Source organism: Actinotignum sanguinis (assembly GCF_003957255.1).
GTDB lineage: Bacteria > Actinomycetota > Actinomycetes > Actinomycetales > Actinomycetaceae > Actinotignum > Actinotignum sanguinis.
Map to the genome: position 1 here is coordinate 1 of NZ_QDIE01000017.1, position 48,823 is coordinate 48,823.

Annotated in this window: 39 protein-coding genes; 21 read left to right on the forward strand and 18 right to left on the reverse strand. The window is 60.4% G+C overall.

Annotated elements, in window-relative coordinates; all coding sequences use genetic code 11:
• Positions 1–402: 402 nt before the first annotated feature.
• Both DDD64_RS05400 and DDD64_RS05405 read right to left on the reverse strand, forming a co-directional pair.
• Positions 403–600, reverse strand: a complete 198-nt coding sequence (locus tag DDD64_RS05400) for a YbdD/YjiX family protein (protein ID WP_126135385.1) — start codon at positions 598–600, stop codon at positions 403–405.
• Positions 601–612: 12 nt separating this feature from the next.
• Positions 613–3,111, reverse strand: coding sequence for a carbon starvation CstA family protein (locus tag DDD64_RS05405; RefSeq protein WP_126135386.1), 2,499 nt, complete (start codon positions 3,109–3,111; stop codon positions 613–615).
• Between the two features lie 541 nt (positions 3,112–3,652).
• On the opposite strand from DDD64_RS05405, the gene nrdD reads away from it, so the two are divergent.
• The 5 genes from nrdD to tal all read left to right on the forward strand — a co-directional run bounded on the left by nrdD (position 3,653) and on the right by tal (position 9,398).
• Positions 3,653–5,812, forward strand: coding sequence for an anaerobic ribonucleoside-triphosphate reductase (gene nrdD / locus DDD64_RS05410; RefSeq protein WP_126135387.1), 2,160 nt, complete (start codon positions 3,653–3,655; stop codon positions 5,810–5,812).
• Positions 5,813–5,911: 99 nt separating this feature from the next.
• Positions 5,912–6,541 carry an anaerobic ribonucleoside-triphosphate reductase activating protein gene (gene nrdG, locus DDD64_RS05415; RefSeq protein WP_016441683.1) on the forward strand — a complete coding sequence of 210 codons (630 nt, stop codon included), beginning with the start codon at positions 5,912–5,914 and terminating at the stop codon, positions 6,539–6,541.
• Positions 6,525–7,814, forward strand: a complete 1,290-nt coding sequence (locus DDD64_RS05420; protein ID WP_126135388.1) for an OFA family MFS transporter — start codon at positions 6,525–6,527, stop codon at positions 7,812–7,814. The genes nrdG and DDD64_RS05420 overlap by 17 nt, the downstream gene beginning before the upstream one ends.
• Before the next feature lie 36 nt (positions 7,815–7,850).
• The gene (locus tag DDD64_RS05425; RefSeq protein WP_126135389.1) at positions 7,851–8,261 is read left to right on the forward strand and encodes an OsmC family protein; all 411 of its coding nucleotides are present in this window, start codon (positions 7,851–7,853) and stop codon (positions 8,259–8,261) included.
• A 36-nt stretch (positions 8,262–8,297) separates the two neighbouring features.
• Positions 8,298–9,398, forward strand: a complete 1,101-nt coding sequence (gene tal / locus DDD64_RS05430) for a transaldolase (protein WP_016441680.1) — start codon at positions 8,298–8,300, stop codon at positions 9,396–9,398.
• On the opposite strand, the gene DDD64_RS05435 is transcribed toward tal, so the two are convergent.
• The 4 genes from DDD64_RS05435 to DDD64_RS05450 all read right to left on the reverse strand — a co-directional run bounded on the left by DDD64_RS05435 (position 9,370) and on the right by DDD64_RS05450 (position 14,326).
• Positions 9,370–11,052 carry a glycoside hydrolase family 32 protein gene (locus DDD64_RS05435; RefSeq protein WP_126135390.1) on the reverse strand — a complete coding sequence of 561 codons (1,683 nt, stop codon included), beginning with the start codon at positions 11,050–11,052 and terminating at the stop codon, positions 9,370–9,372. The genes tal and DDD64_RS05435 overlap by 29 nt on opposite strands.
• 2 nt (positions 11,053–11,054) lie before the next feature.
• Complete coding sequence (locus DDD64_RS05440; RefSeq protein WP_241227445.1) at positions 11,055–11,639, reverse strand: carbohydrate ABC transporter permease; 585 nt, start codon at positions 11,637–11,639, stop codon at positions 11,055–11,057.
• Between the two features lie 289 nt (positions 11,640–11,928).
• Positions 11,929–12,909 (reverse strand): carbohydrate ABC transporter permease, encoded by a 981-nt coding sequence (locus DDD64_RS05445; protein WP_126135391.1) that lies wholly within the window; start codon positions 12,907–12,909, stop codon positions 11,929–11,931.
• Between the two features lie 118 nt (positions 12,910–13,027).
• Positions 13,028–14,326, reverse strand: coding sequence for an ABC transporter substrate-binding protein (locus DDD64_RS05450; protein ID WP_126135392.1), 1,299 nt, complete (start codon positions 14,324–14,326; stop codon positions 13,028–13,030).
• Positions 14,327–14,566: 240 nt separating this feature from the next.
• On the opposite strand from DDD64_RS05450, the gene DDD64_RS05455 reads away from it, so the two are divergent.
• Positions 14,567–15,583 (forward strand): LacI family DNA-binding transcriptional regulator, encoded by a 1,017-nt coding sequence (locus DDD64_RS05455; protein WP_164545926.1) that lies wholly within the window; start codon positions 14,567–14,569, stop codon positions 15,581–15,583.
• Here the strand turns inward: DDD64_RS05455 and DDD64_RS05460 are convergent.
• Entirely contained in the window at positions 15,580–16,653 is a 1,074-nt protein-coding gene (locus DDD64_RS05460) for a hypothetical protein (RefSeq protein ID WP_126135394.1), read from the reverse strand. The genes DDD64_RS05455 and DDD64_RS05460 overlap by 4 nt on opposite strands.
• A gap of 216 nt (positions 16,654–16,869) precedes the next feature.
• On the opposite strand from DDD64_RS05460, the gene DDD64_RS05465 reads away from it, so the two are divergent.
• Together DDD64_RS05465 and DDD64_RS05470 are read left to right on the forward strand one after the other, a co-directional pair.
• Positions 16,870–17,811 (forward strand): nucleoside hydrolase, encoded by a 942-nt coding sequence (locus DDD64_RS05465; protein ID WP_126135418.1) that lies wholly within the window; start codon positions 16,870–16,872, stop codon positions 17,809–17,811.
• Positions 17,812–17,813: 2 nt separating this feature from the next.
• The gene (locus tag DDD64_RS05470) at positions 17,814–19,223 is read left to right on the forward strand and encodes an MFS transporter (RefSeq protein ID WP_126135395.1); all 1,410 of its coding nucleotides are present in this window, start codon (positions 17,814–17,816) and stop codon (positions 19,221–19,223) included.
• A 50-nt stretch (positions 19,224–19,273) separates the two neighbouring features.
• Here the strand turns inward: DDD64_RS05470 and DDD64_RS05475 are convergent, their stop codons facing one another.
• Positions 19,274–20,062, reverse strand: a complete 789-nt coding sequence (locus DDD64_RS05475; protein WP_126135396.1) for a coiled-coil domain-containing protein — start codon at positions 20,060–20,062, stop codon at positions 19,274–19,276.
• Positions 20,063–20,301: 239 nt separating this feature from the next.
• Here DDD64_RS05475 and DDD64_RS05480 point away from each other — a divergent pair, with 239 nt between their 5' ends.
• Complete coding sequence (locus DDD64_RS05480) at positions 20,302–21,732, forward strand: class II fumarate hydratase (protein ID WP_164545930.1); 1,431 nt, start codon at positions 20,302–20,304, stop codon at positions 21,730–21,732.
• A 22-nt stretch (positions 21,733–21,754) separates the two neighbouring features.
• Here DDD64_RS05480 and DDD64_RS05485 read toward each other — a convergent pair whose 3' ends face one another.
• The 4 genes from DDD64_RS05485 to DDD64_RS05500 form a co-directional block, all read right to left on the reverse strand.
• Positions 21,755–22,696, reverse strand: coding sequence for an SGNH/GDSL hydrolase family protein (locus DDD64_RS05485; protein ID WP_126135398.1), 942 nt, complete (start codon positions 22,694–22,696; stop codon positions 21,755–21,757).
• A complete protein-coding gene (locus DDD64_RS05490) occupies positions 22,697–23,254 on the reverse strand; it encodes a dihydrofolate reductase (RefSeq protein ID WP_126135399.1) in 558 nt (185 codons plus the stop codon). It lies immediately after the preceding gene.
• Between the two features lie 8 nt (positions 23,255–23,262).
• Positions 23,263–24,063 (reverse strand): thymidylate synthase, encoded by an 801-nt coding sequence (locus tag DDD64_RS05495; protein WP_126135400.1) that lies wholly within the window; start codon positions 24,061–24,063, stop codon positions 23,263–23,265.
• 96 nt (positions 24,064–24,159) lie between these two features.
• Positions 24,160–24,618: a DUF2505 domain-containing protein gene (locus DDD64_RS05500; protein WP_164545928.1), complete on the reverse strand. Its 459-nt coding sequence runs from the start codon at positions 24,616–24,618 to the stop codon at positions 24,160–24,162.
• Between the two features lie 208 nt (positions 24,619–24,826).
• Here DDD64_RS05500 and galK point away from each other — a divergent pair, with 208 nt between their 5' ends.
• Entirely contained in the window at positions 24,827–25,999 is a 1,173-nt protein-coding gene (galK, locus tag DDD64_RS05505) for a galactokinase (protein ID WP_126135402.1), read from the forward strand.
• A gap of 115 nt (positions 26,000–26,114) precedes the next feature.
• Here the strand turns inward: galK and galE are convergent, their stop codons facing one another.
• The 3 genes from galE to DDD64_RS05520 form a co-directional block, all read right to left on the reverse strand.
• Positions 26,115–27,131 (reverse strand): UDP-glucose 4-epimerase GalE, encoded by a 1,017-nt coding sequence (galE, locus tag DDD64_RS05510; protein WP_126135403.1) that lies wholly within the window; start codon positions 27,129–27,131, stop codon positions 26,115–26,117.
• Between the two features lie 28 nt (positions 27,132–27,159).
• Complete coding sequence (locus tag DDD64_RS05515; RefSeq protein WP_126135404.1) at positions 27,160–28,695, reverse strand: galactose-1-phosphate uridylyltransferase; 1,536 nt, start codon at positions 28,693–28,695, stop codon at positions 27,160–27,162.
• 66 nt (positions 28,696–28,761) lie between these two features.
• On the reverse strand, positions 28,762–29,946 hold the full coding sequence (locus tag DDD64_RS05520) for an ROK family transcriptional regulator (RefSeq protein WP_126135405.1): 1,185 nt from the start codon (positions 29,944–29,946) through the stop codon (positions 28,762–28,764).
• Between the two features lie 98 nt (positions 29,947–30,044).
• On the opposite strand from DDD64_RS05520, the gene DDD64_RS05525 reads away from it, so the two are divergent.
• The 5 genes from DDD64_RS05525 to DDD64_RS05545 all read left to right on the forward strand — a co-directional run bounded on the left by DDD64_RS05525 (position 30,045) and on the right by DDD64_RS05545 (position 36,352).
• On the forward strand, positions 30,045–31,007 hold the full coding sequence (locus DDD64_RS05525) for a carbohydrate ABC transporter permease (RefSeq protein WP_206435390.1): 963 nt from the start codon (positions 30,045–30,047) through the stop codon (positions 31,005–31,007).
• Positions 31,008–31,024: 17 nt separating this feature from the next.
• The gene (locus DDD64_RS05530; RefSeq protein WP_126135406.1) at positions 31,025–31,936 is read left to right on the forward strand and encodes a carbohydrate ABC transporter permease; all 912 of its coding nucleotides are present in this window, start codon (positions 31,025–31,027) and stop codon (positions 31,934–31,936) included.
• 74 nt (positions 31,937–32,010) lie between these two features.
• On the forward strand, positions 32,011–33,369 hold the full coding sequence (locus DDD64_RS05535) for an ABC transporter substrate-binding protein (RefSeq protein WP_126135407.1): 1,359 nt from the start codon (positions 32,011–32,013) through the stop codon (positions 33,367–33,369).
• 79 nt (positions 33,370–33,448) lie between these two features.
• Positions 33,449–34,975 (forward strand): glycoside hydrolase family 36 protein, encoded by a 1,527-nt coding sequence (locus DDD64_RS05540; RefSeq protein WP_126135408.1) that lies wholly within the window; start codon positions 33,449–33,451, stop codon positions 34,973–34,975.
• Between the two features lie 81 nt (positions 34,976–35,056).
• Positions 35,057–36,352, forward strand: a complete 1,296-nt coding sequence (locus DDD64_RS05545) for a family 16 glycosylhydrolase (protein WP_164545929.1) — start codon at positions 35,057–35,059, stop codon at positions 36,350–36,352.
• Here the strand turns inward: DDD64_RS05545 and DDD64_RS05550 are convergent.
• Positions 36,333–37,793, reverse strand: a complete 1,461-nt coding sequence (locus tag DDD64_RS05550; RefSeq protein WP_126135410.1) for an amino acid permease — start codon at positions 37,791–37,793, stop codon at positions 36,333–36,335. The two genes, DDD64_RS05545 and DDD64_RS05550, sit on opposite strands and share 20 nt — an antisense overlap.
• Before the next feature lie 150 nt (positions 37,794–37,943).
• Between DDD64_RS05550 and DDD64_RS05555 the strand changes: the two genes are divergently transcribed.
• The gene (locus DDD64_RS05555; protein ID WP_126135411.1) at positions 37,944–39,401 is read left to right on the forward strand and encodes a sensor histidine kinase; all 1,458 of its coding nucleotides are present in this window, start codon (positions 37,944–37,946) and stop codon (positions 39,399–39,401) included.
• Between the two features lie 172 nt (positions 39,402–39,573).
• On the opposite strand, the gene DDD64_RS05560 is transcribed toward DDD64_RS05555, so the two are convergent.
• The gene (locus tag DDD64_RS05560) at positions 39,574–39,834 is read right to left on the reverse strand and encodes a WhiB family transcriptional regulator (RefSeq protein ID WP_126135412.1); all 261 of its coding nucleotides are present in this window, start codon (positions 39,832–39,834) and stop codon (positions 39,574–39,576) included.
• Positions 39,835–40,068: 234 nt separating this feature from the next.
• Between DDD64_RS05560 and ligA the strand changes: the two genes are divergently transcribed.
• Positions 40,069–42,597 (forward strand): NAD-dependent DNA ligase LigA, encoded by a 2,529-nt coding sequence (gene ligA / locus DDD64_RS05565; RefSeq protein WP_126135413.1) that lies wholly within the window; start codon positions 40,069–40,071, stop codon positions 42,595–42,597.
• A gap of 15 nt (positions 42,598–42,612) precedes the next feature.
• Here ligA and DDD64_RS05570 read toward each other — a convergent pair whose 3' ends face one another.
• Positions 42,613–43,854: a phospholipase D-like domain-containing protein gene (locus tag DDD64_RS05570; protein WP_126135414.1), complete on the reverse strand. Its 1,242-nt coding sequence runs from the start codon at positions 43,852–43,854 to the stop codon at positions 42,613–42,615.
• 55 nt (positions 43,855–43,909) lie between these two features.
• Between DDD64_RS05570 and gatC the strand changes: the two genes are divergently transcribed.
• The 4 genes from gatC to DDD64_RS05590 are packed head-to-tail and all read left to right on the forward strand — an operon-like array spanning position 43,910 to position 48,540.
• Entirely contained in the window at positions 43,910–44,206 is a 297-nt protein-coding gene (gatC, locus tag DDD64_RS05575; RefSeq protein ID WP_126135415.1) for an Asp-tRNA(Asn)/Glu-tRNA(Gln) amidotransferase subunit GatC, read from the forward strand.
• On the forward strand, positions 44,207–45,736 hold the full coding sequence (gatA, locus tag DDD64_RS05580) for an Asp-tRNA(Asn)/Glu-tRNA(Gln) amidotransferase subunit GatA (protein WP_126135416.1): 1,530 nt from the start codon (positions 44,207–44,209) through the stop codon (positions 45,734–45,736). It abuts the gene before it with no gap.
• Between the two features lie 3 nt (positions 45,737–45,739).
• Positions 45,740–47,239, forward strand: coding sequence for an Asp-tRNA(Asn)/Glu-tRNA(Gln) amidotransferase subunit GatB (gene gatB / locus DDD64_RS05585; protein ID WP_126135417.1), 1,500 nt, complete (start codon positions 45,740–45,742; stop codon positions 47,237–47,239).
• A gap of 53 nt (positions 47,240–47,292) precedes the next feature.
• Positions 47,293–48,540, forward strand: coding sequence for an NAD(P)-dependent malic enzyme (locus tag DDD64_RS05590; protein ID WP_241227447.1), 1,248 nt, complete (start codon positions 47,293–47,295; stop codon positions 48,538–48,540).
• Positions 48,541–48,823: the final 283 nt, after the last annotated feature.

Here is a 48,823-nt window from a genome sequence, read left to right on the forward strand (position 1 = left end):
GGATAACCCAGTTCTAGGACTGTTTGCCTTAGAGAGCCAAGCTTTTCCAGGATGGCGAGAGCTCTTTGCTTGTCTTTGGCGGAGTACCTGATCCCGTTTGCAACTCCCGGTTTCTTATTCATTGAACGATCTCCTTAAAAATCTCTAGGAAACCGTCCGCACCCCCAACAGAAAATCGGGGAAAACGGTGCGTGGATTTGCACTTTGCTGGTGGGTTAACAAGGGGACACAAAGGAAGGGGACAAAGCACCGCTCCCCGAACGGCGGACCGAAGTCCGAGGTTCGGGGAGCGGTGTTATTGGCCAGTTTCCTGCCCGGCGCCTCATGCCAGCTCAGCGTCCGGCGCCTCATGCCAGCCCAGCGCCCGGTGGCGACCGCTAGCCAGCGCCCAACGCCCAGCGCTTAGCAGCAGCCGGTGGAGACATTCTCCTCGTCGAAGGCTGCACGCTGGCGCCAGAACTCGCGCTTGGCGAGCGGCGGATGATCGGGGTGTTCACGGGCATGCCGGGCTACGTATTTGTCGTAGGCCGATTCGCCGGTGAAGTCCCGCCACAGGCTGCGAGCATGTGCCGCGAAGGCGCGAAGCTGGGTGATAAACATGGACCTGATCTCCTAGTGCTGGGCGGACTCGGAAGAATCCGCGTCGCTGGCAGAGCCCGCCTTGGCTGCGGGCGCCGTCGTACCAGAACCAGCGCCAGAACCATCGCCAGAACCAGCACCCGCACCGTGCGGTGCCGCGCCCTTACGGTGATCGAAACCGGGAATCAACGCCGGGTCGCCCACGGCGGCGTATTCCGCCACCACCTTCTTCTCCAACTTGGTCGGGAAGAGCTGGGTAGGCGCGTAGAAGTTGGATTCCTGGTAAGGATCTTCGGAATTCACGTACTTCTTCGCGGTGATAACCCGGATGATCTTGATAATCGCGCAGACCAGCACGAAGGCCACCGTGGCCAGGAAGATGACGGAGAGCCAGCCCTGGATGAAGGTGTTGCGCACAATCGCGGACTGGATACCGATGGCCTCGGTATCGCCGGCGGCCTGCGCCTTTGCGAGCGCTACCTTAGCGTTGGTGTTCTGGGTGAAGTACCCGATGGCGGCATCGGAGGAGAAAATCTTTTGCCAGGACGCCGCGAAGGTGACCACCAGGTCGAAGGCCGCGGCAATGCCCGGGATCCAGGCCCACTTCGCCCAGCCCTTATTGACCACTACCACGGTGCACAAAATAAGCGCCATCGCGGCAATGAGCTGGTTAGCCACCCCGAAGAGCGGATAGAGGGTTTGGATACCGCCGCGCGGGTCGGTCACGCCCATGAGCAGCAGCGAGCCCCAGGCCGCCACCACGATGGCCGTGGTAATCCACGCGCCCACCCGCCAGGAGGGATCCTTGAACTTGGGCAGCACATTGCCCAGCGCGTCGCCCAGCTGGAAGCGGGCCACGCGGGTCACGGCGTCCACGGCGGAGAGGATGAAGAGCGCCTCGAACATAATCGCGAAGTGATACCAGAAGCCCATCATGGCCTGGCCGCCACCCACCTGATGCAGAATATGCGCGATGGCCACCGCGAGGGTGGGCGCACCACCGGTACGTGAGGTGACGGAGGTTTCCCCAACGTCTTCGGCGACCTTATCGAAGGCCTCCGCTCCCACGTAGGTTTTCTCGTTGCCGTTCTCATCCCAGGATTCCCACCGGGCTTCCACCGAATTGCCGTGCGTATCGGTGACCGCGAGGTTTTGCACCGCGGCGGCCGAAAGCTCGGCGCGGTTATCGGTCATCTGCACGATGGCCGTGCCCGCCAGCTTATCGGTGGTGTGCTCGGAGGTATTCATACCGAAGTAGATACCCATGTTGAGGGACGACGCCGCAGCCAGCGCCATAATTGCCACGAAGGATTCCATGAGCATCCCGCCGTAGCCGATCATGCGAACCTGGGATTCCTTCTGGATCATCTTCGGGGAGGTACCGGAGGATACCGTTGCGTGCATCCCGGACAGCGCCCCGCAGGCGATGGTAATAAAGAGGAAGGGGAAGAGTTCCCCGGCGAAAACCGGTCCGTCTGTATTCGAGGCGAATTCGGTGACGGCCGGCATTTCCACCAGCGGGCGCACAATAAGAATGCCCAGGGCCAGTACCACGATGGTGCCGACCTTCATGAAGGTGGACAGGTAGTCACGCGGGGTGAGGAGCAGCCACACGGGCAGCACGGCCGCGAAGAAACCGTACACAATCATGCACCACACGAGGGTGGTGGGGGACAGGTGCAGGAACGCCTGGCCGAAATCGGATTCCGCCACGTAGCGGCCTCCGATAATCGCACCGAGCAGCGCAATGAATCCAACGATGGAGACCATTGTGATGTGGCCGGGCTGGACGAAGCGCAGCCACAGGCCCATACATACCGCGATGGGGATGGTCATACCGACGGCGAAAACGCCCCAGGGCGAATCAGCCAGCGCGTTCACGCAGATCATGGCGAGCACGGCCAGCACGATCATGAGCATCACGAGGATCATGACGGCGGCCACGGCCCCGCCGATCTTCCCGATTTCATCCACGGCCATCTGGCCGAGGCTGCGTCCGCCGCGACGCATGGAGAAGAAGAGGACGAGCATGTCCTGGACGGCGCCGGCCACGCACACCCCGAAGATAATCCACAGGGTGCCGGGCAGGTAGCCCATCTGGGCGGCCAGCACCGGGCCCACCAGCGGGCCGGCGCCGGCGATAGCGGCGAAGTGATGCCCGTAGAGCACCACGCGGTTCGTCGGGTCGAAATCGCGTCCGTTATTGATGCGTTCGGCCGGCGTCGCGTTGGAATCGTCGGGCTTCATAATGGTTTTTTGAATAAAGAGCGCGTAGAAGCGGTAGGCGATCATGTAGGTACAGACCGATGTCACCACGAACCACGCCGTATTGACTTGTTCACCGCGATAGAAGGCGAGCATGTACCAGCCCGCAACGCCGAGGGCTGTTACGAGGACCCACACCGCGATGCGCGGCAGCGTCCACTTCGTATGCGGTTTCGTTCCGACCGGAACACCGTGGCGGTTCCGGATAATATATTTTTTCTCTTCCTCAGAATACTGAGGAAGAGCAGTGTCAGCTGGTGCACTCATAGCTGAAACTCCATTTATAGGGCCGGCGCGGTCCGCGTGGACGGCAGCGCTGGCATCTTGTGCGGATCCTCGGTTGAGTACCCGGGTGGCGTACGCCACCACATCCGATAATAAACGCGTGCAACAGTATTGCGTTAACCTACGTTGGCGTTACCGGCCCGTTTGTGAGCTAGACCACCTAAATTGTGGCTTGCCGCGATGAAGTGCGACGACGCCGCCAGCTGTCCGCGGGTTGGTTTGCGGCGCAAATGGCTCCCTCGAGCCGTTTTCTCCCCTATCGCAAGATGTAGGGGTGGCGGGCGACCAATGCCCCTAGGGGTAGTGGTTGGAGCGTATGTATGCCACGAAACGCGGCCCTGTGAAAATGTGTCACACATCATAAAATGGGCGGGATGGAGCTGAGAGTGGCGCGACGTCGCCCTTTACGGGGGTGGTGGGGATGCCTGCGGCGCAAAAAACGCGCCCGTGTGGCCTACAAAGCACACCGGTGTCATTCTGGACGACTACTATATGTAGTGTTCGAAATTTACGGAGGCACAAGATGTTGATTGATACCTCAACGACCACGGGGGTAGCTGTCACCAAGCGTGACGGTCGGTCGGTTAGCTTTGACGCCGGTAAGATCTACCGCGCAATCGCGCTGGCAATGAACAGCCAGGGCATTGACGATTACACATTCGTTGAAGAAGCTACCCGTACGGTGATCGATCATCTTGATGCTGAGAAGCTTGACGTTCCCACCATCCAGACGGAAGTGGAGAACGTGCTCATGGCCTCCCGCTACCCGCAGGTGGCGCGCGCCTATATCGAATACCGCCACGATCGCGATACCGCGCGCGAACAGGCCATGGATATTTCGCGTTCCCTGGATAAGCTCATGCAGCGCGATAAGACCGTGGTCAATGAGAACGCGAACAAGGACTCCACTGTTTTTAACACCCAGCGTGATTTGACCGCGGGTGCGGTGGCCAAGGCATACGCTCTCAAGTACCTGCTGCCCCCGGCGGTGGCCAATGCTCATATTAAGGGCGATATCCACTTCCATGACCTGGATTACAACCCCTTCCAGCCCATGACCAATTGCTGCCTCATCGATATTGAAGGCATGCTGCGCGATGGTTTCCAGATCGGCAACGCCCGGGTGGAATCCCCGCGTTCCATTAACACCGCAACCGCGCAGATCGCCCAAATCATCGCGAATGTGGCCTCCAGCCAGTACGGTGGCTGCTCGGTGGATCGCTGCGATGAGGTGCTTGCCCCCTACGCGGAACTCAATTACGCCAAGCACCTCAAGGATGCGCAGCGCTGGGTCGCGGAAGATAAGCGCGATGAGTACTGCTGGGAAAAGACGAAGAAAGACATCTACGATGCCATGCAGTCCCTGGAGTATGAGATCAATACTCTCTACTCCTCGAACGGGCAGACTCCTTTCGTCACCCTCGGTTTCGGCTTGGGTACCAACCGTTTCGAACGCGAAATCCAGAAGGCAATCCTGACCATTCGCATTAAGGGCATCGGGGCCGATGGCCACACCGCGATCTTCCCGAAGCTGGTTTTCGGGCTGCGCCGCGGTGTTAACCTCAATCCCGAGGATCCTAATTACGACGTCAAGCAGCTCGCGCTGGAATGCTCGACGAAGCGCATGTATCCGGATGTCCTCTCCTATGATCGCCTCACCGAACTGGAAGGTGATTACAAGGCTCCGATGGGCTGCCGTTCCTTCCTGCCCAAGTGGGTGGATCCGGAAACCGGTGAGGCCGTGAACGCCGGGCGTAATAACCTGGGCGTGGTCACTCTCAACGTGCCGCGTATTGCACTGCAGGCGCGCGGGGATAAGCAGCGTTTCTGGAAGATCTTTGATGAGCGCATGCAGGTAGTTAAGGAAGCTCTGGTCTACCGCGCCCAGCGCTGTGAGGATGCCACTCCGGAAAACGCCCCCATTCTCTACCGCTACGGTGCCCTGGGTATCCGCGCGGAAGAGGGCGATGAGGATGTGACCAAGTTCTTCCACAACCAGCGTTCCACGCTGTCCATTGGCTACATCGGCCTGTACGAAGCGGCTACCGCGTTCTACGGCCCCGAGTGGGAGCACAATGCCGAAGCAAAGGAATTCACGCTGGATATCGTGCGCCGCCTGAGCGCGTACGCTGACCAGTGGAAGAAGGAGTACCCCTACTGGTTCTCCGTTTACTCCACTCCGGCTGAGTCCCTGACCAACCGTTTCTGCTCCATGGATCGGGAGCGTTTCGGTGCGGTTCCGGATATCACCGCGAAGGATTACTACACGAATTCCTTCCATTACGATGTGCGCAAGAAGATCACTCCCTTCGAGAAGATCGACTTCGAAGCGCCCTACGCGGAGTACACCAAGGGTGGCTTCATCCACTATTGCGAGTACCCCAAGCTGACCCACAACACCGCGGCTCTGGAAGCGGTATGGGATTACGCTTACGATAAGGTGGCCTACCTGGGCACCAATACCCCGATTGATAAGTGCTACGAATGTGGCTTCAGCGGGGAATTCGATCCCACGGCGGAAGGCTTCAAGTGCCCGAACTGCGGCAATGATGATCCCGACCGTTGCGACGTCGTCAAGCGGACCTGCGGGTACCTCGGCAACCCGGTCAAGCGCCCCATGGTGCACGGCCGGCACGAGGAAATCATTTCCCGTGTCAAGCACATGGACGGTCCCTGCGCCTAAGCTCCTCGCGGGCGCACCATCGCAAGGCTCCCCGCACTCGGCGAATGTGCCGGGCGCGGGGAGTATTGCGACTCAGGGACTGTGAAAAGGTAAGGAAGAATGCGAGAATTGCGCCTGCTCACCACCCCGCCGGATGCTCCGGGGGTGCACCAACCCAAGCGCCCGGGCGCCTGGGATGGGCGGCGCCTATCCCGCAGCTACGTTGCCGATTACAAGCCCTTTGTCATGGTGGACGGGGAAGGGGTACGCTGCGCAATTTACGTATCCGGGTGCCCCTTCAAATGCCCGGGCTGCTATAACGTGGCGGCCCAGAGTTTCCGCTACGGCACCCCCTATACAGAAGAACTCGAAGAACGCATCCTCGCGGACTGCGCGAAAAGTTACGTGGCCGGGGTGTCCTTCGTGGGCGGGGAGCCTTTCCTCAATACCCCGGTTCTCCTGCCTTTGGCGCGGCGTTTCCGCGAGCGCTTCGGGAATACCAAAACAATTTGGAGCTGGAGTGGATACACCTTCGAGCAGCTCCTGGAAGAAACTGAAGATAAACGCGAACTTCTTTCTCACGTGGACGTGCTGGTGGACGGGCCCTTTATTCAATCCCAGTTCATTCGCGATCTGACCTTCCGCGGCTCGAAGAATCAGCGCATTATCGACGTACCCGAAACATTTGCCGCTATGCAAGCCGGGTGCGAAGCCCCGGTGCGGCTCTGGAAAAATGGAGATTACGACTAACGTGACCAGTACTCACCCTGCCGCTCAGGAACCTGCCGCCCGGCCGCCGGCAACGATGCCGCGCCGCAGCCGCGTTCTTATCGGAACACTTCTCGCCATTATGACCACCGGGGCGCTCACCGCCTTCTCTATTTTTGTGCGCCCGCTCGCCGCCAGCCGCGGCTGGGCACCCCCGGATATTATGTTGGCCTTCGGGCTCGCCTCCCTGGTGGTGCCCTTCATTATGATCGCTTCGGGTACGCTGCTGCGGCGCGGCTACGCGGCCCAGATGATGGCGGTGGGCGGTATCTGCTTCGGGCTGGGGCATATCCTGGCCGGCCTGGCACCTTCCCTCTCGCTTTTCGTGCTCAGCTACGGGCTGGTCACCGGCGGCGGCCAGGGCCTCTTCTACTCGGCCGCGCTCACGAATACCATGCGTTTCTTCCCCGACCGGCGCGGTATGGTGGCCGGGCTGATCACCGCGGGGATGGGAATCGGCCCCATGATCATCGCCCCGGCCGGCCAGCACCTCATCGCCGGATACGGCGTGCGCAGCGCCCTCGTGATTCTCGGAATCGCTTTCACGGTCATTAACGCCGCTGCGGTTATCTTCCTGGTGCGTCCCTTCCGGGAAGAATACGGGGCCTATTTGCCCCGCCCGGCGGGCACCGGCGCAGCCGCCGGGCCGCGCGCGAGCCTCAGCCCGCGCCAGATGCTCGCCACTCCCACGTTCTGGCTCATCCTCGCTATTTTCGTTACGGCCGCGTTCGGTGGCATCATGGTGAACGCCAATATGGCGCCGCTTGCCACCAGTATTGGGTTCGACGCCGCAACCGCGGCTCTCACCGTCTCGCTTTTCGCGGTCGCGAACGCGGCCGGGCGGCTGGCCTGGGGCTGGCTTTCCGACCGTATCGGCATCCCGCTGTGCCTGGTGGCGGTGCTCGGTTGCGCGGCCGGTGGGCTCGCGCTTCTTGCGCTATCCGGGCGCGGGGCGACGGCGCTCTTCCTCACCGGAGCCATCCTCGTGGCCCTGGCTTTCGGGGGCACCATGAGTCTCTTCGCGCCGCTGACCATGCAAAGCTTCGGGCCGCGCCATAACGGAACCAACTACGGCCTCATGTTCCTCGGTTTCTCACTGGCCGCCGTCGTCGCCCCACGCTGGGCCGCGGCAAGTGCCGGTGCGCACGGGGGCTCCTTCACGCCCGCGCTCTGGGGAGCTTGCGTACTGGCAGCGGTCGGTCTTTTCTTGGCCGGACTTTTCCGCTGGTGGAAAGCGCGCTCACCACAGCGCTGAGCTTTCCCGTAAAGTGAAAGAAACAAGGAGGTAGCTATGGCTCAGCTCTCTGCCCGGCGTATCGGGCATCTTCATTTCACCGCCGTTAATGATCGCGGTGCCAGCGTGGAAATCGGGAAAGGCCCCGAACAATTTACCCCCGGGGAACTCATGCAGCTGGCGGTGGCCGGGTGCCAGGCCCTCAGCGCGGATTCCCGTTTTGAGCAGGCGCTCGGGGAGGATTATCACGCCACGTTCACGGTGAGTGCGGATGCGAACCGCGAGGAAAACCGCTTCACCGCTTTCCATACCGCCCTCGAGGTGGAATTTGCCGATATGCCAGAAGAGGCACGCGCCGCGCTACTGGGGCGGGTGGACCGCGCCATTGAGCGGGCGTGCACGGTGGGCCGCACTCTCGACCACCCCGCCCCGCACAACCTGGAAATCCGCAACGCTGCGGGTAACTAGGATGCCTTCGGGTACCACTGAGAAAGGACAGCAAGCATGAGTACCGCTAGCTTGAGCGCCGCCGGAGTGAGTATCTGGCTGGATGATCTATCCCGCGAGCGTATTGCCTCCGGGAATCTCGCTTCCCTCATCGATACACATACAGTGCGGGGCGTGACCACGAATCCCACAATTTTCGCCGCGGCCCTGCGCAACGGGGAAAGCTATACCGAGCAGGTGGCCGCCACCGCGGCGGCCGGCAAGGATGGCGACGAGGCCATTTTCGACATCATTATCAAGGACGTGCAGGACGCCTGCGATATTTTCCGCCCTATCTTTGAGGAAACAGGCGGGGAAGACGGGCGTGTTTCCATCGAAGTTTCCCCGGAATTAGCACACGATACCTCGGCTACCGTGGCCCAGGCCCGCCAGCTGTGGGACCGGGTGAACCGCCCGAATGCCATGATCAAAATCCCGGCCACGAAGGAAGGCCTGCCCGCTATTACCGAAGTGATCGGGCACGGGATCTCCGTGAACGTCACCCTGATTTTCTCCCTGGCGCGCTACGGCGAGGTCGTGGATGCCTACCTCGCCGGCCTGGAAAAGGCCCAGCGTTCCGGGCATGCCCTCAGCGATATTCACTCGGTGGCTTCGCTTTTCGTTTCCCGCGTGGATACTGAAGTGGATGCCCGCCTGGAGAAGATCGGTACCGAGGAAGCCCTGGCACTACGCGGCAAGGCCGGGGTAGCCAATGCCCGCCTGGTCTACGAAATCTTCGAGAAGAAATTCGCGTCCGAACGTTTCACCGTGCTGGCCGCGGACCACGCGCATGCCCAGCGCCCGCTGTGGGCATCCACCGGGGTGAAGAACCCGAATTACCCGGATACCCTCTACGTTACCGAGCTGGTGGCTCCCGCAACCGTCAATACCATGCCGGAGAAAACCCTGGAGGCCACCGCGGATCACGCGGACATCACCGGGGATACCGTGCGTGAAAACTACGGGCAGGCACACCGGGTCTTCGAGGAACTCGCCGCGGTGGGCGTGGATATGGGCGACGTTGCCGCCCAGCTCGAGCGCGAAGGCGTGGAGAAGTTCATCGTCTCCTGGAAAGAACTGAGCGAAACGGTCAGCGCAGCGCTCGCGGCTGCCCGCTAAGTCTGCCTGCGCCTAGTTGTTCAGAATCCTTGGTATTCATCGCCTCTGGCTCCGGCTCGGCCTGGGGGAAAGCATCCGTCATCTCCCACACCGAGGCCGCGACCGTGATATCACCCTCCTCAGCCAGGAGGGTGATATCACGTATCCCTTCCACAAAGGCAAGGGAAGAAAGTACCCGCTCGCCGTTCCCGGCAATAACCTCTACCGAGCTGGCATCTACGAGCACTCGGAAAGTTAACGGTGCCAGCGCAGAGTCGCCCACTTTCTTAGGGACTGTCTCACCGGCAATGACACCGGTGCGCTCGCCCCAGAGGCAATAGGCCGGGGCCCAGGGCGCAGCCCGGTAGCCCAGATTCTCCACTGCCGCGCTCCGGTCCACCCCGATAGTTCCACTATTGCGGTCCACGATAATGCTCACGGAACTCGTGTCCGAACCGATACGCAGCCGCAGCCGTTCACATTCACCCGTGAGCATGCTTACGGAAATATCCGCAGCGGTGACATTACGAGCGAGGGTGAGGGGTGCGCTGGCGGCGAGTGCGGCGTCGTCGTTCCATAAACACTGGCCCCGCAGGCGCGCGAGGGCCGTGGCGGGCCGTAAGCACAGGTCGCCGGACTCGAGGTGAACACTCATTGGTACTGTGAGCTGGCCGGACCAACCATCTGCTGTGGATGCCGGGGCGCGCCCGAAGCTACCCATCCAGCCGAAAAGCGTGCGCTGCCCATCAATGACGCAGGTCTGTGGCGCGTAAAAACTATGACCCCAATTGAGGGTGCGATAGGGCACGCGGGGTTCAAAGCGCCCGCCGGGAGTCCAGCTGCCCAGCAGATAGCCGGCGCTATTGACATTGCAATGCGCGAAACCCTCTGGGCGTATTCCCATGGGGGAGAAAATCAGCACCCAGGTGTCGCCGAGCGGGAAGAAATCGGGGCACTCAAGCATGAAGACCCGCGGATCCGGGTGGCGGTAAAGCACGCACTCGAAACTCCAGCGCGCTAAGTCCGGGGAAGTGTACATCCACACTTCGCCACGGCAGTCCGCGCTTTGCACACCCACGACCATGCGGTACATATCTCCGTGGCGCCAGACCTTCGGGTCGCGGAAATCGCGTACGCCCTCCGGGGTAGGAACGACGACGCCCTTCTTCTCAAAGGTAACTCCGTCACGTGAGATCGCCCGGCACTGGGTCTGCCCGCAGCGGGCGATAGCTTCGTTGGTACTGTCCGTTTCGTTGGAGCAGTCCTCCCCGGTGGCTGTTTCCGAGTTGAGGTACCGATTCCCGGTGTAGAACACCTCAAGGTGTCCGCACGGGGCCTGAAGAGCAGAACCGGAAAAGACGCCATCGCGGTCGGCTTCCAGGGAGGGAGCCAGGGCGAGGGGACGGCGCTCCCAAGTGGCGCCGTCACGAGAAACTACGTGCCCCCAGTGCATAGGTCCCCATTCGGTGGAATAAGGGTGGTGCTGGAAGAAAACGTGGAGTTCTTCCCCGGTCTGAATCAGGCCATTCGGATCGTTGATCCAGCCGGCCGGCGCCGCGATATGAAAACGCGGGTACCAGCGTGGATTCACGGCGGTGGCGAGCTGGGCATTCGCAGCGCTGGCCCGGGCCAGCGCTGTATCGTGGTCGGCGGTGAACTCGAAGGAAAGCGACATAGTTATCCCTTAATGCCGGAAGCGGCAATAGAGTTGACAAATTGCTTCTGGAAAGCCAGGAACAGCATGATGACAGGAACGGTGATCAGCGTGGAAAACGCCATGATCTGGCCCCAGGATACGTTGAGCTGCTGGAAATAGTCGATTCCAATCATTGCCGGGCGTAGTTCTTCTGATCGCACTGTCATAAGTGGCCACAGGTAGGAATTCCAAGCCGGCAGGAAAGTCAGAATTGCGACGGTCGCAGTAGCTGGGCCGGAGAGTGGCATAACGATAGAGCGGTAAATCTTGAACCAGCTCGCCCCGTCTACACGCGCTGCTTCGTCCAACTCTCGCGGAATCGAATCGAAGTACTGGTAGAAGAGATAAATGGAGAGAGCGTTGGCAATGAACGGGACAATCTGGACTTGGTAGGTATCCAACCAGCTCTGTGAAAAGCCGTTTGCATCCAGCCACGGGAGCTTATTGACCCACCACAGCAACGGCAGAGCGAGAGTTTCAAAGGGCACGATAAGGGTCGCGATCACGACCGTCAGTGAGATCTTGCGCCCCCGGAACTGCAAGCGTGATAGTGCGAAAGCTGCCATGGAGTTCACGATGAGGCCGAAAACCACGATGCATACCGAGATAATGACGGAATTGAGGAGGAAGCGCCAGAACGGGATCCGATTGAATACCCCGGAATAGTTATCGAGGCTGAGGTCACCGACCGGGAGAAAGCTTGGAGGCCGCCCATATCCCCGAAAATCTGGGTGTCGGGTTTGAAACTGGAGACCACCATGAAAAGCAGCGGTAGGCCGAAGATTGCGGCCAGACCAATACGCAGTGCCCAGATTCCGATAACACGAGGGATACTGCGAGAAGATGTCGCGGTGCTCATGCGCGGGCCTCCTTATCGCGAGTGAGATAGCGTTGCACAAGATTGACGGCAAGGACCAAGACGAAGAAGACTAGGGAAATTGCCGCGGCGTAGCCGGTTTGCTGCTGGTCATATCCGGTGCGCACTGCCTGGTAGACCACTGTGGAAGTGGAATCGAGGGGGCCGCCCTTCGTCATGATATTGATCTGGGTGAAGAGTGAAAATGCCGCGATGGTGATCGTAATGAGGATAAAGGTGCGGGTTTGGCGTAGTCCCGGCCAGGTGACGTGTTTGAACTGCTGCCAGGTGGATGCCCCGTCCAGGGCTGCCGCTTCGTAGAGTTCACCCGGGATTGTTTGCAGGCCAGATAGCCAAATAATCATATGCATTCCGGCTGCCTGCCACGCGGACATAACGATAATGGCGAAGAGTGCCCAACTGGGATCTCCTAACCAATCCGGTCCGGAAACGCCGATCTTGGCCAGTAGCGCGTTGAGCAGGCCATCGGGCTGGTACATGAAGAGCCACAGCATGGAGACCACCACCATGGAGGTCACCATGGGGAGGAAGAATACGGTGCGGAAGAAATTTAAGCCCGGGAACTTCTTATTTACGAGCAGTGCCATGATGAGGGCCAGGCCCGACTGGCCGGGCACGATAACGAGGGCGAAGATGAGGGTATTGCGCAGGGAAGCCCAAAAGACCTCGGTTCCGAAAAGGCGCTCAAAATTCTCTAGGCCGATGAATTGCATCGGGCGCGGTGAGATGAGGCGCGCGTCGGTAAAGGCGAGCACAAAAGTGAGAACGATGGGAACGACAAGGAAAAGGAGCATGAGGATCCCTGCGGGGGCCAGCATTCCCCACCCGGCCCGTGCCTGAGCGGAGGTTTCGCGCCGGTATTTTCGCGACGGCGCAGCTTGCTTAGCACGCTGAGAAGTCGTGGATGCCGGCCGGAGCGCGTGCTTACTCTCCGCGGTGGCCTGGGGTGCAGCAGTCATATCATTGGCCTTTCGGCAGGGTGCCTGAGCTACCGGCTCCGATGAGAGTCCGTTGCAGAACGGGTGAAAAATTCTGACCCGGAGCCGGTGGTAGCTCAGGCGCCTCGCGCATCAGGTGTTATTTGAAGAAGCCGTTGGCTTTTTGGTTGGCGTCAATATTCGCCACGGTTTGGTCGAGGATCTTCTTGGGATCCCCGCCGTTGAGAATGTCCTGGGTCGCCTTGGTAAATTCCGTGGCGATGAAGGGATAGCCGGCTGTTTCGGGGCGCAGTACCGCGTACTTCTTGGAGAATTCCCGGAAGATGGAGTACTTCCCGCCCTCGGCGAAGGCCGGAACTTCAGCGGTGGCGGCGTCCGTTGCCGGGATGTTACGGGTCGCAACCGATACGGAAGCTACGTACTTATCCTGGGCAGCGAATTTCATATAGTCCAGCGCTCCTTCGGGTGCTGGGCACGACGGCGACATACCCCACTGCCAGGATCCGCCGCCAATCTTCGGACCCTTGCCAAAATCGGGCGGCGGGAGGAAGACGACGTCGTCGCCAAAAGCTTCTTCTGTGGGCTGTGCCGCCCACGAACCCATCCACAAGAAGGCCGACTTGCCATTAATGAAGTCCTGGGTGGGATCCGAACCTGCGTTTGCTGGAGTGTATCCCTCGGTCACGAGAGAACGCATCCACTTTGCCCATTCGAGGGCTTCCGGACCGTTGAGAGCGCCTTCCGCGCTTTCGAACTTCGAGCGGTTGATAAGGTCGCCGCCGAAGCTCTGCAGATAGGGAGAGTAGGCGTAGGGATACCATTCGCCCTGGTCAGCGGTATTGATATCGAAAGGTACCGCGTATTTTCCGGAGGCCTTCACCTTAGCGAGGGCATCGGTGAATTCATCGCGGGTCCACGGCTTATCAACGGTGGGGGTGCGGATGCCGAATTCATCGAGAATCGACTTGCGGGTAATGATAGAGAGGGCTACGTCGTAGTAGCCGTAGGAATAAATCTTGTCCTCGTAACGCCCCACGGTGGTGGGGAGGAATTTATTGAGGGTGTCATCCATACCTTCGAGTGGGGCGAGGTAACCTGCCCAGGCCCAATTAGGAACATTCGGGCCATCGATATCCATAATGCACGGGAGGCTATTGGAGGAAGCGGCCGCCACCACGGATTGGTTGTAAGAAGCCTGCGGGAAGGCTTGCATAGTGACCTGGTATTTATCGGATTGTGCGTTGTAATCGGCAACGATTTGCTCGATAGCTGCGAGCTCTTCTTCATTGCCGGCGTTATGAGTCCACATGGTGACTTCTTGTTTCCCGTCCGCAACATTTCCTTGGGACGAAGTCCCGCCCTTGCTGCACGCGCTCAGCGTGAAAGCGAGTGCAGCGGCGGATGTTAGTGCGGTGAGTTGCCGGAATCTCTTACTCATCACCCCTCCTTGGGTTTGTTTGGTGCCCCGCCCGGGAAGCGGGAACAACATGCTAAAAGGGAACCATCACGCGGCACCTTTGCACCGTGATAAATGCATTTAGCACTTGCTAGAAAGTGTAGAACCGCCCGTGAGTATGCACAATGTAAAGGTGCGTGTGAGCTTGATCACCTTGATGATCGGATACTCTTAGCTCAGGCTGTAGCCCAAAGGTGGGATAGATCAGTGCGAGGAGGTTGGATGAAGCGAGCGACGATTGCTCAGGTGGCGCAACGGGCGGGTGTTTCACCCACCGCGGTAAGTTTGGTTCTCAATGACCGCCCCGCGCGTCTCTCTCAAGAAGTACGGGATCGGGTGATTGAAGCGGCGGCTGCCCTCAATTATCGCCCTAACCCGGCGGCACGTTCGTTGCGGACCAATACCACCGGGATTTACGGGGTCATTAGTCGGGATGTTACTGTTACGCGCTACGCTTCGGCAATGCTGCGTGGGATTCTCGACGCTGCAGACCAGGCTGAAAAAATCGTTTTTCTTGCGGAAGTTGGGGATAGTGTGAGCCGGGCGGAGAATTCGGTGCGCGAAATGCTCAATCGTAATGTTGATGGCCTTATCTTCGCGGAAATGGGAGCGAAGATGATCACCGTGCCGGAGATCGTGCAGGGGCTGCCCGTGGTGGTGTGTAATGCGGTACCGGATCGGGAGGGAATTTTTCCGGCGGTGCTCCCAGCCGAATACGAAGCGGGGCGACGCATGGCCAATGTGCTAATCGAGGCCGGGCATAGCAAGATTGCGATTATCGGCATGGATGATAAGTTGCGCGAGCCGCGCATATCAGCCACTATCGGCCATCGTTTTGACGGAATTCTAGATTCTTTTCGGGCCGCGGGCCTTACGCCGGTAAAGATTTTTCCCGGCACTCGCTGGGACCCAGATCTCGGTTACGAGGCGACGGGCGAGTTGTTGGATAACGGCCCGGAGTGCACCGCGATTCTTGCCCTTAATGATCGTATTTCTTTGGGAGCAATCCAGCAGTGTTTGGGGCGCGGTATGCACCTGCCCGATGATTTATCGATTGCGTCTTTTGACGACGACGAAATTGCTCTTTATGTCCATCCGGCTCTCACCACCATCGCTATTCCCTATTGGGAGATTGGGCAAACCGCCACCCGCCTACTAGGCGAGGAAGGTGCGGGGGACCGTGACATTCACCTGGTGAATATGCCGCTGCGTATGCGCGAATCGGTACGCCGGCTCTAAGCGTCGAAATTATCTTGACGCAGCACTTCCACTACCCGCCGCGCCAGCTCCGGCATCTGCGCGGGTGTGTAGCGCTGGTCGATGGGTAGGGCGAGGATATGCGGCCAGTCGATCATATGGGTCAGGCGCGGCCAGAAAGCGGGGGTGAAAACTCCGCGGGCGGCGAGGCGCTCGGCCCAATGGTGCGGGGCGGGCCAGTGCGGCGGTAGGGCGTCCAGGTGGAGCGCGAGCGCGTAGGGCGCATGGCTCGCGGGCGCGTTGCTCGCGGTCACGGTGCTAGTAGCCGCGCAGCTTTCTTCCCCGCCGCGGAATAGCGCCGCCTCCGGCACCCCCTCGTTCAGCAATGCCGCGCGCAGGGCCCGGGCATTTGCACGCCGCCGTTCCAGCGCCGCCGCGATATCCAGGTGGCTGAGAATATCCCGGGCGGGCCCGCTCATTGAGCTCGGGTTGAGAGCAGCATCGATGGCGGCCTCAGCTGCGCCGTCGTTCTCCACCCCGCGCAATTGCAGCAGGCCGCGCCGGGTAGCTTCGCGCGCCGCCGCATTACCCGCAGCCGCGGCGGGAAGCGAGGGGCCGAGCGCCCAGGCGCCGTCGGGAATCGGAAACCACTTCCGCAACGATGCCGCGGCATAACGTGCGGGGATGTCCTGGGGAGCGGCACCGAAGTGTGCGTGCGTGAGATCGGCGACGACGACGCCACCGCGGCCCTCCCACTCCGCAAGCACGGCGCGCAACTCGGGCGCGGGCCAGGCTCCGAAGGTGGTGGAGATGAGGACCGCGCAGCGCAGCGGGTCGGTGAGGAGCGGCGCGAGCCGGGCCGGGGAGGGCAGGAGATCCGCGCCGACCTGCACCCAGTGGACCCGGATGCCTTCGAGCTGGAACGGTGTGAGCGCGGTCGCGCACAGAAAACCCGGCGCGATGATGCGGCGGATACCGCGGGCGGCGAGAGCCTGGGCGATAAGGCCGAGGGCCTGGCGCCCCGATTGCACCAGCATCGCACCGGGCGGAACCGGAAGAGCACGCGGGGCGCAGCGGTGCGGGAGAGAAGTGAATTCGCCGCCGAAGATCACGGTGTATTACCTTGGAAAAAAGCTGCTGGAACGGTGCTGAACGGTGCCCTCGGGGTGGGGATAAACGCGTCATAAAGAACCATCATTATCCCTTTCATTAAAGACCCCACGAGTGACATTTGTTTCGTATACTCATGCTATCCGGCAAGGGTGCCGGGTGGTGATTACGGTCAGCACGAAGGTCTTGACCGAATCTGAGGAGGAACCACAATGAAGATGATTCTGGACCTGGATACAGGTGTCGATGATTGCCTGGCAATCACCTACGCACTCGGATCACCGGAAGTCGAATTAATTGGCATTACCGGAACCTACGGGAATGTTCTACTGGACACAGGTGTAAAAAACGATCTTGACCTTCTCGACCTTTTTGGGCATCCAGAGGTGCCGGTCTATCCGGGAATCCCACACGCTCGGGAAAAGGATGGTTTTGAGGTTCTCGAGATTTCGGAGTTCATTCATGGCAAGAACGGTATCGGGGAAATTGAGATTCCGCCTTCGCGCCGAGTTCCGGAAACCACGCCGGCACCCGAATTTATGGTGGAAGCGGTGCGGAAGTACGGCAGCGACGTCGTTATTGTTGCGACCGGCCCTATGACGAACCTGGCCCGCGCCATTGAACTGGATCCCACATTCACAGACAACGCCCGCATCGTCATTATGGGCGGGGCGCTCACGGTTCCCGGGAATTGCAACGATGTGATGGAAGCGAATATCTCCCAAGATCCGGAAGCCGCGGATCTGCTTTTCCGCTCGGGCGCTCACGTCACGATGATCGGCCTGGATGTCACGCTTCAGACGTTGCTCACCTATGAGCATACGCAACAGTGGCGCGATCTTGGCACCCCGGCTGCCACGGCCCTGGCAGATATTACGGATTTCTATATCAAGGCTTATGAGACCACCGCCCCGCATCTGGGCGGTTGCGGCCTACACGATCCCTTGGCGGTTGCCGTGGCTATTGATCCCTCGTTGGTCACGCTCTTCCCGTGCAATCTTAAGGTTGATCTGCACGAGCCCGTGCGCGGGCGCACTATCTGCGATGAGGAACGGCTCAACGATCCGGTCAAGACCGCTGATGTGGCTATCGCGGTGGACGTGGAACGTTTCCTCACCGAGTTCATGTCCCGCATCACCTCGCTGTTGGAAGGTATCTAACCGTGGACGCGCGTGATCGATCCCAGGTTGATACCGCGGCTGCCGTGCGCACGCTGCCGCAGCTCATCATCATTTTCATTACCTCAATTCTCACGATCCAGGGCTTCAACCTGGTTTTTCAAGATATCGGCGCACAGCTCAACGCGGTTGATTACGCCCCGCTCATCACCTCAATCCCCGGCATCGTGCTGGGTATTGTGTGCGTGATTTACGGTTCGCTCGGTGATTTCGTTTCACTGCGCAAAATGATGATGGTGGGTATCGGGCTCATCGTTATCGGCTCGGTGCTGGGGCTGGTGGCATCGCGTTCCTCCATCTGGGTGGTGATTATCGCTCGTGCGATTCAGACAGCGGGCACCCAGGTATCCGGCTCCGTCTACCTCGTCGTGACCACCAAGTATGTTCCCGGGGTGAAAAAGGTGCTGTACTTCGGTGTCTTTACCGCGGCGTACCAATTCTCCACGGCCATTGGGGTGCTCGCGGCCGGATGGCTTATCACCATGTCCTGGGTGTGGCTCTTCGCGATTCCGCTCATCTCGGTGGTGTTCATCCCGACGCTGTGGAAGGGGCTGCCAGATATTTCTGGAAAGACTCAGCGGATCGATGTTCCGGGCTTCTTGCTGGCCGGCATTACGGTCACGGCTCTGGTTATGTACTTCAACTCGATGGACTGGCTGTACCTGGGGGCCTTCGCGGTGCTCCTAGCTATTTTCATCATCTACATCTCCAAGGCCAAGAACCCCTTTGTCACCCCGGAGTTCTTCCAGAACCGCCGCTACCTCATGGCGGTGTCCCTCGTGCTGCTCTTCTACTTCGGTAATTACGCCATGACCCCGCTCTTCAACCTAGCCGGTGGAATTTTCCACGGTAAGACAGCCCTGGAAATGGGCTTCGTGCTGCTGGCGGGCTACGTTGTTGCGACCGTCATGGGGGTCATGAGTGGCGCAATTGTGGCGAAAATCGGTTGTGGAATGGGCATTGTACTGGCGGGTGGATCCGCCGCTATCGGTGCTTTCCTTGCCGCTTTCACGGTGGACGAGGGTCTGTGGGGCATTATTGTTTCGGCGGTGTTCCTCTTCGGTGGCTTGGGCTTGGCCTATGCGCCGGTGGTGGATACCGTCATGGGAACCGTTGATGTGGCTGAATCGGGGCGTGCGGTAGGCATGAACGACCTGGCCATGAATATCTCGCCTTCGATTGGTATTGCAATCCTCGGGTCCATGATGCCGGCGGCGGTCCGCCCGGAAGGGGTGGCCGAGGCGCAATATCTCGCTGATTCCGCGCACAGCCTCACGGTGCTCTTCATTATCGTGGGTGCCACGTGCCTGGCGGGTTTGCTGGCCTTCTTCGCTTTCCGCCGCCAGCTTTTCCCAGCTGACGGGTGGGGGAAAGTAGCCGGTGGCGAGGCCTAGCTGAACAGCACACCTAGCCTGTTCGCAGTGCACCGATAGGTGCGTGAGTTTCATACAAGAATAATGAGCAGAGCAATACCCAGCGCTGCCGCGAGTCCTCCCAGCCCGAGGCTCAGGTAGCGCTGGGTTTGCGCCTGGGAGCGGGCCTCGCCTAGCTCCGTACGGGCTTCGGCCAGCTCATCTTCGCCGGTGTCCAGCTGGACGCGGGCGGCCGCCAGCTGGGCTTGAGCCTCGCGCAGCTGCACTTCAAGAGTGCTGATCTGGCTGGTGTAACGTTCCTCATGCGCGGCGGAGGTGCGCGCCGAATCCACGGTCAGGCGTGCTTCTCGAGCCCGACCCGCAGCCTCGAGGGCCGCGTAGCGCCGTCGTTCTTCTTCTAGCTGCTGCTCTAAACTACGCACGCGCGCAACCAGGCGGGCCGCGCGTCGCATCGCGTCCTCGCTGCGGGCCTGCGCAGTCACGGCACTTTGTTCCACGCCCGAGGCGTAAACCACGCCCGCTTCCAACTCTTTTTCACGACGGCGCAAATCCGCCACCAGGCCCTCCAGCTCGGTCACGCGGGTCTGGAAAGTGGCGACCTCCGCCCGCGCACCCTCGCGCTCGCCGCGCAGCTGCGAATTTTCCGTGCGCAACAGTTCCGCTTCGTGGTGGAGCGCGGTTCCTTCATCGCGAAGTTTCTTGTGCTCTGCGCGCAACTTCTCACACTCCGCGCGCAGCTGGTCGCGCTCGTCCCGGAGCGTGGCTTTTTCCGTGGTGGAAGAAGGCGCGGGCTTGGAGGCGCGTTTGCCGCGCGTGGGGGTATCAAGTGCCCGCGAACCGCGCCGCCGCTCCGTAGCCATGCCCCTCCTTTGTCCGCGCCTGACTTTACCTAATAAACACGGCGCGCGCAGATGTTTATGACCGGCCCACGGCGGTCTTTCCTGGCAAAATACCGTGAGCGTGAGCGATGCCACTCTTGCTTCGCAAAGGCGACCGTCGGCACGGTGGTGACAACCCAGGCGGCCTGGCCGTTCCCGGCCGGATAGGCGCTACCCTTGGAATCATGACGAAGGATCAGCTCACTGGCACGAGTCGCCTCATGCGCGCGGATCAGCTCACTGGCGCAGTTCAGCTCACCCGCACGGAAACGGATTCGATGGGCCCGGTTGCGGTGCCCGCCGCGCACTATTGGGGCGCGCAGACGGCTCGCTCGCTCCAGCATTTCCCTATCGGTGGGGAGCGTTACACCTGGGGTGGCCCCCTGATCCACGCGTTCGGGTTGCTCAAAGGTGCGGCCGCCCGCGCCAATGGTGAGTTCGGGGTGCTGGACGAGCAGCTTGTTTCCCTTATCACAGCGGCCGCCAGCGAGGTTGCCGAGGGAGTTCTTGACGCGGAATTCCCCCTCAAGGTGTTCCAGACCGGTTCGGGCACCCAAACAAATATGAACGCCAATGAGGTGATTGCCGCCCGCGCGAATGAAATTGCCACCGGCCAGCGCGGCGGCAAAAACCCGGTTCACCCCAATGACCACGTCAATAAGGGCCAGTCGTCCAACGATGTGTTCCCGACCGCGATGTACGTGGCGGTGGCTCGGGAGACGCACCTTCACCTCATCCCGGCGGTGGAGAGCCTGGCGGCTACACTACATGCCCGCGCCCGCCAGTTTTCTGATGTGGTGATGGTGGGGCGGACCCATCTTCAGGATGCCACCCCGATCCGCTGGGATCAGGTGGTGGGCAGCTGGGCGGCGCAACTGGAGGGCGCGCTCGCGGGTGTGCGGGCGAGCGTTGCGGGTCTGTACCGGGTGGCGCTCGGTGGGACCGCGGTGGGCACCGGTCTGAATTCCCATCCGTGTTTCGCGGCGCGGGTGTGCGAGCTGCTCGAGGAGGCTACCGGTTTGCCTTTCCGCCCGGCGGAGAATCTTCCCGCGGCTCTGGCCGCGCACGATGACCTCGTGGCCTTTTCCGCGAGCCTGCGCACGCTGGCGGGGGCAGCCATGAAGATCGCGAACGATATCCGCTGGTATGCTTCTGGCCCGCGAACCGGTATCGGTGAGATCGCGATTCCGGATAACGAGCCAGGTTCTTCGATTATGCCGGGCAAGGTGAATCCGACGCAGGCGGAGGCCCTTACGCAGGTGTGCGTCGCGGTTTTTGGTTACGACGCCGCGGTGGCTTTCGCCGGCTCGCAAGGGAATTTCCAGCTCAATGTGTACAAGCCGGTCATGGTGTTTTCGGTGCTAGAGGCCGTGCGTTTGCTCGGTGACGCCCTGCGCACTTTCGAACGTTTCTGCGCGGCCGGCATCGCCCCGCGCACCGATGTCATCTCCGCGCACCTGGACCGCAACCTCATGCTGGTCACGGCACTCGCCCCTCATATCGGGTACGACGCCGCAGCCAAGCTGGCTCGCGCCGCCCAGGCCACCGGGAGTTCGCTGCGCGACGTCGCCCTAGCTTCGGGAGCGGTGAGTGCGGCGGATTTCGATGCCTGGGTGAATCCTGCAGCGATGACCAAGCCGGAAGCTCGTTAGGTATCCGGCGCGAGGTGTACCTTTAGGGGAGCGGCGTACTTTCGGGGCTAGCAGGGATGGCGAAGCCGGCGCGGGCGAGGAGTTCGCGCAGGTAGGTAGCTTCGACGCGGTAGCCGTGCGCGGTGGGATGCATCCACGCTCGAACATCTGAGGACGAGAAAGGCGAGACTAGCCATGCTTCTTCATTATCGTGGAAAGCTTGCGCACGCGGTTCGTGCCCGGCGAATAGCTCCTGGGTGGAGGCAAAGAGGAAACGCGCAGAGCTGGTTTCTTCCCGCAATTGGGCGGCAGCGCGTTCTTGCAGGGCATCCGCGCCATCCTGGAGCCGGGCGAGTGCAGCCCCCGCATCGTAACTTTCCGCCACCGGCGGGATGAGGTAGGAGTGTTCAGCGAAGAGCCGCGGGTAGCCGACCAGAATAGCGGTGGCCTGGCCCTGGGAAGCGGTATCGATGGCCCGCAGGATCTCTACGGTGGCTTCTTCGATAGCCGGGAGTGCCGCGGTGGCCTTGTTCATGGCATCTTCGCAGCTATTAGGGGTACGGAGCACGAAACATGAGCTGATAATCCGGGCGAAGTCGGCGTTGTTGCCGCCGGCGGTGAGGAAAACGACCGAGGTATCGGGAGTGACGGCGCTGACTTGTTCGGCAATATCGGATGTGCGCGCCCCGGAACACGAGGCGTTGGTGTAGCTGGCACCGAGTTCGCGGGCGAGCGGGGCCGAGTAGTTATCGGGGGAACGCCGGCAGGTATCTTCTTCGTAGTTGCCGGCCCCGTTACCGGAGGAAAAAGAATCACCTAGCTGCACGATGGCGGTGATGGGCCGCGGGGTGGGGGAGGGTGGGCCGCCGGCATCGCCGGCGGGTGTGCACCCCACACAGCTGAGTGCCACGGTAGCGAGGGCAGCGGTGGCACGCGCTGTACGTGCACTCTGCAGACCGCGGTAGACGGCACCCGCGCGCGGCATTTAGGCCACCTGCCAGGCCGCATCCGGGGTAGCGGGAAGTAGATTTTCCGGGATAGCGACACCGGGGCGAGCCCAGGCTTCGTATCGATAGCGCAGCCCAGCGCGCGAGGTATGCCAATGGTTTCCGGGTGAGCGCAGCCGGAGTTCCCAGCCCGGGCCGATGGCGGGCGCGAAAATATCGGCATCCACATCGGCATCGATAACGGTACGGATGAGTATGTGCGAGCATTCCCGGGTTTCGGCATAGATCCCGGCGCCCCCGCATACCCAAGCCACATCCGCCCCGGTAGCGCGGGCCAGCGCGAAAGCTTCATCGAGATGTGTGGCTAGTTGCGCACCGGGAACCTCGAAATCTTGCTGGGTACTCACCACGATGGTGGGGGAGTGGGGCATGGGCCGCCGCCCTGCCGAGATCCAGGTTTTCCGCCCCATAATGACGGGCCGCCCGCGGACCGCCGCCCGGAAGAAGGCCGAATCTTCCGGAACATTCCAGGGCAGGCGCAAGCCCTTTGCGAGGGCGTGATCATGCGCTTCCGCCCAGATTTGTGCAATGAGCATTCTGCCTCCTAAACCGAGACCGCGCCGGTGAGTTTGGGGTGGTGCTGGTAGCCTTCCGCCGCGGAAATATCATCCATTTCATAAGAGAAGAGCGAATCCGCTTTGCGCAGTTCCAGGGTGGGGAAGGGATAAGGTTCGCGGCTGATCTGTTCACGCACCTGATCGAGGTGGTTGAGATAGATATGGCAATCCCCGCCCGTCCACACGAAGTCACCAACATCCAGGCCGACCTGCTGGGCGATCATATGGGTGAGGAGAGAATAGGAGGCGATATTGAAAGGCACCCCGAGGAACATATCCGCACTGCGCTGGTAGAGCTGGCAGGAAAGCTTGCCATCTGCCACATAGAACTGGAAGAACGCATGGCACGGCTGGAGAGCCATCTTATCCAGATCCGCCACATTCCAAGCGGAAACGATCATGCGCCGCGAATCCGGATTGCTCCGCAGGGTTTCCAAGAGCTGGGCGATCTGATCGATATGCCGCCCATCCGGTGCGGGCCAGCTACGCCACTGGTAGCCGTAAACCGGGCCGAGCTCACCATTTTCATCAGCCCATTCATCCCAGATGGTGATGCCATTGCGTTGCAACCAGTCAATATTGGTAGAGCCGCGTAAGAACCACAGCAGCTCCCCCTTGATGGGCTTCATAGCCACAAACTTCGTGGTGATACGCGGGAAACCATCCGCCAGGTGATAGCGCAGCTGGCGCCCGAAGACAGAGAGGGTACCCGTGCCGGTGCGGTCCCCCTTGCGAGTTCCGTTGGCGAGGATATCGGCAAGCAGATCTTCATATTGGCGATTAATCATGAACCCATCCTACGTGGTGACTCCGACAGAAAAATTGGCTGCGAAAAGTTACCCGGCAAGGCAGTTCCAGGAAAGGTGGCGTGCCGGGCGAACTCCCTAGTTTTGCGCGATGATCTCGCGGATAAGCGCGGCGTCGCGCTCCACCACTTTCGCGGCGTACTGGGCCACCTTCTCTTCAATTTTCTTGCCGACGAAAGGAATAGAGACCCGCACGTCCCCGGTCACCGTAACCGTGGCAGGCCCCTCCCCGGCAACCTGGAAATCAGCGCTGGCGCGGACGGGAAGTTTGGCTTCCAGCTGCGCTGCGACGTCGTTCCCGGAACGGGTAAAGACGATGCTGGCAGCTAAACCGGAAGAAAGAAAACGCCGCGCCTGCGCGGGAAGCTGCTCAGCATCCACCTGCACCGTAAGGACCGCGCGTTCCGCGCCGGGCGTGAAAGAGGACGGTTTCGTGCGGAGCGCGGCGAGGCGACGGTTGGCGAGTTCTTCGGACATGAGGACAGCGGCGACGGCGCTCGCGGAGGCGTCGATCTCATAAGAATGTGAAAATTGCATGGCTATATTTTCCCGCATGAGTGTGACAGGAGGGAAGCACGGCCGCTTTTTTCAGCGCAGAGCCGGAGCGATGCTTGCGCGTAGCACACGTGGAATTTTTGTACTAAGAATTGAAGTCTCCCACGGTGTCTTCGCTGGCGATGCTTTGCTTATTCCGCTCTGGTAAACTTGGCTTGTTTCTCAACGAAGAGCGAGCATAGGGACACTCATGTCATTAGCTTTTACCGCTGCGTGGGATACCACCGAAGGAACTCGGCGGGCTCAGGAGCTTTTCACCCGTACTTTTGGTGAAACAGCTGACCGCGTGGCTTTCGCGCCCGGGCGGGTCAATCTTATCGGTGAACACACTGACTACAACGCCGGCCTGTGCCTCCCCATTGCACTTCCGCACCGCACGTACGTGGCCCTGAGTATGCGCAGCGATAGCCGTATTCGATTGGTGTCCGAACACGGTGAACTATGGGAGGGTGCCGTCGAAGATATTAATCCCGCCATGCCCGGTTCGTGGATCTCCTATGCTGCCGGACCTGCATGGGCACTAGATATACAGCGAGGCTATGAGGCGGCGATTGTTTCCTGCGTTCCGCTGGGAGCCGGACTTTCTTCTTCAGCAGCCCTCGAATGCGCAATGGCGTGCGCGATTAACCCACGCTTGATTCATGATGACCCGGGCGCCGTCGTGACGGCCTGCATCCGTGCGGAAAACGAGATCGCTCACGCGCCAACAGGCGGAATGGACCAAACGGTATCGGTTTTCGGGGAGGAAGGCGCAGCTGTTGCCCTCGATTTCGACTCTCATACGCACACCCTTATTCCTGCGGATTTCGCCGCAGCCGGACTGCAACTCGTCGTCATCAATACCCGAGCCAAGCACTCTCTGTCTGACGGACAGTACGGAAACCGCCGTCAAGAATGCGAAGAGGCCGCGAATCTTCTGGGGCACAGCTCCCTGCGCGAAGCAAACGTGGAGGATATCGCCAGGCTCAGCGGAGTGCACGCGCGGCGTGCGCGGCATGTCATCACCGAAAATGCCCGCGTTACCCGTGCTATCGATGCGCTGAGTACGGGTGATTTCCACAGCCTTGGCAAGCTGTTCAATGAATCGCACGTATCGCTGCGTGATGACTTCGAGGTTTCCTGCCCCGAGCTGGATTGCGTTGTAGAAACTGCGCGTCAGCACGGCGCGCTAGGGGCGCGTATGACAGGTGGGGGATTTGGAGGCTCCGCAATCGCGCTGGTTCCGCTTGATAAGGTGGATGCGCTCGCAGCGGGCGTTCGAACGGCGGCGGAAGCGCGCGGCTTCCCCACCCCGGAACTACTCCTAGCGCACGCAAGCTGCGGGGCCCAGGTGGTTAGTGAAGAAGCCAGCACCTCCGAGTAAATACGAAAACTAGTACCGGCCGGTAACCAATAAGTGGCGCCGGCCGGTAGTTTCTGGCATCTAGGTTCCGCTCGGGAAAACGAAGGGAACTGAGGGAAAGTGAAAAGTAGTACCGCTATCCCCTGAGTCCTGCGGGATTCATTTTCTGCCAGTGCAGGGATGACGCAGCCATCTCATCGAGGGAATGGGTAGCACGCCAGCCTAATTCGCGCGCCGCTTTAGTGGCATCGGCATAGCTAGCCGCAATGTCTCCTGGGCGCCGCGCAACTACCCGGTAGGGAATCTTCATGCCGGCAGCCTTTTCATAGGCGTGAATGACTTCCAAAACCGAGGAACCGTGACCGGTGCCCAGGTTGTAGATGTACACCCCCGGTGAAGTGACCTTGTCAACCGCAGCAACATGCCCGCGTGCTAAATCAACAACGTGAATATAATCCCGTACGCCTGTACCGTCCGGGGTGTCATAGTCACCGCCAAAAACCTGGACGTGGTCGAGTTCCCCGACCACCACTTTAGCCACGTAAGGGGTGAGATTAGCGGGGATGCCCTTGGGGTCTTCCCCGATCAAACCGCTGGGATGGGCGCCAATAGGATTGAAATACCGCAGCAGCACCACAGTCCATTCGGGGTCGGCTTTCTGGATATCCTCCAAAATTTGCTCAGTCATGACCTTGGTCTGCCCGTACGGATTCGTGGCCATCCCTGCTGGCGACTCCTCGGTCAGCGGCAGGGATACCGGGTCTCCGTAAACGGTGGCCGAACTAGAAAACACCATCTTCTTCACCGAGTGGGCACGCATCACCGAAAGTAACGCAAGCGCTCCGCCAATATTGTTCTCGTAATATTTGAGCGGATGCGCAACGGATTCACCCACCGCTTTGAAACCGGCGAAATAAATAACCCAGTCAATCTCGTGGCGAGTGAAAACCTCGTCGAGGGCTTGAACGTCGCGAACGTCAATACTGTAGGCGGGGAGGTCTCTATCGGTAATCCGGCGTACGCGTTCCACAGCTTCCGGACTGGAATTGGCGTAGTTATCCACACAGACCACGTCGTACCCCTGCTCAAGAAGTTCGATACTGGTGTGGGTACCGATATAGCCGGCACCTCCGGCCACTAAAACTGTTGTCATCGCTAACCTCTTTTCACAAACCGATGCTCTAGTTTTGTGCGTCTCTCGGATACCAGCCGCATTCGGCCAGGAAGCTCTCGGTATCCTCTTCACTCGGGAAAACAGCCGTATTTTCAAGAATCCGAGCGCATACACTACCCAGTTCAGCCCGGATCGCATTCTCTACGCTTTCCTTATCGCAGGCTTTACCTAGCAGCTGGCGCATTTCCGCAAAAATCATGGCGAATTCCGGGAGTTCTTCGGGTAGATCACGCTCTTCTTCTAAAGCCTGCGCGAGCAGCGCGAGCTGACGCTGCAAACGAGCGGGCAGAATAAACAAGCCCTGAGCTTCAATAAGACCGATGGACTCTTGCTTGATGGGGAAAAATTCCGGATGCGCGTGGAAAACCCCCTGCGGATAACGCTCGCTAGTGATATTCGAACGTAAAATGATGTTCATTTCGTAGCCACGTGCGGTATGAACACAAGTTGGCGATACCCCGGAATGCTGCCCCTCGGAGTCCCGTGGGATAATTCCGAGTAGCTCATTGGTGTAGGTATTCCACGCACGGGTGATGCCGTAACTGGCCCGTGCCACGGCAGCGCGGTCGCTTCCCACAATGCGCAGCACGCTTCCGGGCCACTCCACACTTTCTAGTACGACGGCGCACTCCTCTTCCGAAGCGTAGCTTTGACGGGCCGGGGTGGTGTGGAGAGGGAGAGTTTCTAGGCCGCCCTGATAGTGGTCATGCCCGAGCACGGATCCCCCAATGCGAGGCAGGGTCGCATTGCAGCCAATAAAGTACCCGGGGAATGCATCAACGAAGTCCATGAGCCTGTCAAAGGTTGCTTCGTCGATATGCATGGGTATGTGCTCGGTGTTTACCGCGATCCCGTGCTGCTTGAAATATCCGTAGGGGGAGAACTGCCAGAACCAGTCTTGGCCGGCTAAACGCAGGGGCACCGTGCGAAGAGTTGCTTTAGAGCGTCCGGCAAAGCCTTCGTTTTCCGGGCAGATTGTGCACTTGGGATAGCCGCCCGCGAGGGAGTTTCCACTCGCCGCTGTGCGGGGATCCTTGAATTCGGGCTTGGCCAAATTGATGGTGATAATAAGGCCATGAGATTCGAAACGCGGATTGCGGTCAAGCACGCTACGTTTCACGTAGTCATTTGCCACACCGTAGTTATAGAACCATTCCATAGCCGCCCGGCCACCCGCTGAAGCGTTCAGAGCGGCAAACTTTGTACGGATGGTGGATGGCGGGCTGCTCAAGATTCCCATGACCCTATCGGCCATAGCCGCCCGGCCGTGCGGCTCGAAGAGCGCAGCTTTCTCGCAGGCATCCAGAAAATCTGTTAGCACCCCGTCAGGTCGGCCACCGTGCGTAGGCTCCGCGTGCGCATCACCTTCAAGTAAAGCCTGGAGTTCTTGCGCGCCCGGATAGGAATCAAGAGAAAAAATCTCAAAAATTCGATTGCGGGTCAGGGTGATATCACGTGCGTCAAGATCGAGATAATCCTGGGCGTAGGAAAGTAGGTTATCGATGCTGCGATACACCGTGAGCAGGTGCGGGGGAGGAGTCATGGCCACTTCTTCCGTTGGGGACGTGCCGCCCAGCCAACCCGGACAACCACGTCAAAATGGAACTAGTTATCTACGGTAAATTTCTTGGAAACCTTGCACGGATGGGAAGACTTCCGAGGAGTAGGCCATCTGTGTCAGGTCATCGGTCAGGGTGTCCAGCCCTTGCCGTAATGCGCCTAGGCAAATAGCGCGGGGGCCCAGAGCTGAGACGGAAACTTCCGGCATAATCGGGCAGATACGTCGTAAGTTGTCGATAAATCGCGCTAGGAACGTGTCCGCGTACGCGGAGTATTTCCCGCCCACCACCACGTGGGAGGGAGCTAGCGCGAGGATCATAGCCGAGGCCCCTAGGGAGAGAGCATCGGCGAAGTCATCAACGAAGTCACGGGCGCGCGGATCACTTTCCACACTCTCGAAAATCTTGGTGCGCGAGGGAACTTCACCCGCGGGGTACAGTTCGCGGGCGTGGGTTGCCGCTTCAATATCACGCCAACGTAAGACACCGAGTTCGCCAATAAGGCCCGCCCCGCCCCGCAGTCCACGGTGGATACGCCCACCCACGATGGCGGCAGCTCCGGTACGTTCACCTGAAAGGATATACACCACTTCGTCGTGGCCTTCCGCGGCTCCCTGCCAGGCTTCCCCGAGGGCGCCGAGTGCGCAATCACCGGCCACTACCGTGTGGCAGCCCAGCCTGCTCGATACTTGAGCCGCGATATCGCTCCCTTGCCAGCCGGGCATTCCACTGCCGCCGAAGTACTCAACTGCGCCGTCGTTAATAACACCGGGTGACGCTACCGAACAAAGTGTAATGTTCGTCACGTCAAGTTTGGTGTCTGCGAGAACGCTTCGACCTAAGTCAACTGCCGCGTCGATGCGGCCACTAGCCGCCTGGGCTGCGGAAAGTTCACAGGTTCGCTCCCCGATAACCTTGCCCCTGGCATTGCAGAGCATTGCGGTGCAATGGTGTGCGCCAATATCTAAACCAAGCACGTAGACGGCTTGCTCATCTAGAACCCAGCGCACTGCCGGCCGTCCCAGAGTGTTTTCGGGTTCTAGTTGTTTGAGCCAACCTAAGTCATCAAGATCTGCCACGATGCTTTCCGCTGCCGGTCTGGTGACGCCAATATTTGCCGCGATTTCCGCGATAGTCTGCGATTCGCGCACCAGGTACTGACATGCCGCGAGTAGATTCATGCGGCGCTGCACCCTGCGGGTCACCGCAGCTGGGAACTTCGAAACGTTTGACATACTAAAGAAACTAACGTAATAATGTTCGCGAGGCAACCGGTAACCAGATACTGGATACGCAATGAAGCGAAAACCTGCCAGTGGCGGGTATGGAGGCGATGATGCACACAGCCGCAGCTACAGCCGACAACGGCGTAGTACAAACACGAAAGAAACCACGCGCGCAAGGAACTCCGCGCGGTAGCCGCTTCCACCGAAAAGGTGAGGGGCGAGCAGCGGTACTCTTCCTGGCTCCGGCAGTGATCGGTTTCGTGGTCTTTTACCTCATTCCGATTGTGCGCGGTATTCACATGTCTTTTACCGATTGGAATCTGCTCGAAGACGCGAAGTGGGTGGGATGGGATAACTACGCACGGCTCCTTTCGGATGACACTTTCTTGAACTCCATCAAGGTAACGGTCATCTACGTGCTCGTGAATATCTCCACCCAGACCATCCTGGGGCTCGGCATAGCCTTCCTCATGCAAAAAGTTTCGCAATCTACCCTGGTGCGCTCCGTTTTGCTGCTGCCCTGGCTCGTTCCGAACGTCACGATTGCGGCCATCACACTCTTTATCCTTGACCCCACGGTTGGCCTACTCAACCACCTCATCGGTTTTATCGGGGTCGGTCCCATTTCCTTCTACGGCAACCCGGATATCGCGATTTACACCGTCGCTTTGGTGAACTCCTGGCGCAATATGGGATACACAGGACTCCTGCTTTTCGCGGGAATGCAAACAATTCCCCGCATGATCTACGAAGCTGCCGAAACAGAAGGCGCCTCAACCTGGCAGACGTTCCGCCACGTCACTCTCCCGCTTCTGCGCCCCATTCTCGTCATGGTTGTGGTGGTCTCCATGATCGGTTCTTTCCAGATCTTCGACACCGTCTCGGTCGCCACGTCGGGCGGGCCGGGGAACTCTACCCGGGTGATCTACCTGTATATCTACGAAAAAGCCTTTGAACAATTCGATATGGGCTATGCCTCCGCGATGGCAGTGGTGCTCATGCTGGCTCTGGTCGTCATCACCATCATCCAGCTGAGGCTCGCTCGCTCCAACGAATCCGATATGAACTAAGGGGTGGAAGAAGAACGATGAAGTTGACAGTACACGCAACGAAAAAACGGCACCAGCCCGTAACGGCCCGAAAAGTGGCGGGATGGGGTTTGCTTATTCTTCTCATCGTCGTCACGGTTCTTCCGCTCCTGTGGGCGCTACGTACCGCGCTCACACCCAATGCGGAGATTTTCTCCGGGAACTATTCACTTATTCCCGAGAATGCCACGACCATCAATTTCCGACGGGTGCTGGGCATGACGACCCCGGAAGAAAGCGTTGCCGCAGGAGGAACAGCGGCAACCATTAACTTCTGGCTCTATATGCGAAACTCACTGCTCTTTGTGGCGATTCTGGTTTTCGCTCAAGTCACAACGTCTACGATGGCTGCCTACGCGCTGTCACGGCTCCATTTCCGCGGGCGGGACACCCTCTTTGTTACGTTGCTTGTGGCCCTCATGATTCCCCCGATCTTCGTGGCCCTTCCCAATTTCGTCCTCATGGATAAATTGGCTTGGATCAATACCTTCCAGGGTTTGCTTGCTCCGTACGTGCTCATTTGCCCATTCGGAATCTTCTTCTTGCGCCAATTTATGCTCTCCCTCCCCCGGGAAGTGGAAGAGGCTGCCATGCTTGACGGAGCCAGTAGGTGGACGGTCTTCCGCAAGATGATCGTGCCTATGTGCGCTGCACCCATCACCACCCTCGCGATTATTCAGGCGGTATTCGGATGGAACGAATACATGTGGCCCCAGCTCATCGCCAAGGGCGACGGCGTGCGACTCCTCAACGTCGCCCTTTCCGTTTTCGCGCAGTCTTCCCCCTCCACTCGTCCCGATTGGGCGGGACTCATGGCCGCGGCTACCTTGCAGATCATCCCGATGTTCATCTTGCTCATCGTCTTCGGCAAGCGCCTTGTTAATTCTCTTGGTTTGACCGCCGCGAAGTAGGCGGGCACAAGTCAAGTACCCAAAAATTCACAATAAAAACGACGACGACGTCAATCCCCGAGAAAGGAACTCAGATGCGTAAGGTATCGCAACTGGTCGCCATAGGCGCAACTATGTGCCTTGCATTGGGAGCGTGCTCCAATGGCACCTCCGTATCCCAAGGTAAAACCGATTCCGGAAAAGATTCGAAAGAAGTGACCTACCGGCTCTGGGACGCTGGTCGGCAAGCCACCTATCAGAAGTGCGCGGTTGCTTTTGAAAAGGAAACCGGCATCAAGGTCAAGATTGAGCAGCAGGGCTGGGATGACTACTGGAAGAATCTAACCACCGATCTTGTTTCCGGAACCGCGCCGGACGTTATTACCAACCACGTCCAGTATTATCCCGAGCTCGCGGGTAAAGGTCAGCTCCTGGACCTCAACCAGTACATGAAAGACGGAGAGATTGATTTCTCCAAGTACACCGGCGAACTTGCCAATCTCTGGGTCAAGGACGGCAAGCGTTACGGCATCCCGCAGGACTGGGACACCATTGCCTTTGTCTATAACACGAAACTCATCGAAGAGGCTGGAGTCTCCGCTGATGAGCTCAAGAATCTCACGTGGAATCCCCAAGACGGCGGTACGTTCGGCAAACTCATCGCCCATTTGACCATTGACAATAACGGCAAGCGTGGCGATGAACCCGGCTTTGATAAGAACAATGTCAAGGTTTACGGCTGGGGACTGGAAAAGGGCGGCGGGATCGTTGGTCAGGGCCAGTGGTCGTGGTTCGCTCTCTCCAATGGCTTCAAGTACCTCGATAAGAATCCTTTCGGCACCGAGTACAAGATGAACGACCCCAAACTGGCCGAAGCTATGGTGTGGTGGCAAAAGCAGATTGAGGCCGGGTATGTCACACCGCTGGAAATTGCGGGGCCGCTCGGTCTGGAGCCGATGATGGAACAGGGGAAGGCCGCGCTTGTTCCCGATGGTTCCTGGCGCATCAAGATGTGGTCCACCTCGGAGAAGAATAAGTTTGGCTTCGCTCCGCTTCCCGAAGGCCCGCAAGGCCGTAAGACCATTATTAACGGTCTCGCACCCTCCATCACCAAGCAGGCAAAGAATCCTGAAGCTGCTTTCCAGTGGGTCAAATTCCTCACCTCGGATAAGTGCCAGTCCATCGTCGCCGAAGACGCGGTCGTCTTCCCCTCGCTAACCGAATACTCCGAAAAAGCCGCCCAGGCGCACGAGAAGGCAGGCCGGGACGTCTCGGCATTCACCGAGATCACCAAGGATGCTTCCAACCTTGCCTACTACCCGATCACCGATAAGGGCAATGAGATCGCAACGGAAGGCCAAGTCACCTTCGATGAGATCGAACAGCTCTCAGTTGAGCCGGCCGAGGCACTGGCCAAGCTCAATGACAAGGTGAACTCCATCCTCACCAAGTAACCCCCATTACCTACACAGCGGGGTGCGGTTAAGCACTCGGGCGAACCGCACCCCGCTGCTTATCTTTCGCGGAGAAAACATGGACATCCACACCGACTCAGGTACGTTCACCGTCCACGGGGCCAGCGCCGTCGTACCACTGAGCACAAGCGACTACCTCATTACCGGGACTTCGTGGAAACTCTCCCACCCGTGGGGTGCCACCGAGTACTACCGGCACGGATGGAATTCCTGGACCCCCACACGGTGGTGGACACTGCGCCGCGAACCGTGGCGAATCTGGGACAAGCCCCTACGCGCACTCACGGCCGACGACGCCGCAACGGATACCCCAACCGAACATCACTCGTCCATGGTGACCGCCTTGAGCGGCCCGGAAGGACGCACTCTCCTCATCGGAGCCGTGCATGCCTCCTCTCCTCTCCTAAGAATCTCCGCGGAAGAAGTGGTGGCAAGCGCAGAAGCGGAGGAAGCCTCGTGGTTGGTGACCATCGGGAGCGAGCCAGAGGTATTTGCCCGATACGCGGGCGTGCTCAAAGAAGAGTATCTGGGCGAACGCTCACCCCTACGGGCTGCGGAAACTCTCGGACCGGTGTGGTCCTCCTGGTATTCCTGGTTTGAAGAAATAACCGCGGAGATTATCGCAGCAGAGATAAAGCCAGCACGCGAACTGGGGTACGGTACCATCCAGATTGATGACGGCTGGGAACGCCGGGTGGGGGATTGGCGTGCCAACTCAAAATTCTCCGCGGGCATGGCTGAGGTATTCTCCCGGATTCACGACGAAGGTTTGAAAGCCGGGCTGTGGGTCGCTCCCTTTATCACCCTTCCTGATACCCCGGTACTTTCTTCCTATCCGGAACTGTTCCTTCGCGACACGGATGGTTCTTTGACCATTACCGGAAATAACTGGGGAGCGAATTACTACGCTCTCGACTTTTCCAAGCCTCAAGCACACGATTGGCTAGCTTCGACCATGTCCACGATCCGCGATTGGGGCGTGGATATGTTCAAACTCGACTTCATTTATGCTGCCGCGATTGCCGGAGAACGTGCAGGTGGTATGCCGCGGGAAGAGGCCTACCGCAGCGGCCTGGAAACAATACGTGCCGCCGTTGGTGACGATGTGTATTTGCTCGGCTCCGGAGCTGTTATTAACGCATCTTTCGGGGTGCTTGACGGAGTACGCGTTGGGCCAGACACCGCACCCTACTGGGATAACACTGAACGGGTACGCGATCCATCCGGCCCAGCGGTAGTCAACGCGCTTCGGAATTCGCTTTCGCGCACGTGGCTCAAGCCTCTTCTCGATTGTGACCCCGATGTTGCCTACTTCCGTACGCGCGGATCACTGCTCTCTCCCGAGGTCAATGCGCTGACCGCGGATGCGGCACTCGCGTGTGAGTTCGCCCAATGCTCCTGTCCGGCTGCCTGGCTAAGTGAAGAAGAAAAAGCGGCGGTGCGTGCCTGGACCACGCGTTTCCGCGGGGCGCCGGTGGTTCGCCAACTCGGGCGCTACCGCTTCGAGATCAACGGGGAAGTCATCGATTTTGATCCCTATCTCAACCCGAGCACCCGTATTTCTGACCGGCTGTTGGTCAAATAACCCCTTTTAGCACCTTTAGTACCCCGAAAATCCGGGGTGGATCCGGAAAGGTCTCTTATGAACTACCTCAAGAATGGGTTCATGCGACGAAGCATGAGTTCCGTAGCACTCTTCGCCTTGGTGGGGGCGGTGACGCTTATGCCCTGTACAAGTTACGCGGCAAAATCCTCTGAAACTAGCCCTCGTGTTTCCGCCCCGGAACAGATCATCGACCCAGCTACGCCCGCAAGAGACGGAATGGTGCTCACCGCATCTTCTGAATTCAATGGCACCGATATTAACGATGCGCTCTTCACTGACCGCTATCTACCTCACTGGTCAACTTCACCCGGAACCAAAGCGAATTACGAGGTTAGTGGTGGCACGCTCAAACTCCGCATTACCGAGGACCAGCAACCTTGGGATCCGAACTTTGACGGCTCAACGCGAGTTTCCTCGCTGCAGACCTACCAAAAAGACTATTTGCACGAATGGACTAAGTATCCCGGTGTTGCGCAACATACCACGCCTTTCCGGGGGCACCTCCAAAAATACGGATATTTTGAGTTGCGCGCCCGCGCCGCTAACGGGGGAGGCCTGCATAGCGCCTGGTGGATGACCGGCGCCAACCAAGACGTGCCCGAAGGGCAAGGCGGATGGTCACGCCAGAATGGTGAAGTTGATATTTTCGAGATCCTCGGGCGCAATAATGCCACCACGGCGCAAAGCGCTATTCATCCCTGGGGTGATTGGGGCAGGCTTTTCCCGTGGACCACCAAGATATCCACCGGGACTGATCTTTCTGAAGGGTTCCATACCTACGGATTCGAATGGAAGCCCTCGGGGATGAAGGTGTACGTTGACGGCGTTGAGAAATTCTCCACCCCGTTATCTCCCAACTATCCGATGCTCACCTACCTCGGAGTGTACGAGAAACGCGAGGAAAACTCCTGGACCGGCCCCTTTGATCCCGCGATTCCGTATCCGAAGGCTTTTGAGATTGATTATTTCCGCGCGTACCAATATGCGCCGAACTCACTGCCCTATACCCTCGCAACGACCGATGGCGTGATGCGTGGTGAAACACGGGTTTCAGGCGGAACCACCCGGTGGCTGGGTGGAGCCGGTAACGATGTCACTCTCACTTCTGTATATGCTCCGGAAGCTGGCACGTATCGCCTTGGCGTTGAATATCGGAGCGGTGAGGTTCGTGACTTGCACGTAAATGTGAACGACGACGAGTATGTGCTGGGCGGCCTATCCACAGGATCTTTCAAAGGTGGATTCGCCTGGGCGACTACATCAGTACCCTTGCGGCAAGGTTGGAATACAGTGCGTCTCGGTAATCCGAATGCTCCCGCACCTGACCTTCGCAATATCACGATTTCTCGCCAGTGACGCCCGCCGCTTCCTCCCCGGCCAGGTCCCGCGGGGCGGGCAGCCCGCGCACCCGGTCCAAGAAAACGTAGATAAGAAGAAGGATACCCAGGTAGGGCAGCCCGGCATACCAGGCTACCGGCATGAGCCAGAACAGCGCCACGAAAATTGCCAGGCAGCCCGCCATGACCGCCAGGTTCGTTACCGGGGCGCCCCAGAGGCGAGCCGGAGGGAGCTCGAGTCCCAGTTGCTGGCGGCGGCGTCGAAAAGCAATATGGGTGGCCATTACTAAAGCCCAGGTGAGCAGGGTCCCCACCGTGGCGCAGCCGTACAAATACGAGAAGCCGGCCTGCGGGGACGTGAGCGCCAAAATACAGGCGACCACCATCCCCACCATCGCGAGCATGACAGCGCCACGCGGGGTGCCCTTCGGGGTGGTGCGCGCCGCGAAAGCGGGGGCCATGCGGTCGGTGGCCAGCGCGTGAATCATCCGCGAGGAGGTGTAGAGGCATCCGTTCGCCGCGCTCAGCGCCGCCACCAGCAGCACCGCGTTCATAATATGCCCGGCCGCGGGAATCGCCGCGGCGTCCAGCGCGTGCACGAAAGGCGATTGCGAAATATCGTGGAGCGGCTCGGCGGTCACCGTCCACGGCTGCATCGCCACCACCACCGCAATCGCGCCCACGTAGAAGAGCAGCAGGCGCCAAATCATGGTGTGGGCCGCGCGCGGAATATCGTAACGGGGATTCCCGGACTCCGCGGCCGTGACGGATACCGTTTCGATACCGCCGAAAGAAAAAACGGCCATGCACGCGGCGATAAAGACCGAGCCGGCACCCAGCGGCATAAACCCGCCGTGTTCGGTGAGATTGACCAGTCCCACCGGCTCGCTCGCCGGCAGTCCCACAAAAATAATAATGAGGCCAAGAAGAATAAAGACCGAAATAGCCGCCACTTTAATCATGGAGAACCAGTATTCGGCCGTGCCGTAGAGCCGCACCGTGGCCATATTCAGCCCCACAATAAAGAGGGAACAGGCCACCGTCCCCACCGCGCTATTGAGCTGGGGCAGCCAATGCTGCAAATATTTCGCCCCCGCGGTCACCTCCGCGCCCACCGCCACGATATAGGTGACCGCCAGATTCCAGCGCGTCACAAAGGCCCCCAGATTCCCCAGGTAGGCACCCGCGATGGTGCCGTGCCCGCCGGGAACGGGATGCGCGCTGACCATCTCCGCCAGTGCCCACACCACGGAGAGTGCCAGCAACCCGGCCAGCCCGTAGGAAATAATCGTGGCCGGCCCCGCCAGCGAAATCGTGGCGCCCGCCCCGAGGAACAGCCCGGTTCCCAGCGCCCCGGACAGCGCAATCATGGCGATTTGCGGGGAGGTGAGACTGCGCGCCAGCGCGGTGTGGTGATCGGTGGCGCGAGCGCGAGACGAAGCATGGTGGCGTGCGGCCATGCGGGCTTCCCTTCGTGGATAGAACGACGGCGCAGCGCGGCGCCGCCCCACCCGGCCTCCACCGCCGGCGCAGCCCGGCCCTCGCACTGCCGTGAATATAACTAACGCGGAACTACTAGTGTACTCGCGTGAGCGACTACTCTTAGGGGTATGCCATCTCTCGGTCATATCTTGGAACGGTCCCAAACGCTCTCCGCTTCGCAACGCGAATGGTTGCATCAGCTGGTGGGGGACTGGCAGTTAATCTCCGATTTCTCCTTCGCTGATCTCGTGCTCGTCACCCCGCTCCAGGATGAACGCTTTATTATCGCGGCGGCCTGCCGCCCGGCCACCAATGCCACCGCGCTGGATAACGACGTGGTCAATATGACGTTCGATCCGGCCGATTCGGAGAAATTCCGGGAGATTATTGCCACCGGGCAGCGCGGCACCGTCTATATTCACGGCCTGCGTTACGAAGGCTATCCGGTGCGCCGGGCGGGGGAGGATCCTTTCGCGGTCCTCGCCCTGGTGTATTCCCAGCGCTCGCGCAAAGAAACAGTGCTGCGTCATTCCTCCTATGAGGAAATTGAAGAGCAGCTTCTCGATATGGTCACCCAGGGGCTGTTCCCGATGGAGGGTACCCCGAGCGGTTTCCGCCACGGTGCTCCGCGCGTCACGGACGGTTTCATCCATATCGACGCTGATGGCGCGGTGATTTTCAATAGCCCGAATGCGGTATCTAATTTGCATCGGCTTGGGATCCGGTCCACGTTCGAAGGCCAGCTGCTGGCCGAGCAAATCACCTCAAGTATTGACGCGGAAACCCGCCTGGATGATGCGCTGCCGGTGGTGCTGCTCGGGCGTGCCCCGTGGATGACGGAACTGGAATTACGCGGGGCGGTGCTTTCCCTGCGGGCGGTGCCGCTGTGGAAGGACGGCAAGCACGTGGGCGCCGTCGTGCTCTCGCGCGATATTAGCGAGCTGCGCCGGCGCGAATTGGAACTGGTCAGCAAAGACACCACGATCCGCGAAATTAACCATCGCGTGAAAAACAATCTGCAGACAGTTTCCGCGCTGTTGCGGATGCAGGCGCGCCGCGCGGACGATAAAAAAGTCATCGAGGTGCTTTCCGAGGCGCAGCGTCGCGTGGAAACCATCGCCCTCGTCCACCAAATCCTGTCGCAAACGGTCGATGAAATCGTGGACTTTTCCGAAGTCCTCACCCCGCTTATCACCATGGCTACCGATATCGCCTCCACGGATGTGCGCGTTTCCTCCGAGGTGCGCGGCGAATTCGGGATGGTGGATGCGAATACTGCCACCCGCCTGGCAGTTGTCCTCAACGAACTGGTCTCCAACGCGGTGGAGCACGGGCTGCCGCACGGCGGGCATATTGTGGTGAGTGCGGAGCGCGAGGGCGATGTCCTCACGGTGCAGGTGAGCGACGACGGCGTGGGCGTGCCCACCACCGGCGTCAAGCAGGGCCTGGGTACCCGGATTGTGCGCACCATGGTGGAAGGCGAATTGCACGGCACCATTAAATGGGAGGCGCGCCCCGGCGGTGGTACCACCGTGACGCTCACTATTAACGTGACGGCCGGGCTGCCGCCCACGGATGAAAAATAGTTTCCGTTCCCGGCGCGCTGGAAGATTAAATACGACGACGGCGCTCTGCCGGCAGGGGTAATTTCGCCCCGGATTCCCGATAAACAATGGCGAGGTCTCGCGATAGTGATTCGCGGAACCTCGCCATGCGGGGCTTGTGATTCAGCCTAGCGGCGCTCCGGAGCGGTTCGCCTTAGGAGGCAAGTTCGCGCACTCGCCGCGCGCGGGCGGTGCGGCGGCGCAGCCGGCGCCGTTCATCTTCGGAGGTGCCACCCCACACGCCGGAATCCTGGTTGTGTTCGAGCGCGTAGCTGAGGCAGTCTTCACGGACGGTACATTCCTGGCATACTCGCTTCGCCCGATCCGTCTGGGCCAGGGCCGAGGCCGAACTACCAATCGGGAAGAAAAGTTCCGGGTCTTCCGTCAGGAACGCGGCACGCGAACGCCAATCCATGAATCCTCCTTTTCCCCGCCACTCGCGGGGTATTCCCGCTCCTGCGGGATAGCTGCATGTGAGACCCATATATCTTGGCAAAGAGCAGCGCCGCGGTAAAGAGTCCGCCGGTGTGATATTTCAAGGCCCGCGCTTTTCGAAGTTCTCTCTTGTTATTCCAGGCTTAAACGACTATGGGCGGCCCGCCGTGCGCTGCGGGTTTGAGCTAAACCCGCCGTGAGGGACAATAGGGGCATGAGCATTGATGAGGCCCGGCGCCGCTGGAATGAGATTGCCCCCACGCTGACTCGCGCGCAGATCGCCTACCATTCCGGGGCGGACCCGCTCATGACGGATGATCACTACGACCGCCTCATTCACGAGCTGCGTGATCTGGAAGCGCGCTACCCGGAGCTCGCGGTGGCAGATTCCCCCAGCCGCGCCGTCGGGGCGCCGGTGGGGGACGCAGCCGTGCCCGCGGCGCAGCCTTTCGCCCCGGTCACGCACCGCGAACGCCTGTACTCCCTCCAAGATGTTTTTTCCCTTGAGGATCTGCGTGCCTGGTACGCCGCGCTCCCGGGGGAATCCGGGGCCGCTAGCGCCGCTCCGCAAGTACCCAGTGCCGCTCTTGAAACGCCCAGTGCCGGCACCGCGGTCACCGCGGAAGCGAAAATCGACGGTCTTGCCATCAACCTGCGTTATGACAATGGCGCGCTGACGGTAGCCGCCACGCGTGGGGACGGCGTGACCGGGGAAGATGTCACCCGCAATATCGCCACCATCGCAGCCATTCCGCAGCGCCTGCACGGTAACGATATCCCGGCGGTCATGGAAGTGCGCGGGGAAGTTTTCTTCCCGCTCGCTGACTTCGCCCGGTTCAACGCCGACCAGCGTGAGCGCCGCGAAGCGGCCGAACGCGAGCGCGCGGCTGCGCAACAGGCCGGGGATACCGCAGCGGTGCGCGAAACCAATCGCATTATCCGCTCCTGCCGCGAATTCGCGAACCCGCGTAACGCCGCGGCCGGCTCCCTGCGGCAAAAAGACCCGGCCGTCACCGCCTCCCGCCCGCTCTCCTTCATCGCCCACGGCATCGGCGCCCTCGCGGGGGTGCCGGACTCCCTGGCGCAAGCGCTGTCCACCCAGGCTGGCGTATACGAAGCTTTCGCAGGCTGGGGCCTGCCCATTTCTCCCTATACGAAACTTGTCTCGACCTGGGAAGATATCGAGGCATTCGTCGCGGATCTGGCCGCCCACCGCCACGACCTCCTCCACGGTATCGACGGCGCCGTCCTCAAAGTCAATGACCGGGCGCGCCAGGCCGAGCTCGGCTACACCTCCCGCGTCCCACGCTGGGCCATCGCCTATAAATACCCGCCCGAAGAAGTGGAAACCACCCTTCTGGATATCCAGGTCAATGTGGGACGCACCGGGCGCGCCACTCCCTACGCCATTATGGAGCCGGTCCTGGTAGACGGCTCGGTTGTCACTCAGGCCACCCTCCACAACCGCGAAGAAGTAGCCCGCAAAGGCGTACGCATTGGCGACGTCGTTATCGTGCGCAAGGCCGGGGATGTCATCCCCGAAGTGGTCGGCCCGGTCCTCATGGAACGTGACGGCACCGAACGTGAATGGGTAATGCCCCGCGCCTGCCCTTCCTGCGGGGCCACCCTCGCTCCCGCCCAGGAAGGAGATGTGGATATGCGCTGCCCCAATGCGCAATCCTGCCCCGCCCAGCTGGCCGAACGCGTGGTCCATATCGGTTCGCGCGGAGCGTTGGACGTGGAGGCCCTCGGGGAAGAAACCGCGCTGTGGCTCACCAACCCTGATGCCCGGCGCCGCGAAGCCCTTATCGCACTCGCCAGCGGCCACCGCCTCGAGATAGAAGGTGCGGACGGGCGCAAGAAAACCCTACGTCTCACGCGCGAGGTGGCACGCGAACTCGGAATTGTGGACGACGACGGCGCCATCCTCGACTCCGAGGTGATTATCCCGCCTGAAACAGCCCGCAGCCTGGGCGTTCCCGCAGCCCAAGAACCGATACTTCACAGCGAAGCCGGACTCTTCGCGGTGCAAGCCACGGATGTGGCCGATACCTGGGTATGGAAAGAAATCCGCAGCGCCGGCCAACCCACCGGCGACTACCGCTACGTGCGCGCCGCCTGGACCAAGCCCACCTGGGGCACCAGCGCCGGCCAGCGCGTCATCACCAAGGAGAGCGAACCGGGCAAAGCCCTCCTCACCATGCTCACCGAACTGGAGAAAGCCCGCGGGAAAGAACTGTGGCGCAAACTCGTGGCCCTCTCGATCCGCCACGTCGGTCCCACCGCGGCCCGCGCGCTCGCGGCCGCTTTCCCGGAGCTGGCGCTACTGCGCGCGGCTTCCGTGGAGGAGCTTTCCGCGGTGGATGGCGTAGGGGATATTATTGCCCGCTCCTTTAAAGAATGGTTCGAGGTGCCCTGGCACCTGGAGATTATTGAGCAATGGGAAGCTGCCGGGGTAGTTTTCGCTGATGACACCGCGGCTGCCGAGCAGATTCCCCAAACCCTGGCGGGAATGACGATTGTGGCCACCGGCTCGCTGGAAGGCTATACCCGCGATTCGGTCAAAGAGGCAATCCTCGCGCACGGCGGGAAGGCCGCCGGCTCCGTCTCGAAGAAAACTACCGCGGTGGTGGTGGGGGAGAATGCCGGATCGAAGGCTACCAAGGCTGAAGAACTGGGTATTCCGCGGCTGAGCGAAGCGGAATTCACCGAGCTGCTGCGCACCGGCCAGCTGCCCGAATAGCTTCCCGCCGCGCCGTTACAGCAGTGGCGCCAGCGGAGCCATCACCTTTTCTGTTACCCGCGCCAGCGCACCGCGCTTATCCCATTCCTCCAGGGTGAGCTCGCGGGCATTGCGCAGGTCGAATTCAAAAATCTTCTCCATGACGGCCGCGAAACCGGCGTCGTGAATCGACATATTAATTTCGAAATTCCCCCGCAGGGAGAGTCGGTCAATATTCGCGGTGCCCACGGTGGACCAGGTGGAATCCATCGTCATGGTTTTCGCGTGAATCATGGCGTCCTGGTAGAGGAAAATACGCACCCCGGCACGCAGCAGCCGCTCGTAATGCGGCCGCCCCACCCAGTCCGTATAAATATGATTGGAGTACTGCGGGATAAGAATCCGCACGTCCACCCCGCGTTCGGCCGCGTCGGTCAGCGCATCGAGCATGGGCGCATCGGGAATGAAATAGCCCATGGTGATCCAAGCCCGTTGCGAAGAGCGCGCCAGCGCATCTAAATACAGCGAAGAAATAGGATAAGTATTATGCGCGGGGGAATTCGTGACCGCCCGCATGCGCGAATCCCAATGGTGGGTGAGCGCGCGGCGGAGGGTGGGATGGTCGCGTTTACGGTAGGCATTCCACATGTCCACAAAAGCCACGTCCAGCTCCCATACCGCGGGTCCCTCCACGCGCAGGTGGGTATCGCGCCATTCGGTCACGTACAGGCCGCCGATATTGTAGCCGCCCACGTAGCCGACCCGCCCGTCCACGGTCAGGATCTTGCGGTGATCGCGCCCCTTATCGCGCGAACGCCCGGTGAGGATACCGGTGCGCACCAGCGGGAAATTCATCCAGTGCAGGTTAGCGATGCGCGGCGGGTGCCGGAAAGAAGGAGGCTGGTTGAGATTCCCCCAGGTGTCCAGCAGTACGTGCACCTGTACCCCGCGGTGGGCCGCGGCGATGAGCGCATCGCGAAAACGGTGCCCAACATGGTCCGCCTTGACAATAAACCACTCGAAATAAATATGATCCCGCGCATTATTAATATCAGCGAGCATGGCGCGGTACACATCCGCCGCCCCCGTATAGAGCATCGCGTGGTCGCGCCCGACCTGCACCTCTTGCGGGGGCAGGTGCGGATAAGAATTGACCGGTGGGGTGCGGCGCTTGCGCATTTCATCTACAACGACGACGGCGCCCGCGGCGGCCAGCGGCGCCGCGGCCGCGAGCATGCCCGCCGTGCGCAGCACTCGGCGTGAAGTCCACTCAGTCATAGCGCCAATTGTAGACGGTGCGCCATCGCGCGGTGCAACCGCGTAGACTTGAGCCATGTCGTCATTTTCTAAGGAAGAGGTAGCGCGCCTAGCGGACCTGTCCCGCATCGCCCTGACGGACGCCGAGGCCGAAAAAATGGCCGGTGAACTTTCCGTCATCGAGGATGCAGTGAAGGCGGTATCCGAAGTTGTTACGCCGGATATTCCCTTTACCTACAATCCGCTCCCGCTGGCCAATGTCAAACGCCCCGATGTTCCGGGGGAAACCCTTGATCGTGAGGAAGTCCTCGCCGCGGCCCCGGCCGCCGAAGAAGGTAAGTTCCTCGTCCCGCGCATTATGGGGGAGGAATAAATGAATAGCTTGTTGCTGAAATCCGCCGCGGAACTCTCCGCGCTGCTGCGCGCGGGAGAGATCACCTCCGTCGAACTCACCACCGCCTGCTTGGATCGCATTGAGGCGCTCAACCCCAAGGTCAATGCTTTCCTCTACGTGGATCGGGAAGGCGCCCTGGAGGTTGCCCGCGAGGTGGATGCCGCCCGCGCGGAAGGCGTGGAACTCCACCCGTTGGCCGGTATTCCCATCGCGGTGAAGGACAATATTTGCACCCGCGGGATTCCCACCACCGCGGCATCGAACATCTTGGCCGGGTGGCGCCCGCCGTACGATGCGAGCGTCGTCGTAAAAATTAAAGAAGCCCGGCTCCCTATCGTGGGCAAGACCAATATGGACGAATTCGCGATGGGTTCCTCCACGGAACATTCCGCTTTCGGGCCCTCGCGCAACCCCTGGGATCTGGATCGAATCCCGGGTGGTTCGGGTGGCGGCAGTGCCGCGGCCGTCGGTGCCTTCATGGTGCCGCTCGCCCTCGGTTCTGATACCGGCGGCTCGATCCGCCAGCCTGCCGCGGTGACCGGAACGGTGGGTGCCAAGCCCACCTACGGGGCGGTTTCGCGCTTCGGCCTCATCGCTATGGCGTCCTCGCTGGACCAGATCGGGCCGGTGACCCGCACCGTGGAAGACGCCGCGCTGCTCCAGGAGCTGCTCAGCGGGCACGATCCCCACGATTCCACCTCCCTTCCCGAAACTCCTGCCGGCCTGGTGGCGGCCTGCCACGGCGAAGCCGGGAGCTGGGAAGGTGCTGGCGCGGATCCGGAGCGGCCGCTCGCGGGCCTCAAGGTGGGCCTCGTGGAAGAAATGCACGGGGAAGGCTACGCGCCCGGCGTGCTCGAGGCTTTCGAAAACGCGGTGGCGCGCATGCGCGAACTCGGCGCGGAAACGGTGGAGCTTTCCTGCCCCAGTTTCCACTACTCGCTGGCCGCCTACTATCTCATTATGCCCGCCGAAGTTTCCTCTAACCTGGCCCGTTTTGACGGGATGCGCTACGGCCTGCGGGTGGAACCCGAAGAGGGGCCGGTCACCGCGGAAACCGTGATGCGCGCTACCCGCGCGGCCGGTTTCGGTGAAGAAGTCAAGCGGCGCATTATTTTGGGAACCCACGTGCTCTCCGCCGGAAACTTCGATGCGTTCTACGGCGCGGCGCTGCGGGTCCGCACCCTGGTGCAGCGTGACTTGGAGCAGGCTTTCTCCCGCTGTCACGTGATCGTTTCGCCCACGTCGCCCACGGTGGCTTTCCCCTTCGGCTCGAAAACGAACGATCCGCTGGCCATGTACCTCAACGACATCGCCACCATTCCCGCCAACCTGGCTGGAATCCCGGGTATTTCGCTGCCGGCCGGGCTTTCGGAAGGGCTCCCGGTAGGCTTGCAGATTCTCAGCCCGGCCCGGGCCGATGCCCTCATGTACCGGGTGGCCGCGGCCATCGATACTGCGCTTGGACACAACGTCCCCGCTGCCTGCCCCGCGCGGGATTGGGAGGAATAAAGCATGGATGAACTCATGAATTACGAGGACGCCGTCGCGCGTTTCGACCCGGTGATCGGGTTGGAAGTACACGTCGAACTGTCCACAAAAACCAAGATTTTCGACGCCGCCCCGGTGGCTTTCGGTGCCGAACCCAATACCGATGTGCAGCCGGTTTCCCTCGGGCTTCCCGGTTCGCTCCCGGTGGTCAATGAGGCGGCGGTGGAATACGCGGTGAAACTGGGCCTGGCCCTCAATTCCCGCATTAACGAGCTCTCGCGTTTCGAACGTAAGAACTACTTCTACCCGGATCTGCCCAAGGCCTACCAGATCACCCAGAACGCCCAGCCGATTATCCTGGGCGGCTATCTGGATATCGAGCTGGCGGACGGCACCCCCTACCGTTTCCCCATTGAACACGCGCATCTGGAAGAAGACGCCGGGAAAAACACCCACGTGGGTGGGGCGGATGGGCGCCTGCAGGGGGCGCGCTACTCACTGGTGGATTACAACCGTTCCGGCGTGCCGCTCATTGAGATCGTTTCCGACCCGGCTACCGGGGTGGGGAAGAACGCCCCGGAGATCGCCGGCGCCTACGTGCGCGGGATCCGTGAACTGGTGCGGGCGCTCGGCATTTCCGAGGGGCGGATGGAGCGCGGAAATATTCGCGCGGATGTCAATGTCTCCCTACGGGAAAGCCCGGATGCTCCTTTCGGTACCCGTACCGAAACGAAGAATGTCAATTCCTTCCGCGGTATTGAAAACACCATTCGCTACGAGATTTCCCGCCAGGCGGCGATCCTGGCTGCCGGTGGCACGATCCTCCAGGAAACGCGCCATTACAAGGAAGAAATCCAGGGCACCATCGCCGGGCGCGTGAAGTCCGACGCGGATGACTACCGCTACTTCCCCGAACCGGATCTGGTTCCGGTGATCTGCACTCCGGATTACGTGGAGAAGGTGCGTGCGGGGCTGCCCGAATTGCCGGCCGCCAAGCGCGCCCGCATCACCGAGGAATGGGAGCTTTCCCCGGAGGAATTGCGCGATCTTATCAACGCCGGCGCGGTGGATCTGGTAGACGCCACTGTTCGGGCCGGGGCAACGCCCGCCGGAGCCCGCAAGTGGTGGATGGGCGATATCGCCCGCTACGCCAAGGATAACGACGTCGAACTCGAGGATGCGCCCATTACTCCGGCCGCGGTAGCCGAGCTGGACGGACTCATCCAGAGCGGGCGCCTCAATGACAAACTGGGGCGCCAGGCGCTGGCGGGAGTCCTCGCCGGGGAAGGCAGCCCGGAGGAAGTTGTTGCCGCACGCAATCTGGAGATCGTTTCCGATAGCGGAGCCCTGGAGAAGGCCGTGGATGAGGCACTGGCTGCCAATCCCGACGTCGTCGAAAAAATTCGCGGTGGAAAAGTGCAGGCTGCCGGTGCAATTATCGGTGCCGTGATGAAGGCGACCCACGGTAAGGCCGACGCCGGTGCCGTGCGCGCTCTCATTATGGAGCGTGCCGGCGCGCAGTAGCATCCGGTGGCATTGCCGGTAAGGGCCCGAAATATCTCATGAAGGAGGCGCAGGTGGCGCGAACACAAGCAGGTACGGACGGACTGTCGGAACCGGGTGGAGCCGCGCGAGCTAACGGATCCGTACGAACTGACGGAGCCGCGCAGTTCGCGCCCCCGCCCTCCGAACGTGAGATTTTCGCGGCCCACGAAGGTGGAAAACTCGAAACCCGTGCGACCGCTGCGATCAACAACCGGGAAGACCTGGCTCGGGTATATACGCCCGGGGTGGCGCGCGTGTGCGAAGCGATTCACGCCGAACCGGAACTGGCCCGCCGCTACACGGTGAAATCCAATACCGTGGCGGTAGTGACAGACGGAACCGCGGTGCTCGGCCTGGGTGATATCGGGCCGCTCGCTTCTCTTCCCGTGATGGAAGGCAAGGCCGCGCTTTTCAAGCGTTTCGCCGGGGTGGACGCCTGGCCGGTACCCCTAGCTACCACGGATACCGAGGAAATCATCGCCGCGGTGCGAGCCATCGCGCCCGCGTATGCCGGTATCAATCTGGAAGATATCTCCGCCCCGCGCTGCTTCGAGATCGAGAAACGCCTGCGTGCGGAACTCGATATCCCAGTCTTCCACGACGATCAACACGGCACCGCGGTTGTGGTGCTGGCCGCCCTCATGACGGCGCTACGCGTAGTGGGGAAGCGGCCGTCCGACGCGCGGGTCGTGGTATGCGGAATCGGTGCCGCCGGCACCGCAATTATCCGCTTGCTCCTCGAATACGGGGTACGGGATATCGTTGCCGTGGACCGCGCCGGAACGCTCGGGCCGTTCCGGCGCGAAACCAACCCGGGGCACGCCTGGGTTGCGGCCCGCACCAATCCCCGCCAGATCGACGGCGATGTGCGTGCGGCCCTGCGCGGTGCGGATGTTTTTATTGGCGTTTCCGGCCCGAATATTCTCGACGGCGCAGCTCTGGACACCATGGCGGATAACGCCATCGTTTTCGCCCTGGCCAATCCCACCCCGGAAATTGCCCCCGAAATAGCGCGTGAGCACGCCGCGGTGGTGGCAACCGGCCGTTCGGACTACCCCAACCAGATCAATAACGTGCTGGCTTTCCCGGGGATTTTCCGCGGTTTACTCGATGCGCATGCCACGGAGGTTAGCGACGCGATGCTGCTGGCCGCAGCGCAGGCCCTTGCCGATCTGGTGGGGGAGGATGCCCATCCGGATTACATCATCGTTTCCGCTTTTGACGAGCGCGCGGCGGCGGCCGTGGCGCAGGCGGTTCGCGAGAGTGTGGCGGTGGCCTAGCGGCGGCCTTGAGGTGAACGAGATGCGATCTAGGAGCCTCTGCTTGGGGCTATTTGTTGGTTTCGTTTAGAGATTTCGAGTGCTTTTGGAGCTGTTTGGCCGGGTTTATGGTTGGTTTACCAAGTGTTTTCCGGGTGTTTTCCGCTCGTTCAGCAAGGTGTGGTGGGTGTCTCTCTGGTTTGATTTGCGTCTAGCGGGTTGGGCTTGTAAGCTTGTTATCCGTCGCCGAGGCCCGGGAAACCGGTAAGCGGTGACAGGATCCCTTGAGAGTGGCGTGGTTCAC

Excerpts from the sequence above, each read along its gene's own strand:
- DDD64_RS05405 (WP_126135386.1), bottom strand. The coding sequence starts at position 3,111 with ATGAGTGCACCAGCTGACACTGCTCTTCCTCAGTATTCTGAGGAAGAG.
- DDD64_RS05515 (WP_126135404.1), bottom strand. The coding sequence starts at position 28,695 with ATGACTCCTCCCCCGCACCTGCTCACGGTGTATCGCAGCATCGATAAC.
- tal (WP_016441680.1), top strand. The coding sequence starts at position 8,298 with ATGAGTACCGCTAGCTTGAGCGCCGCCGGAGTGAGTATCTGGCTGGAT.
- DDD64_RS05475 (WP_126135396.1), bottom strand. The coding sequence starts at position 20,062 with ATGGCTACGGAGCGGCGGCGCGGTTCGCGGGCACTTGATACCCCCACG.
- gatA (WP_126135416.1), top strand. The coding sequence starts at position 44,207 with ATGAATAGCTTGTTGCTGAAATCCGCCGCGGAACTCTCCGCGCTGCTG.
- DDD64_RS05540 (WP_126135408.1), top strand. The coding sequence starts at position 33,449 with ATGGACATCCACACCGACTCAGGTACGTTCACCGTCCACGGGGCCAGC.
- DDD64_RS05550 (WP_126135410.1), bottom strand. The coding sequence starts at position 37,793 with ATGGCCGCACGCCACCATGCTTCGTCTCGCGCTCGCGCCACCGATCAC.
- galE (WP_126135403.1), bottom strand. The coding sequence starts at position 27,131 with ATGACAACAGTTTTAGTGGCCGGAGGTGCCGGCTATATCGGTACCCAC.
- DDD64_RS05520 (WP_126135405.1), bottom strand. The coding sequence starts at position 29,946 with ATGTCAAACGTTTCGAAGTTCCCAGCTGCGGTGACCCGCAGGGTGCAG.
- gatC (WP_126135415.1), top strand. The coding sequence starts at position 43,910 with ATGTCGTCATTTTCTAAGGAAGAGGTAGCGCGCCTAGCGGACCTGTCC.
- DDD64_RS05535 (WP_126135407.1), top strand. The coding sequence starts at position 32,011 with ATGCGTAAGGTATCGCAACTGGTCGCCATAGGCGCAACTATGTGCCTT.
- DDD64_RS05485 (WP_126135398.1), bottom strand. The coding sequence starts at position 22,696 with ATGCCGCGCGCGGGTGCCGTCTACCGCGGTCTGCAGAGTGCACGTACA.
- nrdG (WP_016441683.1), top strand. The coding sequence starts at position 5,912 with ATGCGAGAATTGCGCCTGCTCACCACCCCGCCGGATGCTCCGGGGGTG.
- DDD64_RS05570 (WP_126135414.1), bottom strand. The coding sequence starts at position 43,854 with ATGACTGAGTGGACTTCACGCCGAGTGCTGCGCACGGCGGGCATGCTC.
- DDD64_RS05560 (WP_126135412.1), bottom strand. The coding sequence starts at position 39,834 with ATGGATTGGCGTTCGCGTGCCGCGTTCCTGACGGAAGACCCGGAACTT.
- DDD64_RS05440 (WP_241227445.1), bottom strand. The coding sequence starts at position 11,639 with ATGGCAGCTTTCGCACTATCACGCTTGCAGTTCCGGGGGCGCAAGATC.
- DDD64_RS05420 (WP_126135388.1), top strand. The coding sequence starts at position 6,525 with ATGGAGATTACGACTAACGTGACCAGTACTCACCCTGCCGCTCAGGAA.
- DDD64_RS05545 (WP_164545929.1), top strand. The coding sequence starts at position 35,057 with ATGCGACGAAGCATGAGTTCCGTAGCACTCTTCGCCTTGGTGGGGGCG.
- DDD64_RS05500 (WP_164545928.1), bottom strand. The coding sequence starts at position 24,618 with ATGCAATTTTCACATTCTTATGAGATCGACGCCTCCGCGAGCGCCGTC.
- ligA (WP_126135413.1), top strand. The coding sequence starts at position 40,069 with ATGAGCATTGATGAGGCCCGGCGCCGCTGGAATGAGATTGCCCCCACG.
- DDD64_RS05490 (WP_126135399.1), bottom strand. The coding sequence starts at position 23,254 with ATGCTCATTGCACAAATCTGGGCGGAAGCGCATGATCACGCCCTCGCA.
- DDD64_RS05465 (WP_126135418.1), top strand. The coding sequence starts at position 16,870 with ATGATTCTGGACCTGGATACAGGTGTCGATGATTGCCTGGCAATCACC.
- galK (WP_126135402.1), top strand. The coding sequence starts at position 24,827 with ATGTCATTAGCTTTTACCGCTGCGTGGGATACCACCGAAGGAACTCGG.
- DDD64_RS05450 (WP_126135392.1), bottom strand. The coding sequence starts at position 14,326 with ATGAGTAAGAGATTCCGGCAACTCACCGCACTAACATCCGCCGCTGCA.
- DDD64_RS05455 (WP_164545926.1), top strand. The coding sequence starts at position 14,567 with ATGAAGCGAGCGACGATTGCTCAGGTGGCGCAACGGGCGGGTGTTTCA.
- DDD64_RS05425 (WP_126135389.1), top strand. The coding sequence starts at position 7,851 with ATGGCTCAGCTCTCTGCCCGGCGTATCGGGCATCTTCATTTCACCGCC.
- DDD64_RS05495 (WP_126135400.1), bottom strand. The coding sequence starts at position 24,063 with ATGATTAATCGCCAATATGAAGATCTGCTTGCCGATATCCTCGCCAAC.
- DDD64_RS05445 (WP_126135391.1), bottom strand. The coding sequence starts at position 12,909 with ATGACTGCTGCACCCCAGGCCACCGCGGAGAGTAAGCACGCGCTCCGG.
- DDD64_RS05525 (WP_206435390.1), top strand. The coding sequence starts at position 30,045 with ATGATGCACACAGCCGCAGCTACAGCCGACAACGGCGTAGTACAAACA.
- DDD64_RS05435 (WP_126135390.1), bottom strand. The coding sequence starts at position 11,052 with ATGTCGCTTTCCTTCGAGTTCACCGCCGACCACGATACAGCGCTGGCC.
- DDD64_RS05400 (WP_126135385.1), bottom strand. The coding sequence starts at position 600 with ATGTTTATCACCCAGCTTCGCGCCTTCGCGGCACATGCTCGCAGCCTG.
- nrdD (WP_126135387.1), top strand. The coding sequence starts at position 3,653 with ATGTTGATTGATACCTCAACGACCACGGGGGTAGCTGTCACCAAGCGT.
- gatB (WP_126135417.1), top strand. The coding sequence starts at position 45,740 with ATGGATGAACTCATGAATTACGAGGACGCCGTCGCGCGTTTCGACCCG.
- DDD64_RS05480 (WP_164545930.1), top strand. The coding sequence starts at position 20,302 with ATGCGCGCGGATCAGCTCACTGGCGCAGTTCAGCTCACCCGCACGGAA.
- DDD64_RS05530 (WP_126135406.1), top strand. The coding sequence starts at position 31,025 with ATGAAGTTGACAGTACACGCAACGAAAAAACGGCACCAGCCCGTAACG.
- DDD64_RS05555 (WP_126135411.1), top strand. The coding sequence starts at position 37,944 with ATGCCATCTCTCGGTCATATCTTGGAACGGTCCCAAACGCTCTCCGCT.